General features: G+C 71.4%; 57 protein-coding genes (1 of these 57 running past the window's edge). 28 read left to right on the top strand and 29 right to left on the bottom strand.

Translation table 11 applies throughout. The features are described from left to right. Together ACFQ79_RS22570 and ACFQ79_RS22565 are read left to right on the top strand one after the other, a co-directional pair. A protein-coding gene (locus tag ACFQ79_RS22570; RefSeq protein ID WP_383586202.1) for an FAD-dependent monooxygenase crosses the window boundary here: on the top strand, window positions 1–915 show its 3' portion. It extends 414 nt beyond the left edge of the window; the window shows 915 of its 1,329 coding nt (coding positions 415–1,329); its start codon lies off the left edge, out of view; it ends in the stop codon at window positions 913–915. Beyond that, the gene (locus tag ACFQ79_RS22565; RefSeq protein WP_383586200.1) at window positions 912–1,565 is read left to right on the top strand and encodes a pyridoxal 5'-phosphate synthase; all 654 of its coding nucleotides are present in this window, start codon (window positions 912–914) and stop codon (window positions 1,563–1,565) included. Before ACFQ79_RS22570 ends, ACFQ79_RS22565 begins: the two co-directional genes overlap by 4 nt. Window positions 1,566–1,568: 3 nt before the next feature. Here the strand turns inward: ACFQ79_RS22565 and ACFQ79_RS22560 are convergent, their stop codons facing one another. The 4 genes from ACFQ79_RS22560 to ACFQ79_RS22545 all read right to left on the bottom strand — a co-directional run bounded on the left by ACFQ79_RS22560 (window position 1,569) and on the right by ACFQ79_RS22545 (window position 6,344). Further along, window positions 1,569–3,452 (bottom strand): AMP-dependent synthetase/ligase, encoded by a 1,884-nt coding sequence (locus ACFQ79_RS22560; RefSeq protein WP_383586198.1) that lies wholly within the window; start codon window positions 3,450–3,452, stop codon window positions 1,569–1,571. Window positions 3,453–3,617: 165 nt separating this feature from the next. After that, window positions 3,618–4,262 carry a TetR/AcrR family transcriptional regulator gene (locus ACFQ79_RS22555; protein WP_383586196.1) on the bottom strand — a complete coding sequence of 215 codons (645 nt, stop codon included), beginning with the start codon at window positions 4,260–4,262 and terminating at the stop codon, window positions 3,618–3,620. A 106-nt stretch (window positions 4,263–4,368) separates the two neighbouring features. Continuing rightward, the gene (locus tag ACFQ79_RS22550; RefSeq protein ID WP_383586194.1) at window positions 4,369–5,709 is read right to left on the bottom strand and encodes a dicarboxylate/amino acid:cation symporter; all 1,341 of its coding nucleotides are present in this window, start codon (window positions 5,707–5,709) and stop codon (window positions 4,369–4,371) included. A 374-nt stretch (window positions 5,710–6,083) separates the two neighbouring features. Next, window positions 6,084–6,344 (bottom strand): DUF4229 domain-containing protein, encoded by a 261-nt coding sequence (locus tag ACFQ79_RS22545; protein WP_073916323.1) that lies wholly within the window; start codon window positions 6,342–6,344, stop codon window positions 6,084–6,086. A gap of 166 nt (window positions 6,345–6,510) precedes the next feature. Between ACFQ79_RS22545 and ACFQ79_RS22540 the strand changes: the two genes are divergently transcribed. Together ACFQ79_RS22540 and ACFQ79_RS22535 are read left to right on the top strand one after the other, a co-directional pair. Beyond that, a complete protein-coding gene (locus ACFQ79_RS22540) occupies window positions 6,511–7,044 on the top strand; it encodes a GNAT family N-acetyltransferase (RefSeq protein WP_383586192.1) in 534 nt (177 codons plus the stop codon). A gap of 100 nt (window positions 7,045–7,144) precedes the next feature. Next, window positions 7,145–8,026 (top strand): GyrI-like domain-containing protein, encoded by an 882-nt coding sequence (locus ACFQ79_RS22535; RefSeq protein ID WP_383586190.1) that lies wholly within the window; start codon window positions 7,145–7,147, stop codon window positions 8,024–8,026. Window positions 8,027–8,141: 115 nt separating this feature from the next. Here the strand turns inward: ACFQ79_RS22535 and mqnE are convergent, their stop codons facing one another. Next, complete coding sequence (gene mqnE / locus ACFQ79_RS22530; RefSeq protein WP_055600340.1) at window positions 8,142–9,320, bottom strand: aminofutalosine synthase MqnE; 1,179 nt, start codon at window positions 9,318–9,320, stop codon at window positions 8,142–8,144. A gap of 50 nt (window positions 9,321–9,370) precedes the next feature. Further along, a complete protein-coding gene (locus tag ACFQ79_RS22525; RefSeq protein WP_030324379.1) occupies window positions 9,371–9,826 on the bottom strand; it encodes an Lrp/AsnC family transcriptional regulator in 456 nt (151 codons plus the stop codon). A gap of 113 nt (window positions 9,827–9,939) precedes the next feature. On the opposite strand from ACFQ79_RS22525, the gene ACFQ79_RS22520 reads away from it, so the two are divergent. After that, window positions 9,940–10,077 (top strand): hypothetical protein, encoded by a 138-nt coding sequence (locus tag ACFQ79_RS22520; RefSeq protein WP_167346897.1) that lies wholly within the window; start codon window positions 9,940–9,942, stop codon window positions 10,075–10,077. Here ACFQ79_RS22520 and ACFQ79_RS22515 read toward each other — a convergent pair. From ACFQ79_RS22515 to ACFQ79_RS22505, 3 genes are all read right to left on the bottom strand, one after another. After that, window positions 10,074–10,745: a UbiX family flavin prenyltransferase gene (locus ACFQ79_RS22515; protein WP_383586220.1), complete on the bottom strand. Its 672-nt coding sequence runs from the start codon at window positions 10,743–10,745 to the stop codon at window positions 10,074–10,076. The genes ACFQ79_RS22520 and ACFQ79_RS22515 overlap by 4 nt on opposite strands. A 90-nt stretch (window positions 10,746–10,835) precedes the next feature. Next, the gene (gene mqnP, locus ACFQ79_RS22510; RefSeq protein ID WP_383586188.1) at window positions 10,836–11,738 is read right to left on the bottom strand and encodes a menaquinone biosynthesis prenyltransferase MqnP; all 903 of its coding nucleotides are present in this window, start codon (window positions 11,736–11,738) and stop codon (window positions 10,836–10,838) included. Continuing rightward, window positions 11,735–13,192: a menaquinone biosynthesis decarboxylase gene (locus tag ACFQ79_RS22505; protein WP_383586186.1), complete on the bottom strand. Its 1,458-nt coding sequence runs from the start codon at window positions 13,190–13,192 to the stop codon at window positions 11,735–11,737. Before ACFQ79_RS22505 ends, mqnP begins: the two co-directional genes overlap by 4 nt. An 89-nt stretch (window positions 13,193–13,281) precedes the next feature. Between ACFQ79_RS22505 and ACFQ79_RS22500 the strand changes: the two genes are divergently transcribed. Continuing rightward, window positions 13,282–13,674, top strand: a complete 393-nt coding sequence (locus ACFQ79_RS22500) for a PLD nuclease N-terminal domain-containing protein (protein ID WP_383586184.1) — start codon at window positions 13,282–13,284, stop codon at window positions 13,672–13,674. Next, complete coding sequence (locus ACFQ79_RS22495) at window positions 13,674–14,558, top strand: LysR family transcriptional regulator (protein WP_383586182.1); 885 nt, start codon at window positions 13,674–13,676, stop codon at window positions 14,556–14,558. Before ACFQ79_RS22500 ends, ACFQ79_RS22495 begins: the two co-directional genes overlap by 1 nt. Here ACFQ79_RS22495 and ACFQ79_RS22490 read toward each other — a convergent pair. From ACFQ79_RS22490 to ACFQ79_RS22480, 3 genes are all read right to left on the bottom strand, one after another. Beyond that, the gene (locus ACFQ79_RS22490) at window positions 14,461–15,390 is read right to left on the bottom strand and encodes a DMT family transporter (protein WP_383586180.1); all 930 of its coding nucleotides are present in this window, start codon (window positions 15,388–15,390) and stop codon (window positions 14,461–14,463) included. The two genes, ACFQ79_RS22495 and ACFQ79_RS22490, sit on opposite strands and share 98 nt — an antisense overlap. 135 nt (window positions 15,391–15,525) lie before the next feature. After that, the gene (locus ACFQ79_RS22485) at window positions 15,526–15,717 is read right to left on the bottom strand and encodes a hypothetical protein (protein ID WP_383586178.1); all 192 of its coding nucleotides are present in this window, start codon (window positions 15,715–15,717) and stop codon (window positions 15,526–15,528) included. Between the two features lie 199 nt (window positions 15,718–15,916). Next, window positions 15,917–16,681, bottom strand: coding sequence for a multiprotein-bridging factor 1 family protein (locus ACFQ79_RS22480; RefSeq protein ID WP_383586176.1), 765 nt, complete (start codon window positions 16,679–16,681; stop codon window positions 15,917–15,919). 289 nt (window positions 16,682–16,970) lie between these two features. Here ACFQ79_RS22480 and ACFQ79_RS22475 point away from each other — a divergent pair, with 289 nt between their 5' ends. The 4 genes from ACFQ79_RS22475 to ACFQ79_RS22460 all read left to right on the top strand — a co-directional run bounded on the left by ACFQ79_RS22475 (window position 16,971) and on the right by ACFQ79_RS22460 (window position 19,451). Beyond that, complete coding sequence (locus tag ACFQ79_RS22475; protein ID WP_383586174.1) at window positions 16,971–17,441, top strand: glycine-rich domain-containing protein; 471 nt, start codon at window positions 16,971–16,973, stop codon at window positions 17,439–17,441. 79 nt (window positions 17,442–17,520) lie between these two features. Further along, window positions 17,521–18,192, top strand: a complete 672-nt coding sequence (locus ACFQ79_RS22470; RefSeq protein WP_383586172.1) for a class I SAM-dependent methyltransferase — start codon at window positions 17,521–17,523, stop codon at window positions 18,190–18,192. Between the two features lie 253 nt (window positions 18,193–18,445). Beyond that, window positions 18,446–18,700 carry a winged helix-turn-helix domain-containing protein gene (locus ACFQ79_RS22465; protein WP_383586218.1) on the top strand — a complete coding sequence of 85 codons (255 nt, stop codon included), beginning with the start codon at window positions 18,446–18,448 and terminating at the stop codon, window positions 18,698–18,700. 109 nt (window positions 18,701–18,809) lie between these two features. Further along, window positions 18,810–19,451 (top strand): hypothetical protein, encoded by a 642-nt coding sequence (locus ACFQ79_RS22460; protein WP_383586170.1) that lies wholly within the window; start codon window positions 18,810–18,812, stop codon window positions 19,449–19,451. A 155-nt stretch (window positions 19,452–19,606) separates the two neighbouring features. Here ACFQ79_RS22460 and ACFQ79_RS22455 read toward each other — a convergent pair whose 3' ends face one another. Then, window positions 19,607–20,491, bottom strand: coding sequence for a LysR family transcriptional regulator (locus tag ACFQ79_RS22455; RefSeq protein WP_383586168.1), 885 nt, complete (start codon window positions 20,489–20,491; stop codon window positions 19,607–19,609). A gap of 286 nt (window positions 20,492–20,777) precedes the next feature. On the opposite strand from ACFQ79_RS22455, the gene ACFQ79_RS22450 reads away from it, so the two are divergent. The 5 genes from ACFQ79_RS22450 (at window position 20,778) to ACFQ79_RS22430 (ending at window position 27,129) form a co-directional block, all read left to right on the top strand. Further along, entirely contained in the window at window positions 20,778–21,854 is a 1,077-nt protein-coding gene (locus ACFQ79_RS22450; protein WP_383586216.1) for an alkene reductase, read from the top strand. 51 nt (window positions 21,855–21,905) lie between these two features. Then, window positions 21,906–22,370 carry a nucleoside deaminase gene (locus ACFQ79_RS22445; protein ID WP_383586166.1) on the top strand — a complete coding sequence of 155 codons (465 nt, stop codon included), beginning with the start codon at window positions 21,906–21,908 and terminating at the stop codon, window positions 22,368–22,370. Between the two features lie 73 nt (window positions 22,371–22,443). After that, on the top strand, window positions 22,444–23,370 hold the full coding sequence (locus tag ACFQ79_RS22440) for an isopenicillin N synthase family dioxygenase (protein ID WP_383586214.1): 927 nt from the start codon (window positions 22,444–22,446) through the stop codon (window positions 23,368–23,370). An 89-nt stretch (window positions 23,371–23,459) separates the two neighbouring features. Further along, on the top strand, window positions 23,460–25,553 hold the full coding sequence (locus ACFQ79_RS22435) for a hypothetical protein (protein WP_383586164.1): 2,094 nt from the start codon (window positions 23,460–23,462) through the stop codon (window positions 25,551–25,553). 4 nt (window positions 25,554–25,557) lie between these two features. Beyond that, a complete protein-coding gene (locus ACFQ79_RS22430; protein WP_383586162.1) occupies window positions 25,558–27,129 on the top strand; it encodes a hypothetical protein in 1,572 nt (523 codons plus the stop codon). An 8-nt stretch (window positions 27,130–27,137) separates the two neighbouring features. On the opposite strand, the gene ACFQ79_RS22425 is transcribed toward ACFQ79_RS22430, so the two are convergent. From ACFQ79_RS22425 to hemL, 8 genes are all read right to left on the bottom strand, one after another. Beyond that, the gene (locus ACFQ79_RS22425) at window positions 27,138–27,671 is read right to left on the bottom strand and encodes an SRPBCC domain-containing protein (RefSeq protein ID WP_383586160.1); all 534 of its coding nucleotides are present in this window, start codon (window positions 27,669–27,671) and stop codon (window positions 27,138–27,140) included. 57 nt (window positions 27,672–27,728) lie between these two features. Further along, window positions 27,729–28,814: a c-type cytochrome biogenesis protein CcsB gene (gene ccsB, locus ACFQ79_RS22420; RefSeq protein WP_383586158.1), complete on the bottom strand. Its 1,086-nt coding sequence runs from the start codon at window positions 28,812–28,814 to the stop codon at window positions 27,729–27,731. Continuing rightward, window positions 28,811–30,571 carry a cytochrome c biogenesis protein ResB gene (locus tag ACFQ79_RS22415; RefSeq protein WP_383586156.1) on the bottom strand — a complete coding sequence of 587 codons (1,761 nt, stop codon included), beginning with the start codon at window positions 30,569–30,571 and terminating at the stop codon, window positions 28,811–28,813. Before ACFQ79_RS22415 ends, ccsB begins: the two co-directional genes overlap by 4 nt. Window positions 30,572–30,576: 5 nt before the next feature. Next, window positions 30,577–31,314 carry a cytochrome c biogenesis CcdA family protein gene (locus tag ACFQ79_RS22410; protein WP_383586154.1) on the bottom strand — a complete coding sequence of 246 codons (738 nt, stop codon included), beginning with the start codon at window positions 31,312–31,314 and terminating at the stop codon, window positions 30,577–30,579. 4 nt (window positions 31,315–31,318) lie between these two features. Then, window positions 31,319–31,924, bottom strand: a complete 606-nt coding sequence (locus ACFQ79_RS22405; RefSeq protein ID WP_383586152.1) for a TlpA family protein disulfide reductase — start codon at window positions 31,922–31,924, stop codon at window positions 31,319–31,321. Between the two features lie 98 nt (window positions 31,925–32,022). Then, window positions 32,023–33,309, bottom strand: coding sequence for a hypothetical protein (locus ACFQ79_RS22400; RefSeq protein ID WP_383586212.1), 1,287 nt, complete (start codon window positions 33,307–33,309; stop codon window positions 32,023–32,025). 248 nt (window positions 33,310–33,557) lie between these two features. After that, window positions 33,558–34,265 carry a histidine phosphatase family protein gene (locus ACFQ79_RS22395; RefSeq protein ID WP_383586150.1) on the bottom strand — a complete coding sequence of 236 codons (708 nt, stop codon included), beginning with the start codon at window positions 34,263–34,265 and terminating at the stop codon, window positions 33,558–33,560. Beyond that, window positions 34,262–35,608, bottom strand: a complete 1,347-nt coding sequence (gene hemL, locus ACFQ79_RS22390) for a glutamate-1-semialdehyde 2,1-aminomutase (RefSeq protein ID WP_383586148.1) — start codon at window positions 35,606–35,608, stop codon at window positions 34,262–34,264. Before hemL ends, ACFQ79_RS22395 begins: the two co-directional genes overlap by 4 nt. A gap of 230 nt (window positions 35,609–35,838) precedes the next feature. Between hemL and ACFQ79_RS22385 the strand changes: the two genes are divergently transcribed. Beyond that, the gene (locus tag ACFQ79_RS22385) at window positions 35,839–36,480 is read left to right on the top strand and encodes a hypothetical protein (RefSeq protein WP_383586146.1); all 642 of its coding nucleotides are present in this window, start codon (window positions 35,839–35,841) and stop codon (window positions 36,478–36,480) included. Between the two features lie 221 nt (window positions 36,481–36,701). On the opposite strand, the gene ACFQ79_RS22380 is transcribed toward ACFQ79_RS22385, so the two are convergent. Beyond that, complete coding sequence (locus tag ACFQ79_RS22380) at window positions 36,702–38,690, bottom strand: APC family permease (protein ID WP_383586144.1); 1,989 nt, start codon at window positions 38,688–38,690, stop codon at window positions 36,702–36,704. Window positions 38,691–38,816: 126 nt separating this feature from the next. Here ACFQ79_RS22380 and ACFQ79_RS22375 point away from each other — a divergent pair, with 126 nt between their 5' ends. Further along, window positions 38,817–39,236: a MerR family transcriptional regulator gene (locus ACFQ79_RS22375; RefSeq protein ID WP_383586210.1), complete on the top strand. Its 420-nt coding sequence runs from the start codon at window positions 38,817–38,819 to the stop codon at window positions 39,234–39,236. A gap of 327 nt (window positions 39,237–39,563) precedes the next feature. On the opposite strand, the gene ACFQ79_RS22370 is transcribed toward ACFQ79_RS22375, so the two are convergent. Beyond that, complete coding sequence (locus tag ACFQ79_RS22370) at window positions 39,564–40,412, bottom strand: ABC transporter substrate-binding protein (RefSeq protein WP_383586142.1); 849 nt, start codon at window positions 40,410–40,412, stop codon at window positions 39,564–39,566. 267 nt (window positions 40,413–40,679) lie between these two features. On the opposite strand from ACFQ79_RS22370, the gene ACFQ79_RS22365 reads away from it, so the two are divergent. Beyond that, entirely contained in the window at window positions 40,680–40,928 is a 249-nt protein-coding gene (locus ACFQ79_RS22365; RefSeq protein WP_361408794.1) for a hypothetical protein, read from the top strand. A gap of 10 nt (window positions 40,929–40,938) precedes the next feature. Here the strand turns inward: ACFQ79_RS22365 and ACFQ79_RS22360 are convergent, their stop codons facing one another. Further along, window positions 40,939–41,541, bottom strand: coding sequence for a TIGR03086 family metal-binding protein (locus ACFQ79_RS22360; protein WP_383586140.1), 603 nt, complete (start codon window positions 41,539–41,541; stop codon window positions 40,939–40,941). A gap of 84 nt (window positions 41,542–41,625) precedes the next feature. Here ACFQ79_RS22360 and ACFQ79_RS22355 point away from each other — a divergent pair, with 84 nt between their 5' ends. Further along, window positions 41,626–42,540 (top strand): DUF6597 domain-containing transcriptional factor, encoded by a 915-nt coding sequence (locus ACFQ79_RS22355; RefSeq protein ID WP_383586138.1) that lies wholly within the window; start codon window positions 41,626–41,628, stop codon window positions 42,538–42,540. Between the two features lie 14 nt (window positions 42,541–42,554). Continuing rightward, window positions 42,555–43,097, top strand: coding sequence for a GNAT family N-acetyltransferase (locus ACFQ79_RS22350; protein WP_383586136.1), 543 nt, complete (start codon window positions 42,555–42,557; stop codon window positions 43,095–43,097). Between the two features lie 6 nt (window positions 43,098–43,103). On the opposite strand, the gene ACFQ79_RS22345 is transcribed toward ACFQ79_RS22350, so the two are convergent. Further along, entirely contained in the window at window positions 43,104–43,553 is a 450-nt protein-coding gene (locus tag ACFQ79_RS22345; RefSeq protein WP_383586134.1) for a GNAT family N-acetyltransferase, read from the bottom strand. A gap of 124 nt (window positions 43,554–43,677) precedes the next feature. Here ACFQ79_RS22345 and ACFQ79_RS22340 point away from each other — a divergent pair, with 124 nt between their 5' ends. Both ACFQ79_RS22340 and ACFQ79_RS22335 read left to right on the top strand, forming a co-directional pair. Beyond that, window positions 43,678–44,529, top strand: coding sequence for an NAD(P)H-binding protein (locus ACFQ79_RS22340; RefSeq protein ID WP_383586132.1), 852 nt, complete (start codon window positions 43,678–43,680; stop codon window positions 44,527–44,529). A gap of 51 nt (window positions 44,530–44,580) precedes the next feature. Beyond that, window positions 44,581–45,321: a Mut7-C RNAse domain-containing protein gene (locus ACFQ79_RS22335; protein ID WP_383586130.1), complete on the top strand. Its 741-nt coding sequence runs from the start codon at window positions 44,581–44,583 to the stop codon at window positions 45,319–45,321. 22 nt (window positions 45,322–45,343) lie between these two features. On the opposite strand, the gene ACFQ79_RS22330 is transcribed toward ACFQ79_RS22335, so the two are convergent. Both ACFQ79_RS22330 and ACFQ79_RS22325 read right to left on the bottom strand, forming a co-directional pair. After that, complete coding sequence (locus tag ACFQ79_RS22330) at window positions 45,344–45,829, bottom strand: MarR family winged helix-turn-helix transcriptional regulator (protein WP_383586128.1); 486 nt, start codon at window positions 45,827–45,829, stop codon at window positions 45,344–45,346. Window positions 45,830–45,965: 136 nt separating this feature from the next. After that, window positions 45,966–46,526, bottom strand: a complete 561-nt coding sequence (locus tag ACFQ79_RS22325; protein ID WP_355967854.1) for a TetR family transcriptional regulator — start codon at window positions 46,524–46,526, stop codon at window positions 45,966–45,968. Between the two features lie 115 nt (window positions 46,527–46,641). On the opposite strand from ACFQ79_RS22325, the gene ACFQ79_RS22320 reads away from it, so the two are divergent. After that, window positions 46,642–48,120, top strand: coding sequence for an FAD-dependent monooxygenase (locus ACFQ79_RS22320; protein ID WP_383586126.1), 1,479 nt, complete (start codon window positions 46,642–46,644; stop codon window positions 48,118–48,120). Window positions 48,121–48,125: 5 nt separating this feature from the next. On the opposite strand, the gene ACFQ79_RS22315 is transcribed toward ACFQ79_RS22320, so the two are convergent. Continuing rightward, on the bottom strand, window positions 48,126–48,590 hold the full coding sequence (locus ACFQ79_RS22315; RefSeq protein ID WP_383586124.1) for a hypothetical protein: 465 nt from the start codon (window positions 48,588–48,590) through the stop codon (window positions 48,126–48,128). 184 nt (window positions 48,591–48,774) lie between these two features. On the opposite strand from ACFQ79_RS22315, the gene ACFQ79_RS22310 reads away from it, so the two are divergent. Further along, complete coding sequence (locus tag ACFQ79_RS22310) at window positions 48,775–49,539, top strand: SDR family NAD(P)-dependent oxidoreductase (RefSeq protein ID WP_383586122.1); 765 nt, start codon at window positions 48,775–48,777, stop codon at window positions 49,537–49,539. A gap of 319 nt (window positions 49,540–49,858) precedes the next feature. On the opposite strand, the gene ACFQ79_RS22305 is transcribed toward ACFQ79_RS22310, so the two are convergent. Next, window positions 49,859–51,052: an RtcB family protein gene (locus ACFQ79_RS22305; RefSeq protein WP_376320166.1), complete on the bottom strand. Its 1,194-nt coding sequence runs from the start codon at window positions 51,050–51,052 to the stop codon at window positions 49,859–49,861. A gap of 174 nt (window positions 51,053–51,226) precedes the next feature. Between ACFQ79_RS22305 and ACFQ79_RS22300 the strand changes: the two genes are divergently transcribed. From ACFQ79_RS22300 to ACFQ79_RS22290, 3 genes are all read left to right on the top strand, one after another. Next, window positions 51,227–52,201, top strand: a complete 975-nt coding sequence (locus tag ACFQ79_RS22300) for a DUF3558 domain-containing protein (RefSeq protein WP_383586119.1) — start codon at window positions 51,227–51,229, stop codon at window positions 52,199–52,201. An 87-nt stretch (window positions 52,202–52,288) separates the two neighbouring features. After that, a complete protein-coding gene (locus ACFQ79_RS22295; protein ID WP_383586117.1) occupies window positions 52,289–53,026 on the top strand; it encodes a DUF3558 domain-containing protein in 738 nt (245 codons plus the stop codon). 163 nt (window positions 53,027–53,189) lie between these two features. Next, the gene (locus ACFQ79_RS22290) at window positions 53,190–54,416 is read left to right on the top strand and encodes a DUF2637 domain-containing protein (RefSeq protein WP_383586115.1); all 1,227 of its coding nucleotides are present in this window, start codon (window positions 53,190–53,192) and stop codon (window positions 54,414–54,416) included. Window positions 54,417–54,503 lie beyond the last annotated feature (87 nt).

Genomic DNA, 54,503 nt, shown 5'->3' with positions numbered 1-54,503 from the left:
GACGACGTCGAGTACCTCTTCGACGACTCGATCGCCACCCTCGACGAGGACGCCGACGGCGTCACCGTCACCTTCGAGAGCGGCACCGTCCGCCGCTTCGACCTGGTCGTCGGCGCCGACGGACTGCACTCCCACACCCGACGCCTGGTCTTCGGCGAGGAGAAGCGCTTCAAGCGCCACCTCGGCGCGTACGTCTCCATCTTCACCGCCCCCAACCACCTGGGCCTCGACCGCTGGGAGACCTACCACGCGCTGCCCGGGAAGCTGGTCTGCGTCTACAGCTCGGCCGGCGAGACCGACGCCAAGAACCTCTTCATCTTCTCCTCGCCCGAGGAACTCCCGTACCACCACCGGGACATCACCGCCCAGCGCCGCCACCTCACCGAGTCCTTCGCCGGCGACGGCTGGGAGATCCCCCGCCTCCTCGGCCACGCCGCCGACGCCGACGACCTCTACTTCGACTCCATCTCCCTGATCGAGATGGACCGCTGGTCGAAGGGACGCGTCGTCCTCATCGGCGACGCCGCCCACTGCTCCTCCCCCGCCTCCGGCCAGGGCACCGGACTCGCCCTCACCGGCGCGTACGTCCTGGCGGGCGAACTGGCCCGGGCCGGCGGCGACCACCGCGTCGCCTTCGCACGCTACGAGGCGCACCTGCGGCCCGGCGTGGAGCGGAACCAGAGGATGGCCGAGGGCTTCGTCAAGGAGATGACCGTCGGCTCCCGGTGGAAGATCGCGCTGCGCATGTTCATGGTGCGCACGCTGCCGAAGACCCCGTGGAAGAACCTCATCGCCAAGAAGATCCGCGACGAGATCCAGGCGGCGGCGAACGCCGTCCCGCTGGTGGACTACCGGACGCCGCTCACGGGCAGCACCCCCGGCGCCCCCGCCCCGCGCTCTACCGTGGCCTCATGACCGACTTCCACCACGCCCTGCGCTCCCTGAAGGTCTGGGACACCGAGCTGCCCGCCTTCGACCCGGCGGGCACCCCGCCCGAGCCGCTCCCCCTCTTCCACGACTGGTTCACGGCGGCGGTCGCGGCCGGCCAGACCGAGCCGCACACCCTCTCCCTGGCCACCGTGGACGGGGACGGCAGGCCCGACGTCCGCACCGTGATGCTGCACGACGCCGACGCGCGCGGCTGGCACTTCGCCTCCCACGCCACCAGCGCCAAGGGCCGCCAGCTCGCCGCCCGCCCCGAGGCCGCGCTCGGCTTCTACTGGCCGGTCCAGGGCCGCCAGGTCCGGATCCGGGGCCACGTCACCACCGGGACGCCGGAAGAGGCGTACGAGGACCTCCACGCCCGCTCCACCGGCGCCCTCGCCTCGGCCCTGGTCGGCCGGCAGAGCGAGCTCCTCGACACCCCGGAGACCCTCGCGGAGGCGAGCGCCGAGGCCTGGCGCCGGGCCGAGGCGGAACCGGACGCCCCCGCCCCCACCTGGACGCTCTACCTCGTCGAGCCGGCCGAGGTCGAGTTCTTCCAGGGCGACGCACGACGCCGCCACCTCCGCCTCCGCTACCGCCGCACGGACCGGGGCTGGACCCGCGAACTCCTCTGGCCGTGACCGCTATTCGGCCGCCCCGGAGTCGTACATCTCCTCGATCTCCCGGGCGAAGTCCCGCAGCACCGCCCGCCGCTTGAGCTTGAGGGACGGCGTCAGATGGCCCGAGCCCTCCGAGAACTCGGCGTTCAGGACCCGGAAGTCACGGATCGACTCCGCCCGCGAGACGAGCCGGTTGGCATCGTCCACCGCACGCCCCAGGGCGGCGAGCAGCTCCTCGTCCCGGGTCAGCTCCCAGAGCGCCAGGTGGTCCTTGTGCCGCATCCGCCGCCAGTGCGTCAGGCCCTCGTGGTCGAGGGTGATCAGGGCCGTGACGTACGGGCGGTTGTCGCCGACGACCACGCACTGGGCGACCAGCGGATGGGCGCGCAGCCAGTCCTCCAGCGGGGCCGGGGCCACGTTCTTCCCCGCCGAGGTGATGAGGATGTCCTTCTTCCGGCCGGTGATCCGCAGATAGCCGTCCGCGTCGAGGGACCCCAGGTCCCCGGTGGGGAACCAGCCGTCGTCGGTGTACGGCACGGCCGCCCCGCGCTGGGCGTCCCAGTACCCGGCGAAGACATGACCGCCCTTGAGCCAGACCTCCCCGTCGCCGGCGATCCGGACCGACGTGCCGGGCAGCGGCCAGCCGACCGTGCCGGTACGGGGCCGCCGGGGCGGGGTCACCGTCGACGCGGCCGTGGTCTCCGTCAGGCCGTACCCCTCGAAGACCTCCACGCCCGCCCCGGAGAAGAACTCGGCCAGCCGCGCGCCGAGCGGGGAGCCGCCGGAGATCACGTACTTCACCCGGCCGCCGAGCGCGGCCCGGATGCGCCGGTAGACGAGCGGGTCGTAGAGCGCCCGCGCGGCCCGCAGCGAGAGCGAGGGGGCGGCCTCCTGGCCGTACCGGCGGGCGATCCGGGCGGCGCGGTCGAAGGAGGCGGCCTTGCCGCCGCGTTCGGCGGTGGCGCGGGCGGTGTTGAAGACCTTCTCCAGGACGTACGGGATGGCGAGGAGGAACGTGGGGCGGAACCCCGCGAGATCGTCGAGGAGCTCCTGGCCCTCCACCGAGGGGGCGTGCCCGACACGGACCCGGGCCCGCATGCAGCCGATGGCCACCATCCGCCCGAAGACATGGGAGAGCGGCAGGAAGAGCAGGGTGGCGGCCGGGTCCTTGTGCTCGGAGACGAAGACCGGGTGGAGGAGCCGGACGGCGTTGTCCACCTCGGCGAAGAAGTTGGCGTGGGTGAGGGCGCAGCCCTTGGGACGGCCGGTGGTGCCCGAGGTGTAGATGAGGGTGGCGAGGGTCTCCGGGGTGAGGAGTCCGCGCCGGGCGGTGACGGCCTCGTCGGCGACCCGGGCGCCCGCCGTACGGAGCTGGTCGACGGCACCGGTGTCCAGGACCCAGAGATGGGCGAGGCCGGGCAGCTGCCGCCGCTCGGCGGAGACGAGCCGGGCCTGGGCCGGGTCCTCGACGACACAGGCGGCGGCGCCGGAGTCCTGGAGGATCCAGCGCGTCTGGAACGCGGAGGAGGTCGGATAGACGGGGACGGTGACGAGCCCGGCGGCCCAGGCGGCGAAGTCGAGCAGGGTCCACTCGTAGGTGGTCCGCGCCATGAGGGCGAGCCGGTCCCCCGGCCGCAGGCCGTGCGCGATGAGTCCCTTGGCGACGGAGTGGACCTGGGCGGCGAACGCGGAGGCGGTCACATCGGTCCACCCCCCGTCCGGCCCCTTGCGGGAGAAGAGCACCGCCCCGGGGTCCTGACGGGCGTTGTCGTACGGCAGGTCGGCGAGCGAGCCGCGGCGGATCGCGGGGACGAGCGCGGGCACGGAGACCTCGCGGACGACCCCGTCCACCAGGGTCTTGTGCGGTTCGACCGGTTCGCTCTCGGACAGTGCGGTGACGACGGACACGTGCGGCTCCTCGGTCTGCGCGATGAACTGAGGTCGTGCGTCGGTGAACTGAGGTCGTGCGTCGGTCAACTGTCACCGCGCGACGGTGAACCACCGCCGCACGCCGGTACGTTGCATACCCTGCAACTACCTTGACCAGCCGGTAACCTTACTGCGAGGTAAGCGTCAACGGGGAGACCAGCGCTCGCTTTTCATGAGGTTCCCCAGACCGGACCACGCGAAGTTCATCAGCGTCGCGGCCGCCTCCTTCGCCGTCACCCCCGGAGTCTCGTTGGCCCAGCTCGCCAGCGACTCGGCGGACCCGACGAGCGCCTGCGCGAGCGCATCGACGTCCCGCCCGCCGATCCCCGCAGCGCCCGGCGCCTCCCGCGCCGCCTCACCGATCAGCCCCGCGACGAACGCCGTGATCTCCTCCCGCATCCGCGCCGCCTCCCCGGCGAACGGCTCCCCGTGCGTCCTCGCCTGCCGGCTGAGCACCGTCCAGGAGTCCGGATGGTCGGCGGCGAAGGTGAAGAAGGCCATCAGCCCCGCCCACAACCGCTCGTCGGGCGGCGCGGTCCGGTCGACGACCGCCTCGGCCACGACCCCGAGCAGGGCCTGCGCCTCCCGCCGGATCACCGCGGTGAAGAGCTCCTCCTTGGAGTTCAGATACAGGTAGACGAGCGGCTTCGACACCCCGGCCGACTCGGCGATCTCGTCCATGGAAGCCGCCTGGTACCCGTTCCGCGCGAAGCACCGCACGGCCGCGTCCACCATCTGCCGCTCCCGCACGGCCCGCGGCAACCGCCGCGCCTTAGCACCACCGGCCATGGCGGCCCACCCCTGCTCCCAAGATCCACTGGCTGCCCCGCCGAAAGCCTACGTGCCCCCTGCCCGACGGGGGCAGGGGGCACGGAAGGTGTGTGTGCGGCGAGGGTCAGGCCGCGACCGCGACCTTCTCCTGGCTCTCGCGGGTCTCGACCAGGTCGTCGATGGGCGACGCCGAGGCGTTCCCGTACGCCGTGAGGTCCAGGATCTTCTCGCGGGCGGAGACGATCACCGGGACGAGCGCCTGGCCCGCCACGTTCGTGGCCGTCCTGATCATGTCCAGGATCGGGTCGATCGCCATGAGGAGGCCGACGCCCTCCAGGGGGAGGCCCAGGGTGGAGAGGGTGAGGGTCAGCATGACCGTCGCGCCCGTCAGGCCGGCGGTGGCCGCCGAGCCGATGACCGAGACGAAGGCGATCAGCAGGTAGTCACCGATGCCGAGCTGCACGTCGAAGATCTGCGCGATGAAGATCGCGGCGAGCGCCGGGTAGATCGCGGCGCAGCCGTCCATCTTGGTCGTCGCGCCGAAGGGGACGGCGAAGGAGGCGTACTCCTTCGGGACGCCGAGGCGCTCGGTGACCTTCTGGGTGACCGGCATCGTGCCGACCGAGGAGCGGGAGACGAAGGCCAGCTGGATGGCCGGCCAGGCGCCCTTGTAGAACTGGATCGGGTTGACCTTGGCGACCGTCGCGAGCAGCAGCGGGTAGACGCCGAACATGACCAGGGCGCAGCCGATGTAGACGTCGGCGGTGAAGGTCGCGTACTTGCCGATCAGGTCCCAGCCGTAGTCGGCGATGGCGAAGCCGATGAGGCCGACGGTGCCGAGCGGGGCGAGGCGGATGACCCACCAGAGGGCCTTCTGGAGCAGCTCGAGGATCGACTCGGAGAGCGTGAGGATCGGCTTGGCACGGTCGCCGAGCTTGAGGGCGGCGATGCCGGCGACTGCGGCCATGAAGACGATCTGAAGGACGTTCAGCTCGGTGAAGGGCGTGATGACGTCCGTCGGGATGATGCCGGTCAGGAAGTCGATCCAGGAGCCTTCGCGCTTCGGCAGCTTGCCGTCCTGCGGGGTGAGGCCGGTGCCGGCGCCCGGGTTGGTGATCAGGCCGATGGCGAGGCCGATGGCGACCGCGACCAGCGAGGTGATCATGAACCAGAGCAGGGTGCGGGTGGCGAGCCTGGCGGCGTTGTTCACCTTCCGCAGGTTGGTGATCGAGACCAGGATCGCGAAGAAGACGAGCGGGGCGACGGCCAGCTTCAGGAGCTGGACGAAGATGTCGCCGACCTGGCCGAGGGTCTCCTTCAGCCAGGAGACGTCCTGGCTGCGGGCGATCCAGCCGAGCAGGGCGCCGAGGACCAGACCGGCGATGATCTGGGCCCAGAAGGGGATCTTCGGTATGCGCGAGGAAGCGGGGGACTGCTTCTCGGGTGTGGTCGCGGACGCGGACACAGACACACTCCACAGGTGCGTATCGGGCAATACGGGACGGGGGTGCGGCACACACGCGCTTTCACGCGGGCCGCTGCATGATGCCGGGTCAGACCCCGCGGCAACAGACCGCGGACATACAGCGGCACAGATCGACGTGCAGGCGCGCCACGAGCGGGGTGCTCGCGGCATGAGAGGGGCGCACAGCTGTCGTCATGTCGAACACGTTAACACTTGAACTTTGAGAACCTCAAAGCCCTTCTTTGGGGTACGAGAACCCCCCTTTCGCCTCCGAAACGCAGAACGCCCCAGGCGGGAGCCTTGGAAGCTCCCGCCCGGGGCGGATGATCTGTGAGCAAGCTTACGCAGCCTTTACAGGCGGCGCGTGGGGTGGACTAGTCCTCCTGGGACCGGTTCGCCGCCAGACGGCCCTTCGCGCGGTCGACCTTCGCCACGACCTCGGCACTCGCCTCGTCACGCACCTTGCGCAGCAGGACGAAGCTCAGGGGGGCGGAGATGACGATGGCGAGGACGAGGACCCAGAGCAGGTTCGAGTCGCCGAGGCCGCGCGGCAGCACCTCGATGTAGACGAGACCCCACAGGGCGAGGAAGCATCCGGCGAAGATGCCGAGACGCATCAGCGTGTAGCGGAGCATGTCAGCCCACTCTTCCGTTCCGACGTTCCGAAAAGTTCCCAAGATCCCATACGGGACAAGAGCCCCTCCAGTGAAGCACGACCCCGGGGACGCTCCGGGGCCGGGCCTCTCGACCACCCCCGGGATCCCTCTTGAGCACCTCGCGGGTAATAGCTAAGCTCACCCCATGACCCTTACGTTCGAGGTGGATCCGGCGATCGACCCCGCCCTGCGCGACGGCGTGCTCTCCCTCTGGGCCGACGTCTCCAACGCCGGCGGCGCGGTCGGCTTCGTCCCGCCCGTCACTCCCGACGAGATCCGCCCCTCGCTGCTCAAGCACCTCGTCGCGATGAGCGAGGGCGGTACGCGACTGCTCGTCGGCCGCGACGAGAACGGCGCGGTCGCCGCCACCGCGTTCTTCACCTTCAACACCCATCCCCTGATGAAGCACTGGGTGTGGCTCTACACGGTGATGGTCGACCCCCGGCACCAGGGCAGGGGATACGGCCGCGACCTCATGGCGGCGGTCGAGCACACCGCCCGTACCGCCGAGGGCTTCGAGGACATCGAGGCGGTCCGGCTGACCTGCCGGGGCGGCACCGGCGTCGACGGCTTCTACGCCAAGTGCGGCTACAAGGAGGTCGGCCGCGTCCCGGACGCGATCCGGGTCGCCCCGGGGGACGACCGCGACGACATCATCATGCTGCTGCCGCTCACCTGACAGGACCGCACAGGACCCGACCGGACCGGACACAGGATGTCGGGTCCGGGCTCCTGGCCCCTTCCTACGGTGAGGACAAGGAAAGGGAAGGACGGACCACGTGCTGGAGCGGCTCAACCAGGCACTCGACCACATCGAGGAGCACCTCGTCACCGAGCTCCACGGCGACCTCGACCCGGCCGAACTCGCCCGGATCACGACGACCTCGGAGCACCACTTCCGGCGGATGTTCTCGGCGCTCGCCGGCATGCCCCTGTCGGAGTACGTACGGCGCCGGCGGCTCACCGTCGCGGGCGCCGAGGTGCTCGCCGGGGAGCGGACGCTCCTGGAGATCGCGGTGCGCCACGGTTACGGCTCCGGGGAGGCCTTCGCCCGCGCGTTCCGCGCGGTACACGGGGTCGGCCCCGGCGAGGCCCGCCGCAGGGGGGCCGCGTTGAACGCCCAGCCGCGGATGTCCTTCCGACTCGTCGTCGAAGGGAACAGCAGCATGAAGTACCGCACCGTGGCCAAGGACGCCTTCCGGATCGTCGGCAGCAGGGCCCGGGTCCCCCTCGTGCACGAGGGGGAGAACCCGGCGATCGCCGCCCAGATCCGGGGCCTCGGCCAGGAGACCCTCGACCGGCTCGCGGGACTGTCGACCGGGGTGCCCGCCGGGCTCGTCTCGGCCGTCGTCCACCTCACCTGCGACCGGGAGGAGGGCGCCGAGCTCGACCACTGGTACGGCGTGACGGGCGCGCCGGACGCCGCCCCGGAGGGCTTCGAGACCCTCGACCTGCCGGCCGGGACCTGGGCGGTCTTCGAGAACGAGGGCCCCTACCCGCAAGCGCTCCAGTACCTGTGGCGGGACGTCTTCACCCTGTGGTTCCCGTCCAATCCGTACGAGAGCCGCCCCGGCCCTGAGATCCTGTCGGTCCGGCCCTCGGCGGACTGGACGACGGCCGCGGCGGAGCTGTGGATCCCGGTGGAGCACACGGCGGGATGAGAGAAGGGCCGGTGGGTGATCCCACCGGCCCTTTCTCCGCCCGTCCTCAGAACCGCATCGCGTGCGGACTCAGAACCGCATCTCCCGGGTCCTCAGAACCGCATCTCCCGCGTCCTCAGAACCGCATCGCCTGCGGCGTCTCGCGCCGCTCCGCGTCCGGCCCCGGGTACTCGCGGATGATCTCGTAGCGGGTGTTCCGCTCGACCGGGCGGAAGCCGGCGTCGCGGATCAGCTCGAGGAGGTCCTCGCGGCCCAGCTTGTTCGGCGTGCCGTAGTTGTCGGCGTCGTGCGTGATCTTGTACTCGACGACCGAGCCGTCCATGTCGTCGGCGCCGTGCTGGAGCGCGAGCTGCGCCGTCTGGACGCCGTGCATGACCCAGAAGACCTTGACGTGCGGCACGTTGTCGAAGAGGAGCCTGGAGACCGCGAAGGTCTTCAGGGCCTCGGCGCCGGTCGCCATGGTGGTGCGCGCCTGGAGCTTGTTGCGGACCTTGCCGTCCTGCATGTCGACGAAGTCGTGCTGGTAGCGCAGCGGGATGAAGACCTGGAAGCCGCCGGTCTCGTCCTGGAGCTCACGCAGCCGCAGCACGTGGTCCACGCGGTGACGGGGCTCCTCGATGTGCCCGTACAGCATGGTGCTGGGGGTCTTGAGCCCCTTCTCGTGCGCGAGGCGGTGGATCCGGGACCAGTCCTCCCAGTGGGTGCGGTGGTCCACGATGTGCTGCCGGACCTCCCAGTCGAAGATCTCGGCGCCACCGCCGGTCAGGGACTCCAGACCGGCCTCGATGAGCTCGTCGAGGATGTCGGAGGCGGACATGCCCGAGATCGTCTCGAAGTGGTGGATCTCGGTGGCGGTGAAGGCCTTGAGCGAGACGTTCGGCAGGGCCTTCTTGAGCTCGGAGAGCGAGCGCGGGTAGTACCGCCAGGGCAGGTTGGGGTGCAGCCCGTTGACGATGTGCAGCTCGGTGAGGTTCTCGTTCTCCATCGCCTTCGCGAGGCGCACGGCCTCCTCGATGCGCATGGTGTACGCGTCCTTCTCGCCCGGCTTGCGCTGGAACGAGCAGTAGGCGCAGGAGGCGGTGCAGACGTTGGTCATGTTCAGATGCCGGTTGACATTGAAATGGACCACGTCGCCGTTCTTGCGGGTCCGGACCTCGTGGGCCAGACCGCCGAGCCAGGCGAGGTCGTCGGACTCGTACAGGGCGATGCCGTCCTCGCGGCTCAGCCGCTCACCGTCCCGGACCTTCTGCTCAAGTTCGCGCTTGAGGCCCACATCTTTGATAGATGCAGTCATGTACGGCCGCCTCCCAGGTCTGACAAGTTCCAAGCTCCCCAACCGTACTCTCAGCCCTCTTCGGGCAGCTCTCCGACCCGGTTCTCCCACTTCGTGGAGAGCACGATCGTCGTGCGGGTGCGGGAGACGCCCTTGGTGCCGCTGAGGCGGCGGATCGTCTTCTCCAGGCCGTCGACGTCGCTGACGCGGACCTTGAGCATGAACGAGTCGTCGCCGGCGATGAACCAGCAGTCCTCGATCTCGGCGAGGTCCTTGAGCCGGCGGGCCACGTCCTCGTGGTCCGCGGCGTCGGAGAGGGAGATGCCGATGAGGGCGGTGACGCCGAGGCCGAGCGAGGCGGCGTCGACGGTGGCGCGGTAGCCGGTGATGACTCCGGCCGCCTCAAGGCGGTTGATGCGGTCGGTGACAGAGGGGCCGGAGAGCCCGACGAGCCGGCCGAGCTCGGCGTACGAGGCACGACCGTTCTCGCGCAGAGCCTGGATGAGCTGCCTGTCCACGGCGTCCATAGGTATGAAGCCTTCCATTGTCCAGCGATACCGCGAGTTTAGGTATAGAATCTAAGGTACACAGGGGAGACGCCCTGTGAATCTTTCAGCTGATCAAAGACGATCTTTCAGGAGTGGTGTTCACCGTGTACACGATCGAGATGGCCTACGCACGCATGCGCGAGCTGCAGGACCTGGCCAACCGCTCGCGTGCCCACCAGCCGACCGCCGCGTCGAAGCGTGCCGACAAGAAGCACGCCAAGAAGCGCTAATCCGACCGGGGGGTCGCTCCACCGAGCTCTCCCTCCCACCGGCGGTACAGCCGATGCGGCACCCCTGCCGCGTCGAGCACCCGCCCGGCGACGAAGTCCACCAGATCCTGGATGTGCGTCGCCCCCGCGTAGAACGCCGGAGAGGCGGGCAGCACCACGGCTCCCGCCTCGTCCAGCGCCACCATGTGCTTCAGCGTCTGTCCGTTCAGCGGGGTCTCCCGCACGGCGACGACCAGCGGCCGCCGCTCCTTCAGGGTGACGCTCGCGGTCCGCTGGAGCAGGTCCTTCGAAAGCCCCAGTGCCACTCCCGCCACCGCGGCGGTCGAGGCCGGCACGACCAGCATCCCCTTCGCCGGGTACGACCCCGAGGACGGCCCCGCGGCCAGGTCACCGGCCGCCCAGTACCGCACGTCGTCGAGGGCGTCCGACACGTCGAAGGTGTCCGGCTTCCCGTCCGCGCCCCGCGCCAGCCAGACCGCCAGGTCCTCGCGCCAGTGCGCGTCACGGAAGGAGATGCCCGTCTCGTCGAGCAGCGTGAGCCGCGAGGCCCGCGACACGACGAGGTCGACGCTCTCCCCGGCGGCGAGGAGGCCCCGCAGTACGGCGGCGGCGTACGGCGTACCCGACGCCCCGGAAACCCCCACCACCCAGGGCCGACGACTCTTCATCTCCTGCGACTCCACGACAGAGAGCCTATCCGGCCGGGAAAAGCCAGGCCCGGGCGCGGCTCACCGCTCCGCCCCCGGGCGGGGAGGGGACTACGGGGTGAGCCCGCGGACCAGCAGGTCGAGCAGGGCGCACACGAACAGCGCCATGCCGATGAACCCGTTCACCGTGAAGAACGCCCGGTTCAGACGCGACAGGTCGTGCGGCTTCACGATCGAGTGCTCGTAGCAGAAGGCGGCCGCCACGATCACGAGGCCGACCCAGAAGAAGAGACCGGCGTCGGTCGCGAGGGCGTACCAGACGAGCAGGCCCGTGGTGACGACCGCGGAGGCGCGGGCGCCCCACAGCGCGGCCGGGATCCCGAAGCGGGCCGGTACGGACATGACGCCGCCGGCCCGGTCCGCCTGCACGTCCTGGCAGGCGAAGATCAGGTCGAAGCCGCCGATCCAGACGCCCACCGCGAGGCCCAGGACGACCGCGTCCCAGGACCACTCGCCGGTCACCGCGAGCCAGGCGCCGATGGGCCCGATCGCCTGGGCGAGGCCCAGGATGGCGTGCGGGAAGTTGGTGAACCGCTTGCCGTAGGGATAGACGACCATCGGGATGACGGCGAGCGGCGCGAGGGCCAGACAGAGCGGGTTGAGCAGGGCCGCGGCGCCGAGGAAGACGACGACGGCGATCCCGGCCCCGGTCCACGCCGACCGCACGGACACCGCACCGGTCACCAGCTCGCGGTTGGCGGTGCGCGGATTGCGGGCGTCGATCTCGCGGTCGATGATCCGGTTGCAGGCCATGGCGAAGGTCCGCAGCCCCACCATGCAGACGGTGACGAGGAACAGCGTCCACCAGTGGATGTTCTTGTCGACCTGGTACATCGCGGTGAGCGCGGCGGTGTACGCGAAGGGCAGCGCGAACACCGAGTGCTCGATCATCACGAGGCGCAGGAACGCCTTCGTACGCCCCGGCTGGGCGCCGGGCACGGCGGCCGTGGTCACAGCCCGTACTCCTTCCAGCGGCGGTCCACGAGGGCGGCCGTCGCCGGGTCCGACTCGACCATGTCCGGCCAGCCGCCGTCGCGGGTGTAGCCCTCCTCGGGCAGCTTCTTCGTGGCGTCGATGCCCGCCTTGCCGCCCCAGAACTGCTGGTAGGAGGCGTGGTCGAGGTGGTCGACCGGCCCCTCGACGACCGTGAGGTCACGGGCGTAGTCGGTGTTGCCCAGCGCCCGCCAGGACACCTCGTGCAGGTCGTGGACGTCGCAGTCCTTGTCCACCACGATGATCAGCTTGGTCAGCGACATCATGTGCGCGCCCCAGATGGCGTGCATGACCTTCTGCGCGTGCTTCGGGTACTTCTTGTCGATGGAGACGATCGCGCAGTTGTGGAAGCCGCCCGACTCCGGCAGGTGGTAGTCGACGATGTCCGGCACGATGATCTTGAGGAGCGGCAGGAAGAAGCGCTCCGTCGCGCGGCCGAGCGGACCGTCCTCGGTCGGCGGCCGGCCGACGACGATCGACTGGAGCAGCGGGCGCTTGCGCATCGTGATGCAGTCGATCTTCAGCGCGGGGAAGGGCTCCTGCGGCGTGTAGAAACCGGTGTGGTCGCCGAAGGGCCCCTCCGGCAGCATCTCGCCCGGCTCCAGCCAGCCCTCGACGACGACCTCGGCCTGCGCGGGCACCTGGAGGGGGACGGTCTTGCAGTCGACCATCTCGATCCGCTTGCCCTGCACGAAGCCGGCGAAGAGGTACTCGTCGATGTCGCCGGGCAGCGGCGCCGTGGAGGCGTACGTGACGGCCGGCGGGCAGCCGAAGGCGATCGCGACCGGCAGCCGCTCGCCCTTCGCGGCGGCGACGGCGTAGTGGTTGCGGCTGTCCTTGTGGATCTGCCAGTGCATGCCGATGGTGCGCTTGTCGTGCCGCTGGAGCCGGTAGAGCCCGAGGTTCCGGATCCCCGTCTCCGGGTGCTTCGTGTGCGTGAGACCCAGGTTGAAGAAGGAGCCGCCGTCCTTCGGCCAGGTGAAGAGCGCGGGAAGGAGGTCGAGATCGACGTCGTCCCCGGTGAGGACGACCTCCTGCACGGGCGCGGCGTCCGACTTCACCTTCTTCGGCGGCACGTGGACCATCGACCCGAGCTTGCCGAAGGCCTCGCGGACACCGACGAAACCGTGCGGAAGCTCGGGCTTGAGCAGCCCGCCGATCTTCTCGCTGATCTCGCCGTAGGACTTCAGGCCGAGGGCCTTGAGGAGTCGGCGGTCGGTCCCGAAGACGTTCATCGCGAGCGGCATCGAGGAGCCCTTGACGTTCTCGAAGAGAAGCGCCGGACCCCCTGCCTTGTTCACCCGGTCGACGATCTCCCCGACCTCCAGGTACGGGTCGACTTCGGCCTTGATGCGCTTGAGGTCGCCTTCGCGCTCGAGGGCCCTGAGCAGCGAGCGGAGATCGTCGTAAGCCATAGGGGCCAGTATCCGCCACGGGCTACGCTGGGCCTGTCACCGGGGCGGTCGAAACGAGCCCCTTCTCTGCTTCCAGGGAGCTGTCCCACATGCTCAGGGCGCTGCTGTTCATCCTCCCGCTGGCGCTGATGATCTATGCCTTCATCGACTGCCTGAACACCCCGGAGGAAGAGGTCAAGCACCTTCCGAAGCCGGTCTGGGCCATCGTCGTCCTGCTGTTCTCCGTGGTCGGCGCGATCGGCTGGATCGTCGCGGGCAAGGACCGGCGGCCGCGGACCCGGGGCGGTGCGGGCGGCTGGGTCGCTCCCGACGACAATCCCGAGTTCCTGAAGTCCCTCAAGGACGAGGGGAAGAGCGGGCGGCCGGACGAGGAGAAGACCGGGCCGGCGGACGAAGAGGACCTCAGGGCCCGGGAGGCGGACCTCCGCCGCCGCGAGGAGGAACTGAGGCGGCGCGAGCGCGGCGAGGACACCGAGAGCTGATGGAGCTCCGGCTCCTGGCCACCTTCGAGAAGGTCGCCGCCGTCCTCTCCTTCACCCGGGCCGCCGCCGAACTCGGCTACGCGCAGTCCAGCGTCACCGGTCAGATCCGGTCCCTGGAGTCCTCGCTCGGCGTGGAGCTCTTCGAGCGGCTCGGCAGCCGCATCCGGTTGACCGAGGCCGGGGAGCGGCTCCTGCCGTACGCCCTCCGCATGGGCGAGCTGGCCGAGGAGGCCCGTACCGCCGTCGCCGTCGCGGCCGAACCGGCCGGGACGATCGCCATCGGCACCATGGAGTCCCTCACCTCCTACCGGCTGCCGCCGCTCCTGGAGTACTTCCACCACCGCTACCCGGGTGTCCGCCTCACCCTGCGGCCCACCCTCGGCGACGAGACCCGGCAGGCGCTGCGGCAGGGGACGTACGACGTCGGCTTCCTGATGGAGCCCGGCACCGAGCACGAGGGCCTGGAGTCGGAGGTCCTCGCGCCCGAGCCCCTGGTCCTGGTGGCGGGTCCCGGCCATCCCCTGGTGGGGCGTACGGGGCTGACCGCCGCGGATCTGGCCGGGGCGCAGCTGGTGGGCACCGAGCCGGGCTGCCCGTACCGCGACCTCTTCGAGGCGGAGCTGCGGGAGTGGGCGCCGCCGTTCATGGAGTTCGGCACGATCGAGGCGACGAAGCGCGGGGTGGCCGCGGGCCTCGGGGTGGCGCTGCTGCCCCGGGTGGCCGTCGCGGCGGAACTGTCGAGCGGGGCTCTGGTCCCGCTGGCCTGGGAGGCCCCGTTCACCCTCTTCACCCAACTCGCGTGGCGGCGGGGGAAGCGGCTTCCGGGCCATGTCCGTCTGTTCGTGGAGCAGGCGCGGCGACTGGTGTCCGAGCAGCGAGGGTGACCTTGAGGCTGGCGAGGACGATCAGCGGAACGCCGAGGGCCTGGACGAGCCCGATGTGATGCCCGTACGCGGCCCAGTCGGCGCCCATGGCGACGGCGGGGTAGGTGAAGGCCAGCACGGCGATCTTGGCGGTGGGCAGTTTGGTGTACGCGGCGTACATGAGGACGTACATCAGCCCGGTGTGGATGATCCCGAGTCCGACGAGCCAGCCCCAGCCGGCGCCGAGCTCGGACGCGGCGCCGAAGTCGGCGAACGGGAGCAGCAGCGGGAGTCCGACGAGCACCTGCACGAGCGCGACGAGGTGGGGCCGTACGCCGGTGATCCGCTTGGTGATGATCGTCGACAGGGCGTAGAGGACGGCGGCGCCGAGCGCGAGCCCGGGGCCCTTGAGCGAGGCGGTGTCGCCGGGCCGTATCCCGGAGACCAGCACGAGCCCGGCGAACGCGACGGCGAGCCAGCCGAACTTCGCGGCGGTGATCCGCTCCCGGAGCAGCACGGCGCCGAACACCACCAGGAAGAACGGCTGTGTGTGGTAGACGACGGTGGCGAAGGAGATCGAGGTGGCCTCGTACGCCTCGAAGAGCAGCACCCAGTTGAAGACGATGAACACCCCGCCGAGCGCGGCGAGTCCGAGCTTCCTCGGGGTGAAGCCGTGCCCGGTGAGGTAGCCGCGGATCAGGCTGTACGCGCCGAGGGCGGCGGCCCCGAAGAGGCACCGGAAGAACACCACGTCGAAGGGGGACGCCCCCGACTCCACGACGAAGATGCCGAGGGTGCCGGAGAGCACCATGGCGAGGGTGAGTTCGACGGTTCCCCTGGTCTCGTTTCTCATGACGACGACGCTACGAGCGGCCCGGATCCGGGTCCACGAGCCAGTGGGGGGAGCTGCCGATGGGGGCGATCGGCGGAGCCGATGGGGCCTCCCGGACCGCTGCCGCGCGCGGCGGGCAACGGTCCGGGAGGAGGCTCAGTTGTTCGAGCCGACGGTGTTGTCGTGACCGGCGTTGAAGACGTCGTCGTGCGCGAACTGGAGCCAGTCGCCGAAGACGACGGTGTGCGAGGCCTCCGGCTCGAGCTCGACGTGGACGTCGGCGCTCGCGATGCCGGCGGCGCCGAGGACGAGGGCACCGGTGGCGAGGACGGTCAGCAGGGAACGCATGGAGGACCTCTCGGTAGAACGGCGGAACACCCCGCCGACCGGCGGAGCACCCCGTAAGCCAAGGCCACGAGCCGTCCCGCCTCCCGGCGCCGGGCCGGTGGGACCGCGACCGTCAGCCGATCGGAGGAGGCCGGTGCCGGGGGCCGACCGCCGGCGAAGCGACCTGGAAACAGCCCCGAGCTGCCGCACGCCGCACCCTCTACTCGGGCGGGCCGCTGTACTTCTGGAGCGTGGCCTTCGACGTGGAGGTGTCGACGAGTCGCAGCTCCCACGGTCCGGTGTTGACGTCGAAGTCCTTGCCGAAGCCCACCCACTTGCCTGCCATGCGGCGGCCGGTCGGCTCCACCAGCAGTTGGATCGCGCCGTGGTAGCGGGCCCCCTGGTAATAGCCGTCGGCGGCGGTCTGCTCGATCCAGGAGCCGGTGACGACATTGCGGTCGATGGTCAGGTCCAGGCTGAGCGGACTGTCCGGATTGCTGGACGCGCCGGGCAGGCTCTGGCCCGTCAGCCTGGCGCCGTGCTGGAGCAGCACGACATAGTGCTTGCCTTCGAACGTCTCGTCACGGGAAGAGCTGAAGAACTCGTACCGGGAGAGCCAGATGCCGGAGTAGTTCATGTCTGTCGGGGGCGGCTGTGTCGCGGTGGCCGCCTGGACACCATCGGGGCTGTGGTCCATGTCGTGGCCTCCCGAGGAATCGGAGTGAACCCGCGCCTGCGGCACGGGCAGGGTGAAGCCGAGGGCTTCGACGGGACGCCCGGTGACGTGCTCCAGGGCGCGGGCGTATACCGGGCGCGGAGCCCGGCTGGTGCCCGACTCCCAGCGCTGGACGAGGCGCTTGCTGGCTTCGTTCGGTTCGCCCAGCTCCTCGCCGGCTCGGCGGAGCGCCTTCGCCAAGTCGTCCTGGCTCATGCGCAGGCCGATCCTCACGGCCCGCAGGACATCGTTCGTCGACGCTGTCGTCATGGTTCGAAGATAGCCCCGGCATGCCCACGATGACACCGATTTGACGCCCTCAAGCGACGCCCGGATGACGTCTTCTCCGCCGCCGCAATGACAGTGTCCGGCGCCGAGGATGAGGGCCATGCCGATCCGCATCGACGCCTACACGGTCCGAGTAGACGGGACCCGCACGGTTCCTCGAACCCTGTACGAGGGTGAGGGCGGTCCGCCCCTGGCGGCGAGCGTGATGCCGGTCTGCGCATGTCGGCGCTGCGTCCCCGCAGCGACTCACCGAACGGAAGGGACCACGCAAGTGACGACCTCGCTCGAGCACCCCCGGATCCACCTGGCCGAGCCCCGCACGTTCCTGACGCGAGAGGTGTGGCGGGCCCTCACCTCCGACGTCATCAAGGCGCACCCCGAGACGAGCCGGGTCCTGGCCGAGCGCATCGTCGGCCAGACCATCGCGTTCCTCATCGCGGGCACCACGACCGACGAGCCGCTGTCCCCGTCCGAGCCGGTCGACTGGGGCTGGCACGCCTTCCTCCTCCGCACCCAGGCGTACCAGCGGTTCTGTGAACAGCACGCGGGACGGTTCGTGCACCACCACCCGGGCGTTGCTGACACCGCCGAGCACGGCGGATCCGAGAGGGCCCGAAACCGCACCCTGGCGGCAATCCGTGCGGCAGGGTTCGAGGTGGACGAGGAACTGTGGCCGGAGCCCGCCGACTGCACGCAGTGCCACTCGGGGTGCACCGACAGCCCGGTGGGCGGCAAGAAGTAGCTGCGGCCGGCCCATGAGATCGCCCGCCCCCGCCGCTTGAGCGGCCGGGGCGGGCGCACCCACGAGGACGGGAGCAGGGATGCGTGAGCAGGACGCAGAGGCCTGGGACGTATGGGGCGCGTCCAGGTCTGGCCGCAAGGAGCGGAACGCCGCCGGGGCGGAGACGTGGTTCAACTGGACGCAGTGGCCGGACCACGGGCCGACCGAGAAGGACGTCTTCGGGGACGCCGCCGGCGCGCGCGTGCTCGATCTCGGTTGCGGCAGTGGTGGCAACCTCGCCCACCTGACCGCCGTGGGCGCGGACGCGGTGGGTCTGGACATCTCCCCCGTACAGCTCGCGAAGGCGCACGACCGGTGGCCCCACCTCGACGTACGTCAGGAGACCGCCGAGAGTTTCCTCGCCGCCACCCCGCACCGCTTCGACGTCGTCTACTCCGCCTTCGGCGCCGCGTGGTTCACCGATCCCGCCGACCTGCTGCCGCTCGTCCACACGGGTCTGGAACCGGGAGGCGTGTACGCCTTCTCCCACACCCCGCCCGCCCTGACGGGTTGTTACGGCGCCCAGGCGTCACAGATGCAGCCACCCACGAAGGGCGACGAACCGCTGTACGTCCGACGCTGGGACTATGAACCACGGACGTGGGCGGAGATCGTGGAACGGGCAGGGTTCACGGAGGTGACGGCCGAAGTGATCCCACCCCCGGCCGGCAGGCGCACCGGAACCCTGCTCGTCCGGGGCGTCAGGGCCTGACGTGGGGCGCCGGGTGACAGAAGCACCCGCACACGAGGTGCACGACCCCTTGCGCACCGCTGTCACGGGGGGCGTGGGCCCGGCAGTGGCCGTGGCGGCCGACGACGCAGCGCGGGGACGTGAACTCCGGCTCGGGCGCGGCCGGAAGCGCGTGGGCCAGCAGCGACAGGCTCACCGCGTCGTCCTCGATGCCTACGTCGGTCGTGTGTACGACCACGGCGAGATCCACGAGTTCGACCCACAGGGCACCCAGCTGATCTACCTCGCGGTGGCCGACCACATCGCCGCCCGCATCTCGGCGGGAGAGCTGACCCCGGGCGCTCGCCTGCCCGCCGAACGCGACCTGGCCGAGGAGTACGGCGTCGCCTACCTCACGGTTCGCCGCGCCGCCCGGGTGCTCCGAGAGCGCGGCCTGATCCTGACCGTCCACGGCAAGGGGACCTTCGTCGCCGATCCGCTGCCGGAGGGTTCGACAGACAACCCACCGGCCCCCGACTCCGGAGCCTGAGGCTGGATCCGGGCCGGTTCGCACGAGGCGGCAATCACCTTGCCAACGGAACCTCGCACGCGCGTTCTTGTGTGAGAACGAGCAGGAGATCCGATCGCGAGGGGGAGCAGTGGGCAAGAGGCTGGAACGGAAGATGCTGCGGCTGCTGGCGGGCGGGGAGCCGGTCGCGCTCGGCACGCGCCGGACCTCCTTCAACGGAATCGCCCGACTCGCCTTCCTGGCAGAGCAGTTCGGCTACGAGTACGCGGACCTTCGGACGGAGAAACGCAGCTTCACCCTGCACCTGGAGCCGGACCTCCGTCCGCGGGCGCGGGAGCTGGCCGCGGAGAACCGGAGAAGATACCCCCGGGCGGCCGAGGGAGGCCAGCTCCCTGTGCCCGACGCCGGGACGATCGCGCTCTTCCGGGCCCGGATGATGTCCGACCTCAAGCGGAGGGGCTCGCTGCTGGAGACCCTCGCGTACATCGGCGTGGCCTTCACCATCAGCGCCGTGGGGTTCGGGTTCGAGCTCGGCGACGACCGGGCAGCCGCCTTCACCATCGCGGGTGTCCTGGTGGCTGCGGAGGCCGCCGCGATCACGGCTCTGGTCCTCTGGGGCCGGCGGGCGCACCGGAGGGCCGCGGCCCTCCTGGAAGCGGCCGGCTTCACCCGGGTGCCGGACGAGAGCGGCAGGCTCCGCCACGTGCCTCCGGGCGACGAGCAGCGGCCCGCCGGGCACGGCAACCCGTTCGCGGGCGGAGGCAGCCGGTAGCCGGTAGCCGGTAGCCGCCACCGTCCATCGCGCCCGCCGCCCCGCCCGCGCCGCCACCGTCCACCGCGCCCGCCGCCCCGCCCGCGCCGCCGCGGTCCATCGCGCCCGCCGCCCCGCCCGCGCCGCCGCCGCGCCTCCCCCGTCCCGCCCGCGCCCTACGGCACCTTCGGCGCGACCTCGCTCACGACCTCGCAGAACGCGCGGATCCGGCTGTCCTCGCGGCCCGTCACCCACATCAGGGCGTGGCTCACCGCCGGGGCGTCGGTGATCGGGATGAAGGCCACGTCGCTGCGCGCGTAGTAGTGGAGCAGCTCGTTGCCGCTGCCGCCGCCCACGGCCCTGCCCATCGCGACCATCGTGATGAGCTCGGTGAAGGTCCTGCCCCGCTGTGTGCTGCGCCGGATGGTCTTCCCGCTCGGTGTGCGGCGCGGGAAGTAGTAGTCGGTGACGTAGTCCGGGACCTCTTCGCTCGGCGAGAACCAGGTCTCCCCCGCCAGGTCGTCCAGGACCACGGACTCCCGGTCGGCGAGGCGGTGTCCGACGGCGGTGATCAGATACAGCGGCGCGCTGGAGACGATCGGGCCCACGGTGATGTCGGGGTCCCGGACCGGCAGGAGCGTGATCTGGAGGTCCAGTTCGCCCTCGCGCAGCAGGTCGCGCTGGTGGAAGAGCTGTACCTCCCGGGCGTCGACGCGGGTCCCGGGGTGTCTGGCGCGGTAGACCTCGGACGCCGCCTGGACCACCATGCCCGCCCGGTGGCCCTCGAAGCCGACCCTCAGGAGGCCGGTGACGTCGCCGGAGGCCGCCATCACCCGATCGACGGCCTCCCGTATGCCCTGGTACAGCGGGTCCAGGTCGTCGCGGAACCGCCGGCCCGCGTCCGTCAGCGCCACCCGCCGGCTCGTACGGTCGAACAGGGCGACGCCCAGGCGCCGTTCGAGCGTCTTCAGCGTCTGGCTGACCAGCGCGTTGGACACATGGAGCCGCTCCGCCGTCCGCCCGAAGTGCAGCTCCTCCGCCAGTGTCAGGAAAATCTCCATCTCGCGTCGTTCCACGACGTTCCCCCCGATTGTTCAGCCACGGTGAACGACCGGCGTTCTCCGCGCATTTCCCCCGTAACGGGGACACGGTAGCCCGATCACCAGCCCTGAACGATCCTCGGGTGCCCGGCCGTTCGTTCAGCGGCCGCGAAAGGTGCGTTCCGATCCTCGTCATTGATGGGCCTGCCCGTGCGGCCGCAGGGTTGCGGCGTCGGCCTCACCACCCGGAGGGCCCGGACCACCCCGGCCCTCCCGGACCAACCGAGATACGGACGTGAACACCCTGATGGAGAAGCTCTTCTCCCCCCTGACCGTCGGCAAGCTCGACCTGCCCAACCGCATCGTCATGGGCCCCATGACCCGCTCCCGCGCCCCCGAGGACGGCCGGGTGACCGTGCTGACCGCCGAGTACTACGCGCAGCGTGCCTCCGCCGGCCTGATCATCAGCGAGGCGACCGGGACCAGCGAGCTCGGCACCGGCTACATCGACTCCCCCGGTCTGCACACGATCGGGCAGATCGACGCCTGGCGCGAGGTCACCGACGCCGTCCACGCGGCCGGCGGCCGCATCTTCGCCCAGCTGGTGCACTGCGGCCGCATCGGCCACCCCAGCCTGTACGCCGACGGCGCGCTGCCGATCGCCCCGTCGCCGATCGCCTCGGGCGGGCAGCTGTTCACCCCCGAGGTCATGCTCGACCACCCGGTCCCGCGCGAGATGACCGTCGTTGACATCGCCGCGGTCGTGGAGGAGTTCGCCTCCGCCGCCCGCAACGCCGTCGAGGCGGGCTTCGACGGCGTGGAGATCCACGCCGCGAACGGCTTCCTGCTCCACCAGTTCCTCGACGACTCCACCAACCACCGCACCGACGCGTACGGCGGCTCGATCGAGAACCGCGTCCGGCTGACCGAGGAGGTCGTGGCCGCCGTCGCCGCCGCGATCGGTCCGGAGCGCACGGGCATCAGGCTCTCCCCCGCCATCACCTTCAACGGCATGGGCGAGACCGACAGCGCGGAGCTGTACACCGCGCTGACCCGCTCCCTGGCCGCGACCCCGCTCGCGTACGTCCACGTGGCGGAGATCGTGACGCGGGAGATCACCCGGCTGATCCGGGCCGCATGGCCGGGCGTGCTCCTGCTGAGCCCGCACCCCACCCCCGAGTCGTTCCCCGCCACCCCGGAGTCCGGCGCGGAGGCGCTCCGCGAGGGCCTCGCCGACGCGGTCGTCCTCGCGACGGCGTGGGTGGCCAACCCGGACCTGCCGGCCCGGATCGAAGCCGGCGGCCCGTACGCGGAGGCCGACTCGGCAACCTTCTACGGCGGCGACCACCACGGCTACACGGACTACCCGACGCTGAACGGGTAACGCGGGCCGCTTGAGGTGAGGCCTCGTCCGTGCCGGGGAAGAGATCCCGGCATGGACGAGCGTCTCAGCAGGGAGAGCGCCCGGCGCTGGCTCGCGACCGCCGTCGCCGAGGCCCGCGCCGGGCTCGCCGAGGGCGGGATCCCGATCGGGGCCGCGCTGTACGGGGCGGACGGCGCGCTGCTCGGGCGCGGGCACAACCGGCGCGTGCAGGACGGGGACCCGTCGGCGCACGCGGAGACCGCCGCCTTCCGGGCCGCCGGCCGGCAGCGCTCGTACCGGGGTACGACGATGGTGACGACCCTCTCGCCCTGCTGGTACTGCTCCGGCCTGGTACGGCAGTTCGGGATCTCGCGGGTGGTCGTCGGGGAGGCGGAGACCTTCCACGGCGGGCACGACTGGCTGGCGGAGCACGGGGTCGAGGTCCTCGTGCTCGACGACCCCGAATGCACGGCGCTGATGCGGGAGTTCATCGCCGAGCGGCCGGCTCTCTGGAACGAGGACATCGGCGATGAGTGACGAGACGGGCGCGGGGACGCGCGAACAGGCGAGCCAGGTGACGAGCGGCGTGACGAGCCACGTGACGAGCGGCGTGACGAGCGGCGGGGGCTCGCGCACGGCCGCCCTCCCCACCATCGACCTGACCCGCGACGCGGCCCCGCAGCTGCCCGCCGTCGACCGCGCCCTGCGCGAGGCCGGTTTCCTCCTGGTCACCGGCCACGGCGTCGACCCGGGGCTCCGGGCCGGGATCCGCGCCGCCGCCCGCCGCTTCTTCCACCTCCCGCCGGCCGCGAAGGAGCCGTACGCCGTGCGGGTCGGCGGCCGGGGCTGGCTCGGGCCCGGCGCGGAGGCCAACGGGTACGCGGAGGGCACGGCGACGCCGCCCGACCTGAAGGAGTCGCTGTCCTTCGCGGCGGACGAACCGACCGGCGACCCGGCCGTGGACGCCGAGTGGTTCCTGCCGAACACCTGGCCCGCCGAGATCCCCGAGCTGAAACCGCTGGTGGAGACGTATCTGGCGCAGATGAAGACGCTCTCGGACCGGGTCCTGGACCTGCTCGGCGTGGCCCTCGGCGAGGAGCGGGACTTCTTCACCCGGCACACCGGGCACCCCACCTTCGGCTTCAACGTCAACTGGTACCCGGGGCGGGAGCGGACGGGCGAGCCGGAGCCGGGCCAGTTCCGCATCGGCCCGCACACGGACTTCGGCACGGTCACCGTCCTGGACCGGGAGGCGGGCAAGGGCGGACTGCAGGTCTTCACCGACGCGGGAGGCTGGCAGGACGCCCCGTACGATCCCGCCGCCTTCACCGTCAACATCGGCGACCTGATGGCCGGTTGGACCGGCGGCCGGTGGCGTTCGGGACGCCACCGGGTGCTGCCGCCGCCGGCCGACGCCCCCACGGAGGAGCTGATGTCGCTCGTGTACTTCTACGAGTGCACGCCCGGGACGACGATCCACGGCATCGAGTCGCACGGATACCTGCGGGCCCAGCTCGACGCGATCGCCACAGACTGACAACAGGTGCGGAACAGACTCGAAAAGCCGACCGCTTTCCCAACACACCGTCGATATCCTTGAGTTGACTGTGACGGGGGTGGCAGGTCGTGGACAGGGAGCTGTACGGCCGCGAGGCGGCCTTGCACGATGCCGGACTGGTCGCGCGCCTCAGCGGCCTCACGAAGCACGGCGCCTCCCGGGTGCCGTTCGAGCACGGTGACGATCCGCCGGTCACCGTCTTCACCGGCGGGCGCGGCACGGGCAAGACCGCCCTGCTCAAGGAGGTCCGCAACCGCTACAAGGGGTACACGCCGCTGGCGCTCCTCGACTGCGCGCACATCGAGCCGCCCGCCGACCACGGCCCCGGCTGGACCCCGCTCACCGGGGCCCTCGCCGAGCTCGCCGTACAGCTGTCGCCGAAGGTGCTCGGCGCGCGGCCGGTGAAGTTCCCCCGGGTGTCGCTCGGGCTCGTCGCGGTCGCCTCGCTCGGCTGGTCGCAGGAGGACGACGAGCGGGCCCGGCGCGACCTCCAGCGGCTCGGGCCGCTGCTCGCGACCGTCGACCCGACCAGGGGCGCGGCCACCCACTGGGTCGGCAAGGTGCTCGCGAAGCTGGCCGCCACGTTCGCCGAGGCCACCGTCCCGCTCGCCGGACTGCTTGCCGAGGCGACCGTGGAGACCGTCCTCGAGGAGGTGTTCGGCCGTCTCCAGCGCACCTCGGAGAGCTGGTACGGCACCTATCGCAACGCCGGCGGACGCGGCAAGGCGGGGCTCCAGCAGCTCGCGATCGACTTCGAGCAGGGCGGCCGGCGCCGCGCCGAGGCCGAGGGCTTCCTCGTCGGCGCGCTGACCGAGGACCTCCTCCACCCGTACGTGGGGATCCGGCGCGGCGGCCGGATCGGCCGCCCGCTGGTCCTCCTCGACAACGCCCACGAACCGCTCGGCCGGCAGCTCGTCGAACCGATCCTGCGCGCCCGCGCCGAGGGCCGCCGCGACCGGGTCGTCGTCCTCGCCACCTCACGGGTCCGGGAGCACGAGGGACTGCGCAACGCCACCAGGACCCGGCTGCCGGAGACCGCGCACCGGGCGCCCAGCCCGCGCGACATCCGCGTCGGCTCCGGCATCCTCGCCGTGGAGCTCACGCCGCTCTCCCCCTCCCAGACCCGCTCCGCCTTCGACCGGCACGACCCGGCCGGCCGGACGCCCACCGAACTCGCCCGCGCGGTCCACCGGCTGACCGGCGGCCGCCCGCTCGGCGTCGCCCTCCTCGGCCGGGCCGCCGGAGAGGCCCCGGACCGTCTGCGGGCCGGCCTCACCCCCGGCGGGCTGCTCGACCTGACCGTGGAACTCCGCGAGGACACCCCGCCGGTGCCCGTCGCCCCCACCCTCCTCGCCGAACTCCTCCCGGTGCGGCGGCCCGGCCCGTACGCCGTGCTCGCCGCCGCCCACGACGAGGAGTCCGCCCGGATGCTCGCCCACGCCCGGCTCCAGGGCGAGTCCCTGGACGGGGACGTGGCCCTGCGCGTCCGCGACCACCTGCGCTCCGAGGACTGGGCCGCCTCCGAACCGGGCTCGGGCCATTTCATCGCCGACCCGCTCCTGCGCGCCCTGCTCCTGCACCGGCTCCGCTTCGAGGACGGCGACCATCCCCGGTACGCGGCCTGGCACGCCGTCCACGAGACCCTGCACCGGCACTACGGCCCCGAGCCCGGCCCGTACCGCCTCCATCACGACCTGGCCCTCGGCCGCACCGAGGAGGCCGTCACCCGGCTGCGGCTCACCTTCCCGGAGCGGGACGTCCTCGGCTGGCTGGGGCGGCTGCGGTTCATCGGCTCCGCCCCGTACCCCCGCGAGTACGGCCGGACCGGGCCGGACCCGCGCCGGGCGATCGCCCTGGGCCGACGGCCACCGGCGGGAACGGGCGGCGGCACGGCCGACGACCTCCCTCCCGGACTCGACCACGACGCCACCGAACTCCATCTGTCCGTACGGCGACTGCTGCACGCCGTATGGCTGCTCACCGATCCGCTCGCACTGCCCGACGACGAGGTGGCCGACCGCCTCGCGCACGAACTGCGCCGGCTCTCCGGCCGTCATCTGACGGGCAGCGGTTCGCTCTGGGACGCGGCCACCCACTGGCCGCGCGACATCCGTGCCTGGCGGGAGCCGTCGCTGCCGCCGGGCCGCGAGGACGGAGTCTGACGCCATGCCCGACCGCCCGACCGCCCCGCGCATCGGCCGACCGCTCGACCGGCTGCGGCGCCGCGTCCGCACCCCCCGCCAGAGACTCGTCGCGTCCGTCGTCACCGCCGCCGTCGTCCTGGGCCTCGGCGGGTACGCCGTCGCCCGGCTCACCACCCCGGAGGACCGTTCCTGCGCCGCGGGGGTCGAGAGACCCGAGGGCAGCGGCGAGTGCGTCGGCGTCAACGGCGACGGCCACGCCTTCGGCATACCCGAACTCGCCGAGGTCGCCCGGGCCATCGGCGCCGAGAACGCCGCGCTCAAGCCCGGCGAGTACGCCACCGTCGCCGTCCTCCTGCCGCTGACCTCCACCGACAGCGGCATGCGGGTCAAGGTGCTGCACGAGGTCCAGGGCGCGTACGCCTACCAGTACCGGGCCAACCACGAGTCCAACAGCGAGACCCCGAAGATCCGCCTCGTCCTCGCCAACACCGGCAAGGGCAACGCCCACTGGCGCGGCACCGTCGACCGGCTGATCGCCATGACCGGCGCCCCCGACCGGCTGCGGGCCGTCTCCGGCGTCGCCACCTCCTCCACCGAGGTACGCGAGTCGGTGACCGCCCTCACCGGTGCCGGGATCGCCGTCGTCGGCACCACCATCACCGCCGACGACATCGCCAACGGCCCGGGCCCCGGCCACAACCGCTACCCCGGCCTCGCCCGCGTCTCCCCCACCAACAACGACGAGGCCAAGGCCCTCGCGAGCTTCGGCCGCGTCGACGCCGCCAAGGCCCTCCTCGTCCAGGACACCCGCAGCGGCGACCACTACACCGACACCCTCAAGTCCGCCTTCGCCGCGTCCCTCAAGGGCGCGCCCTACGAGCCGCAGCTCTTCACCTCGCCCGCCGACCCCACCGACGAGGGCACCACCGCCAACACCTTCCGGCAGATCACCCATCTGATCTGTGACACCCGCGCCGAGACGGTCTTCTTCGCGGGCCGCCACACCCAGCTGCGCCAGTTCATCAACGCGCTCGGCTCGCGCGGCTGCGTCGACCGCGCCTTCACGATCCTGACCGGCGACGAGGGCTCGTACCTGGGCGCGGACAAGAAGCTCGACCGGAACGCCCTGAAGGCGAAGCTGACCGTGCGGTACGCGGCGCTCGCCCACCCGGACGCGTGGAAGCCGGCGGCGGGACGGAAGGTCCCGGCGACGGGCGGTTCGGTGGTGGCGTACTCGACCTTCGTGACGGACATCGCCCGCGCCTCGAAGGAGCCGGTGCCCCTCGCGGACGGCCAGGCGATCGTCGCGTACGACGCGATGGCGACGGCGGTGCACGCGATCCGCCAGGCGACCCCGCAGGGCTCCCAGTACCCGGAACTCGCCGATGTGGTCACCCAGTGGCCGCAGGTCAAGGGCTCTCTGCGGGTGCAGGGCGCGAGCGGCTGGATCTGCCTGGACAACTACGGCAACCCGTACAACAAGGCGGTCCCGATCGTGGAACTGGCCCAGGACGGCACGCAGCGCTTCGTCCAGATCGCCTGGCCGGAGGGCAGGCCGCCGGCCACCTCCTGCCTGCCGCCGAAGCGGGGGTAGCGGCGCGCCTACGGCACCCACTTGGGCCAGGGCGCCTCGTCCCGCTCGTAGAGGTCACGCAGGTGCTGCCACCGCTCGGGCGACCACGCGGCCCAGTCGGACGGGCGCCCGTCCAGCGCGGCGGCGAGCCGTTCGAAGTGGTCGTGCCACCCCGCGAGGCAGTCCAGCCGGTACTCCCGGTCCGCCCGCAGTTCGTTCGTGAAACGCAGCACGGTCGACCCGCCGCCCCCGGGCGCCCCCGGTTCCAGATGGAACCGGATGCGTCCGTGCGTCGGATCGACCGTGTACTCGGCCACGTACTCGGGGTCCCAGGCGGTCACCCGCCCCGACACCTCGGTGTCACTGTTCAGCCAGCGGAGGGTGACCCGGCCGTCGAGCCGGGGTTCCAGCGGGTCCGCCGCGCAGAGCCAGCCCGCCAGGCCCTCGGGGGTGGCGACGGCCTCCCAGACCTCGGGCAGCGGATGGGACAGCTCGACGGCGAACCGCAGCAGCTGCGCGTCCCCGTCGTGGGTCTCGCACCTGCCCCGGGGTATCTCGCTCATACCTCAAGCGTCGCCCAAGGGCAGGCCCGCTGCCAGCCCAGACGGCCCGCTGCCGCCTCAGACGCCCGCGTACGAGTGCTTGCTGTTCACGAAGATGTTCACGCCGTAGTAGTTGAACAGGAAGCAGGCGAAGGCGATGAGCGCGATGTACGCGGCCTTCCGCCCCTTCCAGCCGGCCGTCGCGCGCGCGTGCAGGTACGCGGCGTAACCGACCCAGGTGATGAAGGACCAGACCTCCTTGGCGTCCCAGCCCCAGTAGCGGCCCCACGCGTCGCCGGCCCAGATCGCGCCCGCGATGATCGTGAAGGTCCAGAGCGGGAAGACCGCCGCGTTGACCCGGTACGAGAACTTGTCGAGCGAGGCCGCCGAGGGCAGCCGCTCCATGACGGAGCGGGCGAAGGCGCCCGGGTTCCCGCCGGTCGCGAGCTTGTTCTCGTACGAGTCGCGGAAGAGGTACAGCAGGGTGGCGGTGGCGCCCAGGTAGAAGACCGCGCCGCAGAAGATCGCGGTGGAGACGTGGATCCACAGCCAGTACGAGTCGAGCGCGGGGACCAGCTGGTCGCTGGGCGTCTTCAGCCAGGTGGTGGCCATGCCCAGGTCGAGCAGAACAGTGGTGACCAGCGGCAGGCCGAGCCAGCGCACGTTCTTCTTGGCGACGAGGAACCCGAGGTACGCGCCGACCGCCACCGTCGAGAAGGTGGTGGAGAACTCGTACATGTTGCCCCAGGGGGCCCGCTGCACGGAGAGCGCCCGGGTGACCACGCCCGACGCCTCGACCAGGAAGGCGAGGACGGTGAGCGAGACGGCGATACGGCCGTACAGATCGCCCTTGACCGTGCCGCCGGCGGCGCCGGGGCCGTCCGGGACGTCACGGGTGCCGGCCGCGGAACGGGTGACGACCTTCGGCTTCTCCAGGACGGCCGTGCCGCCGGCCGCCTGCTTGACCTGGACGGTCACGGCGGCGGTGGCGGCCGAGGCGCGGGAGGTGAGCGCGGCGGCGGTACGGCCGACCTTGCTCCGGCTGCCCAGCACCCACTCGGCGATGTGGGCGAAGAAGGCCAGGGTGTAGACGGCCATCGAGGAGTAGATGAGCAGGTCGCTCATCCGCGCCATGCTCTCGTTGGTCGTGGCGGCGAGGATCACTTGTCGGCCTCTCCAGAAGGGGCAGGGTCTTCGGGTACGGCGGGGGGTGCCGCCTCAGCTGGTACGGCCTCCGGATCGGCGTCCGGCGCCGGGGGCGCGTCCGCCGTGAGGGCGACCGCGAGGTCACCCAGCTCCTCGGGGAGCTTGGCGGACTCGCTGCGGCCCAGGCCGGCCATCTCGACGACGGTCACGCCGTCCTCACCGCGCACGGCCCGGACCCAGATCCTGCGCCGCTGGATGAAGAGCGAACCGGTCAGTCCGGCGATCGCGGCGATCGCGCCCGCGAGGGCGAGTCCGTTGCCGGGCTGCTGCGAGATCTGGAAGCTCGCCCACTCCTTGACGTCCTTCTCGAAGGTGATCGAGCCGGCGCCGTTCGGCAGGGTCATCGTCTCGCCCGGCAGCATCCGCTGGGCGAGCTTGCCGCCCGACGCGTCCGTGAACTGCTTCATCTTGGACTTGTCGAGCTGGTACACGTTCTGCGGAAGACCGGAGTTGACCCGCAGATCGCCGTGGAACCCGGTGAGCGCCATGACGGGGAACTCGAGCGCCGGGAACTGGGAGAACATCGTGCCCTTGCCGGCGCCCGCGAACGTCGGCACGAAGAAGGCCTGGAAGCCCAGCTGCTCCTTCTTGCCGTTCTTGTCGCGGTAGCCGTCCATCACCTTGATCGCGCCGGTGGACGTGATGTTGTTGTCGATGGGCAGCAGCGGCACGGCGCCGTGGAAGACGGTCTTCCCGCGGCCGTCCTTGACGGTGACGACGGGCGCGTAGCCGTGGGCGATCAGATAGACCTTGGAGTCGCCCACCTTGAGCGGCTCGTTGACGCGGATGACGGCCTTCTTGTCCGTACCGCCCTGCGAGTAGGAGACCTTCGCCTCGAAGGTGCGGGGCGTGCCGCGCTGGGGGCCGTTCTTCTCGTACGTGCCGTCGAAGGCGTCGAGCTTGAAGCTGAACGGCTCCAGCTCGTCGATGCCGAACTGGGAGCCGGACTTGAAGTCGTCGTACTGGGTGAGCGTGTTGGAGAAGCCGTCGCCCTCGACGATCAGCTTGCCGCCCTCGGACTTGAAGAGCTGGCCCCAGGCGAAGGCGACGAGCATGACGATCAGGGCGACGTGGAAGGCCAGGTTGCCGGCCTCGCGCAGGAAGCCCTTCTCGGCCGCGATGGCGTTCCCCGCCGCATGGGCGCGGAAGCGGCGTCCCTTGAGGAGGGTGAGCGCTGCCTCGCGGACCTGCTCGGGCTCGGCCTCGGTGCGCCACGTGGTGTACGCGGGGAGCCGGTCGAGGCGCTTGGGGGCGCCCGGCGGGCGGCTGCGGAGCTGGCCGACGAACTGCCAGCTGCGGGGCACGATGCAGCCGATGAGGGAGACGAACAGCAGTATGTAGATCGCGGAGAACCACACGGAGCTGTAGACGTCGAAGAACTGGAGCTTCTCGTACAGCGGCGTCAGCGTCTTGTGGGCGTCCTTGAAGGCCTGCGCCTTCATCTCGTCCACGCTGGTCTGCGGGACGAGGGAGCCGGGGACGGCGCCGAGCGAGAGCATGAAGAGCAGGATCAGCGCGACCCTCATGGAGGTCAGCTGCCGCCAGAACCAGCGGATCCAGCCGATGACACCGAGGGTGGGGCCGCCGACGACCGTCGTCTCGACGCGGTCGTCGATGGGGGCGGTGGACAGCTGGGCCCCGGCCTCGCCGAGGTTCTCCTGCTGCTCCGTCGTACCGGAGGTGTCCGTCGTACCGGACGTGTCGGTCGTGCTCATGGAACTCAGATCCCCACCGTGAAACCGCTGGACCAGCCCTGCATCGTGGCGACCATGCTGTCCCACGCGCCTGTGAGGAGCAGGACACCGGTGACGAGCATCATGCCGCCGCCGATCCGCATGACCCACACATAGTGCTTCTTGACCCACCCGAACGCCCCGAGGGCCTTGCGGAAGGCTATGGCGGCGAGCACGAACGGCACGCCGAGGCCGAGGCAGTACGCGAAGGCGAGCAGCGCGCCGCGGCCGGCGCTGGCCTGCTCCAGGGCGAGCGCGTTGACCGAGGCGAGCGTCGGGCCGATGCACGGGGTCCAGCCGATGCCGAAGAGCGCGCCGAGCAGCGGCGCGCCGACCAGACCGGCGACGGGCTTCCGGTGGAAGCGGAACTCGCGCTGGGTGAACCAGGGCATCAGGCCGAGGAAGAACACGCCCATGAGGATCATGAGCACGCCGAGGATCGTGGTGAGCGTCTCGCGGTACTCCTGGAGGGTCGACCCGAAGTAGCCGAAGAGCGCCCCGCCGGACACGAACACGGCGGTGAAGCCGAGGACGAAGAGGACGGCCCCCGCGGTCATCCGGCCGCGGCGGCTCTCGGCGAGGTCGGTGCCGGAGACTCCGGTCACGTACGACAGGTAGCCGGGGACCAGCGGGAGGACGCAGGGCGAGAAGAAGGAGACCAGGCCGGCGAGCAGGGCGACGGGCAGCGCGAGGAGCAGGGCTCCGCTGGTGACGGTCTCGTTCACCGGCTCACTTCTCCTTGAGGAGGGGGTCGATCATCGACCGCAGCTTCTCCTCGTTGAGCGCCATGAGCGAGCGGGCCGCGATCTTGCCCTCCTTGTCGAGGACGACGGTGGAGGGGATGGACTGCGGGGAGAGCGTGCCCTTGGGGAAGCCGAAGAGGATCAGCTTCCCCTGCGGGTCGTAGAGGCTCGGGTAGGTGACCCCGTAGTCCTCCTCGAAGGCGAGGGCGGGCTGCTTGTTGGGGTCGCGGGTGTTGAGTCCGACGAACTCGACGCCCTTGCCCTCCATGTCCTTGGCGACCTTCGCGAAGTGCGGGGCCTCGGCGCGGCAGGGGGCGCACCAGGAGCCCCACACGTTGAGGACGACGACCTTGCCCTTGAGGTCGGCGACGTCGAGCTGCTTGCCGTCGAGGGTCTCGCCCGCGAGCTTTCCGGTGGCCGCGCGTTCGCCCTTGGGCGCGGTGGCGATACCACCCGTGTTGGTCACGAAGTTGGTGTTGCCACCGCCGCCGGACTTGCCGTTGCTGTCGCCGCCGCAGGCCGAGAGCGTGAGGGCGGCGGACAGCACTCCGACGGCGAGCAGGGTGCGTCGAGGGGCACGGCTAAGGCTCATGTGAAAAGTTTCGCATGGGCGTTTGGGGGATCTTGGGCACCCCCCTACGTGCCCGGAAAGCCCCTTGTCAAGATCGCCTAAGCGAACACGGCGTACGACTATGCGGACGGGGTCGACGAGGCCGTCGATCCGTTCGGCGCGGGCTTGAGGAAAGTATTCCAGCCGCCGGCCGGCTTCTGTCCCACTTCCAGCGACCGCAGCTTCTGGAGGATCTTCGGGTCCTGGACGTCGAGCCAGTCGACGAACTGCTTGAAGGAGACGAGCCGGACGTCCTTCTTGCCGGCCATGCCCTTGAGCGCGTCCTCGACGGCGTCCATGTAGATGCCGCCGTTCCACTGCTCGAAGTGGTTGCCGATGAAGAAGGGCGCGCGGTTCGACTCGTACGCGCGCGTGAAGCCGCCGAGGAGCGCCTCGGTGGCCTGCTTGCGCCAGCCCGGGTAGCGCGAGGGCATGCCCTTCGTCGTGTTCTTCGACTGGTTGGCGAGCATGTTGTAGTCCATCGACAGGACCTCGAAGGAGTGCCCGGGGAAGGGCACGGCCTGCAGCGGGAGGTCCCAGATGCCCTGGCGCTTGGTGGGCCACATCTGCCGGCCGCCGGGCGAGCTGGCGTCGTAGCGCCAGTTGAGCCGCTTGGCGGTGGGCAGCAGGTTGTCCTGGCCGAGGAGGCAGGGCGTACGGCCGCCGACGAGTTCCTTGGAGTAGTCGAAGGGCAGCGGGTCGAGGTCGGTCCAGCCGCTGTTCGTCTTCCACTCGGTGACGAACTTCATGGCCTGGTCGATCTCGCTCTGCCACTGGGCCGGGGTCCAGTTGCCGACGGAGCCGGAGCCGCCGCAGAAGTGTCCGTTGAAGTGGGTGCCGATCTCGTGGCCGTCGAGCCAGGCCTGCCGGACGTACTTCAGGGTGTCCTTGATGTGGCCGTCGGTGAGGTAGCCGATGTCCGAGGCGCCGACGCGGTTGTTCGGCGGGCGGTAGAGGTTCTTCTTCGACTCGGGGAGGAGGTAGATCCCGGAGAGGAAGAAGGTCATCGCCGCGTCGTGGTTCTTGGCGAGTTCGAGGAAGCGCGGGAACAGACCGTTGCCGACCTCGCCGGCACCGTCCCAGGAGAAGATCACGAACTGGGGCGGGGTCTGGCCGGGTTCGAGCGGGACGGGGGCGTCGGGCTGGTGCGGCTGCTTTCCGGTGTCGGCGGTGGAACCGTCGCCGATGAGCTTCACGTCGTCCTTGGTCGGGGTGTTCGTGCTCGGCTCCGCCGAGACGTCACCCCCCTTACCGGGCCCGGATCGTCCCGACTTGTCCTGATTGCCGTTGCTGCACGCGGCGATTCCCATCGCCGCCGCGGCACCAACGCCCGCCCCGAGCAGCCCCCTTCGACTGATCCCACTGATCCCGCGCATGACATCCCCATTCGCGCTGACGTATTAACGAAACGTCATCCAAACCGACAATGAGTGAGATGCCGGGAGGAACACGGAGGTTCCGGGAAATCGCACAAAAATTTTAGGGCGGTCGGTTGGCATGAACACCACCCGACCGCCCTGAACTGTGGACCGCCGACTCCCGCGCTGTCCAGCGGGGACGCAATCCTTCACCGAAGGACTACAGAAGACTCCCCGCAGAAGACTCCGGAGAAGGCCTACGCTCCGAAAGCCTTCGACTTTCCCTTGACCGGCTTCGCGCCCGCCAGCAGATGCGCCGGAACGAGATCCCGGGCCGGCTCGCTGTACCCGACCGAGACGATCTTGTCGCCCCTGTACGTGAACGAGGTCAGCGAGGCGAGCGTGCACTGGCGCCGCCGCGGATCGTGCCAGAGCCGGCGCTTCTCCACGAAGCTGCGGACGATCCAGATCGGCAGCTGGTGACTGACCAGCACCGCCTCGTGCCCCCGGGCCGCGTCCTTCGCCGCGTCGAGCGCCCCCATCATCCGGACGACCTGCTCGACGTACGGCTCGCCCCAGGACGGCTGGAACGGATTCGTCAGGTGCTTCCAGTTCGCCGGCTTGCGCAGCGCCCCGTCACCGACACCGAACGTCTTGCCCTCGAAGACGTTCGCCGCCTCGATGAGCCGCTCGTCCGTGGCCAGGTCCAGACCGTGCGCCTTGGCGACCGGCGTCGCCGTCTCCTGCGCCCGCTCCAGCGGGGACGCGACGACGTACGTGATGTCCCGGTCGGCCAGGCTCTCCGCGACCCGGTCCGCCATCTGCCGGCCGAGCTCGGAGAGGTGGTAGCCGGCGCGGCGCCCGTAGAGGACGCCGTCGGGGTTGTGCACCTCGCCGTGCCGCATCAGATGGACGACGGTGATGTCCTGGCCGGCGTCGTGCGCGCCGCTGCCGCTCTCGCTCATGCCGTCGCCTCCGCGGCGGCACGGGCGGCGGCCGGCAGGGCGGCGGCGATCCGCTCGATCGCCCGCTCGTCGTGGGCGGCCGACACGAACCAGGACTCGAAGGCGGACGGCGGCAGGTAGACGCCGTCGGCCAGCATCGAGTGGAAGAAGGCGTTGAAGCGGAAGGCCTCCTGCTGCTTCGCCTCGTCGTAGTTCCGCACCTCGTCGGCGGTGAAGAAGACCGAGAACATGTTGGACGCGGTCTGCAGCCGGTGCGCCACGCCCTCCTTCGCGAGCGCGCCCGTGACCAGGCCCTGGATCTCCGCCGAGACCGCGTTCACCTTCGCGTACGCCGCGTCGTCGAGCAGCCGCAGCTGCGCGAGCCCGGCGGCCGTCGCGATCGGGTTACCGGAGAGGGTGCCCGCCTGGTAGACCGGCCCGGCCGGGGCGAGGTGCCCCATCACGTCGGCGCGGCCACCGAACGCGGCGGCCGGGAAGCCGCCGCCCATGACCTTGCCGAAGGTCAGCAGGTCGGCCTTGACGCCGTCGACGCCGTACCAGCCGGCCTTCGACGTACGGAATCCGGTCATCACCTCGTCGGAGATGTACAGCGCGCCGTTCTCCCGGCACAGGTCCGCGAGGCCCTGGTTGAAGCCCTCGGCCGGCGGCACGACGCCCATGTTGCCGGGCGAGGCCTCGGTGATCACACAGGCGATCTCGCCCGGGTGCGCGGCGAACGCGGCCCGGACGGCCTCCAGGTCGTTGTAGGGGAGCACGATCGTGTCCCCCGCCTGGGCGCCGGTCACGCCGGGCGTGTCGGGAAGCCCCAGGGTGGCGACACCGGAACCGGCCGCGGCGAGCAGCGCGTCCACGTGGCCGTGGTAGCAGCCGGCGAACTTCACGACCTTGGCACGCCCGGTGAACCCGCGGGCGAGCCGGATCGCGGACATCGTGGCCTCGGTGCCCGAGGAGACGAGCCGCACCTGCTCGACGGGCTCGACGCGCGCCACGATCTCCTCGGCGAGTGCGACCTCGCCCTCGCCCGGCGTACCGAAGGAGGTGCCGCGGGCGACGGCCTGCTGCACCGCGGCGGTGACCTCGGGGTGCGCGTGGCCGAGGATCATCGGCCCCCACGAGCACACCAGGTCGACGTACTCACGACCGTCCGCGTCGGTGAGGTAGGGACCGGAACCGGACACCATGAACCGGGGCGTTCCGCCCACGGCCCGGAAGGCACGCACCGGTGAGTTCACGCCGCCGGGCGTCACGAGGGAAGCGCGGTCGAAAAGCGTCTGTGAGACTGGGGCTTCGTATGAATACGGCACTGTGATCCTGACCTGCGAGAACGACTTCGGGCACGACATCGGGGACGAAGAGAGGGTGTGAACATCCTGAGTATTACGCCGGGGCGTTCGCCCTCCGCGTCTGCGAAACTGGGGCGTCATAGGGATGGCTCACGGAATCCATGGTGTCAGAGGCCACGGCGTTCTTGCGGACAGGTGTTTCACCGTACGAACGCGGGGGAGGTCACTGACACGATGATCGGGTTGCGCGGCGGGGTCGTGTTGCCGAGAAAAAGCAGTCGGGTGGAGATATGCATCGCGGTGGCGGACCGGGCGAGGGGACGGACGATCTGGGTCCGGAGTCTGCCCGCCGGGGCAGGCACCGGCGCCGGCGGAGCGAGGACTCGGCCTCGGGAACCCAGGGTTCTCCGAGCACTCCAGGCATTCCCGGCATCCCCGACACATCGGGCCCTTCAGGAGATCCGGTCAACGGAAGCGCGAGCGGGAGTGGCCGGTTGGGGGTGACGTACAAGTACTTCGGCGCGCCCGACGGCGCCACGGCGGCCCGCGTCCCGATCTCGATGCGTCCGGAGGAACTCGGCGGCGACGAGCTCGGCATGGGCGGCATGTTCACCAAGATCAAGCCGGAGACCATAGCGGCCATGGTCCTGACCGGCATCCAGGGCATGCCCCTGAACAAGGTGCCGCCGCTCGAGCTGGTGGTCCTGCACCCGGACTACGCCGTGGTGAAGCTGCCGATGACCGTGGTCGACCCACTGCGCGCGATCGGCGAGGAATCGGTCGGCGCCGCCGCGTTCATCTGGTCCACGGTCCCGGACCGCGGCGGCCCGCGCGACGCCTTCGACGTCTACCAGCTGCTCCACGAGTGGCAGGACTTCTCGGTCCGCCTCCACGAGGCGGGCCACCAGCCGTACTGCCTGGTGTGGCCGTAGGGATCCCGTAGGGCCGGAGGGGGTCCGGTCCCACCCGGTCCGATCCCACCCGGTCCGGTCCCACCCGGTCCGGTCCCACCCGGTCCGGTCGGGTCGGGCACGGCCTGATCAGGTCCGGTCAGTCAGGTCGGTCAGGTCCGGTCGGTCAGGTCGGTCAGGTCCGGTCGGTCGGGTCAGGTTGGTCGGGTCAGGTTGGTCGGGTCAGGTCCGGTCAGGTCAGGTCAGGTCCCGCCGGGGCCGGTCCGCTGCTCGGCGGCTTTCGCGGCGTCCGCCGCCCTCGCGCGCTCGGCGGCCAGCTCGCGGGCGGAGGCGAGCCGGTACGGCACGTCGATGACGACGACGTTCTTCATGAACAGCAGCCGGGTCTTGAGGCGCAGCGCGCTCTGGTTGTGGAGCGGCTGCTCCCACCAGTGACCCACCACGTACTCGGGGATGACCACCGAGATCACCGCGTCCCCCGTCCGCTCGGGCGCCTCCCGGACGTGCCTCAGGACCGGCTGCACGATCGAGCGGTACGGGGAGCCGAGCACCCGCAGGGGCACGTCGATGCCATGGGCCTCCCAGGTCGCGCGGAGCACCTCCGCCTCGGCCGGGTCCTCGGCGACGGTGACCGCCGTGAGCGAGGCGGGGTGCAGGGTCTTCGCGTACGACAGGGCCCGGAGGCTGGGCGCGTTGACCGAGGCGACCAGGACGAGGACGTGGTTCTCGGCGAGGGCGCGGGGCCGCTGCCCGGGGGTGACGGCCACCTCGGCGGCGACGGCGTCGTAGTGCCGCCGCACCCCCTTCATCCCGGCGAAGAGCACCGGCATCGCGATGACGACGATCCAGGCGCCGTGGGTGAACTTGGTGATGAGGACGATGACGAGGACGACCGCGGTCAGACAGGCGCCGAAGGCGTTGATGGCGAGACGGCGGTGGATGGTGTGACGGCCGGCGGCGCCCTCGGGCGTGGCGAGTTCTCGCCGCCAGTGCTTGACCATGCCGGCCTGGGAAAGGGTGAAGGAGACGAAGACGCCGATGATGTACAGCTGGATGAGGCGGGTCAGCTGCGCGTCGAAGGCGACGATCAGGACGATCGCGGCGAGCGCGAGAAGGACGATGCCGTTGGAGTAGACGAGCCGGTCGCCGCGGTGGAAGAGCTGGCGGGGCGCGTAGCGGTCGCGGCCGAGGACGGAGGCGAGCATCGGGAAGCCGTTGAAGGCGGTGTTGGCCGCCAGGATCAGGACGCCCGCGGTGACGGCCTGGAGCGCGTAGAAGAGGACGTGCCAGTCGCCGAAGGTGGCCCGTCCGATCTGCGCGAGCGCGGTGGACGTCGGCGTGCCGGGCGGGAGCCCGAGTTCGGTGGGGTCCTCGGCGACGTGGACCTCGTAGACCATCGCGAGCACGGTGATCCCGAAGAACATGGTCACGGAAAGACCGCCCATGATCGCCAGCGTCATCGCCGCGTTGCGGCTCTTGGGCTTGGCGAACGCCGGCACGCCGTTGCTGACGGCCTCGACACCGGTCAGCGCGGTGCAGCCGGAGGCGAAGGCGCGCAGCGCGAGCAGCACGAGCGCGATCCCCGAGTAGGTGGAGACCGCCTCGACGGGCAGGTCGGCGGACTCGGCCCGGATCGTCGCACCGGTCGCCATCCGCACCGCGGCCACCGCGAACATCAGATAGATCACCGTGATGAAGGCGTACGTCGGGAGGGCGAACCAGCGCCCCGACTCCCGAACTCCGCGCAGGTTCAGCCAGGCCAGCACGGCCACGAAGAACACCGACATGGCCACGGCGTGCCCGTCGAGCGAGGGAACGGCCGAGGTGATGGCGGCGACCCCGGAGACGACGGAGACGGCGACGGTCATCACGTAGTCGATCAGCAGCGCGGAGGCCGCGGTGAGCGCGGCGGTCTGCCCGAGGTTCTCGGCGGAGACGACATAGGCCCCGCCGCCGCCCGGATAGGCGTAGCAGGTCTGCCGGTAGGAGGCGACGACGACCAGGAGCAGGATCACGATGCCGACCGCCGCGTACCAGGCCAGATGGAGCACGGCGAGGCCGCCGAGGGCCAGGATCAGCAGGATCTCCTCGGTGGCGTACGCGACCGAGGAGAGCGGGTCGCTGCAGAAGATCGGCAGGGCGACCCGCTTCGGCAGCAGGGTCTCCCCGAGCCGGCCGCTGTCCAACGGACGACCTACGAGCAGGCGTTTCGCCGCACTTCCAGCTCTCATAAGTGCTGAAGTTAGGACGAATGGTATGTAATGCGCGGAAGCCGCGCCCTGTGGGGACCCCGTACGCCCGGTGGGAGCCCCGTACGAGGAAGGACCTGACGCGTGAGCGGAGTACGAGGAATGCGGATCGCCGGCGAGCCCATGCAGATCGGCGAGGTCGCCGCACGGACCGAGCTGTCCCTGCGCACGATCCGGCAGTACGAGGACAGCGGGCTGGTCGTCCCGTCCGCGGCCTCGCCGGGCGGATTCCCGCTCTACACGGACGCGGACGTGTCCCGGCTGATGGTCGTCCGCCGGATGAAGCCGCTCGGCTTCACCCTCGACGAGACCCGCGAACTCCTCACGGCCGTGGACCTGCTGGCGGCCGAGCGCGCGGGCACGGACACCGAGCTCGAACCCGACGAGCGGGCCGCGCTCGTGGCCCGCGTCCGCGGCTACGAGCAGGCCGCCGCGGAGCGGGTCGCCGAACTGCAGGCCCAGCTCTCCCGCGCGGAGGAGTTCGCCGACTCGCTCCGCCGGACCCGCCTCACGGCGACCCCGGCCTGAGATCGACACGGCTCCGCGCCGACATCGACACGGCGCCGGCCGAGACCAGCGCGCCTCCGGCCGAGACCGGCACGGCTCCAGCCGAGACCAGCGCGCCTCCGGGGCCGAGACCGGCGCGCCTCCGGCCGAGACCGGCGCTGGCCCTACGCCGGAGCCGGCCCGAGATCGACGCCCGCGCCCGCCCGCCGGAGGCCGCACGCCGGAACCGGCCTGAGGTCTAGCGCCCGCCCCGGCCCAAGGCCGGACGCCCAGGGCGGCCCGGGGGCGACGCCCGGGGCGGCCCGAGACCGACGCCCGGGGCGGCCCGGGACCGACGCCCGCCCCGGTTCAGTCGGCGAGCGCCCCGGCCAGGGCGCGGAAGAAGCGCGCGTACGCGGCCGGGCTGGGCGGGGTCTCCGGGTTCCACGGCGTGAACCGGACACCGGACAGCGCCGCGTCCGGCGCCGTGGCGTGCGCCCGGCTGTCGAAGAGGACCAGGTCGGGCCGGAGCTCGGCGGCCCGGCCCCAGTCACCGGTGAGCCAGTTGGCCCCGGGCCCCGGGCCCGGGTCGACGAGCCGGACGCCCAGCTCGGCGAGCCTCGCCAGCTCCGGCCAGGCGAGCGGCCTGGCGAGGTGCACCTGGTCGGGGCCGGCCCCGGAGAGGGCGAGCACTCCGAGCCCGGTCCGCGCGGCGACCTCCCGGAGCTCGTCCTCGGCGGCCCCGAGATCGGCCGGTGAACCCTCGGCGGTCGTCCCGTCGACCGGCGCCGCCCCCAGACTCGCCGCCAGCGCGCCGAACCGGTCGAGAATGGCCGGCAGGGTGAGCTCGTTGCTCACGGAGAGCGCGACGAGCGGCACCCCGAGCCGCTCGGCGACGGCCTCGTCGAGCGCGTAGGGGCTCTTCCCGTCGTAGGTCACGTCGACGATCACGTCCGGCCGGAGCTCCCGCAGCAGCCCCTCGTCGAGGACCCGGCCCGGCCCGAGATAGGTCACCGCGGCCGCCGTCAGCCCGCCCTCCTTCGCCGGGTCGAGGACCTCCCCGTCATGCCCGGAGCCGTACACCGCGACCGGCGTCACGCCCAGGTCGCACAGGGCGGCCCCGGCCCGCACGTATGCGATCACCCGCCGCGGCGCACGGGCCGCCCCCAGCTCCGTACCTCTGTCGTCCGTGAATCCCCATGCCTGCGTCCCGGACATGCGGCTGCTCCCTCCCCGGCCGGAAATGTGCCTCTTCCGAGCACCTTGGAGCGGTTCCGCGGCCCGCACAAGAGGGCCTGCCCGGCGTACGGGCCACCGGGCGGCCGGGTCCGGGACCAAGGTCCCGGCCCCCCCTGCCGAAAGTCCCCCAGGGTGGTGTTAACTGAACAGGTCGGGAGGAAGCAGTAGAAACAGTCGGGCCCCGTGCCCGCGCGCCACCTGCCGGGGCACGCGGTGTCGGGCGGCCCCCACGCCCTGGAGTGAGTCATGTCCTTCCCCGGCCAGTTCTCCGACCCCCGTGTGATCACGCTCTTCGGCCTGCTCGCCGTATCGACGGTGGTGTGGCTGTCGCTCGGCCTGCGCGCCCGCGCCCGTGACCGCCGCGACCGGGCTCGCACCCCGCTGGAGCGGGTCTGGCACCCGCAGGAGTCGATACCGCTGACGCCCGCGGAGGAGCACGCCTTCGGCCAGGTCGTCTCGCGGCTCTCCCCGGGCTCGGCGGGCCGCCTTCGCTGAGCGCCAGGGCTCAGGCCGCCCAGGAGCGCGGATCGCGGCCCGTCGTCGCGAGCAGCCGCTCGAAGGCGGTGGCATCGCCGGGCAGCTCGACGGCCTCCCCGAAGACGCCCATCTTCCGGGCCATGGGCGCCATCCGCTCCACCTCCTCGACGAGCCCGCCGACCACGCACGCGTCGGGTGTGAAGCTCCGCCCGGTGGCGCGGGCCAGGTCCCAGGCGTGCACGGTGAGGTCGAGCAGCACCATGGAACCGACGGTCCGCGCCGGCATCGCCATGCCCCCGGTGGTGCCCTCCTCGGCACCGGGGGCCGACCAGGCGTCGACGAGCTTCCCGGTCTCGGCCTCGAAGCGGTCCCGCCAGTCGGCGTCGGCGAGCCAGTCCGTGGTGGCGGAGAGATCGGCGGGTTGCTTGGCGGCGAGCGCCTGGAAGTGCACGACGACGCCGAGAAGGTGGTTCAGCAGGGCGCGCACGTCGTACTCGGCGCAGGGCGTGGGCGCGCCGAGCGAGGCGTCGGCGATGCCCCTGACCAGGGGTGTGGCCTGCGCGGCGGCGCTACGGAGCAGGTCACCGATGCGGGGCGGGGCACCGGTGCGGAGCGGGTCCTCGTTCGTCATGGGAGCGACGCTAGGAGAGGCTGCCCACCCGCGTCTTGAAGAAACACGCCAGGCCGGGATCCCGTCCCGGCCTAGCATCGGAGCATGGCCGACTCCGCTCCCCGCAAGGACACCCGCGGCATCGTCGACCCCGCCGAACTGCTCTCCCGTGTCCGCTTCCGCCGCCACACCCCGGCGCCGGAGCTGCGGCCCTATCTGGAGCACTACTGGCTGATCGACTGGGAGCTGCCGGAGCCGTACGCGAGCCATGTCGTCCCGCACCCGTCGATGAACATCGTCTTCCAGCGGTACGGGGCACTCGGCGCCCCTGCGGCGGACGCGCACGCGTCCGCCGAGGTCTCCGGGATCGGGCTCGGCCTCTTCACCCAGAAGCTGACGGAGGCGGGCCGGGTCTGCGGGATCCAGTTCCGCCCGGGCGGTTTCCGCCCCTTCGCGCCCGCGTGGCCGGTGTCGACGTGGACGGGCCGCCGGGTCCCCCTGGCGGAGGTCTTCCCGGACACGGACGCGGACACGGGCACGGGCACGGACATGGACATGGACGCGGGCACGGACGCGGGCACGGACCCCGGCCTCCTGTCGGCCGTCCTCTCCCCCGACACCGACCACGCGCGCGTGGCGGCGCTGGACGCCTTCCTGCTCGCCCACGGCCCCGCGCCCGATCCGGCCGCCGACCGGGCCATGGAGCTGGTGGACCTGATCCGGGGAGACCGCACGGTCCGCAAGGTGGCCCAACTGGTCGCGGCGACCGGCCTGTCGGCGCGCTCGCTCCAGCGCCTCTTCGCGAGCCACGTCGGCGTGGGCCCGAAGTGGGTGATCCTGCGCTACCGCATCCACGAGGCCCTGGAGCGCGCCGAGTCCGCGGACGCGGCGGGCGGCCCGGACTGGGCGGCCCTGGCGGCGGAGCTGGGCTACAGCGACCAGGCCCATCTCGTACGGGAGTTCACGGCGACGATCGGGGTGCCGCCGACGGCGTACGCCCGGGGAGTGTCAGCGCCCTGAACTACCGTACGGAGATGGACACCGACACCTCCTCGCCCGTACGGCTCGAACCCTGGTCCGAGGCCGACGCCGGCCTGCTGCGCGCCCTGAACGCCCCGGAGTCGATGGATCACCTCGGCGGCCCGGAGACGGAGGAGCAGCTCGTCCGGCGCCACCGGCGGTACGTGGAGCTGAGCGCCGGCGAGCCGGGCGCGGGGCGCATGTACCGGATCGTGCTGCTGCCGGAGGAGGCCGTGGTCGGCAGCATCGGCTTCTGGGTGCGGACCGGCGACGGCGAGCCGGTGTACGAGACCGGGTGGGCCGTGCTGCCGGGCTTCCGGGGCCGGGGCGTGGCGAGCGCCGCCACGCGCGCGGTGGCCGTGGAGGCCCGGGCCGCGGGCCTCCATCGCTTCCTCCACGCGTTCCCCTCGACGGAGAACGCCGCGTCGAACGCGGTGTGCCGCAAAGCCGGTTTCGAGCTGCTCGGCGAGCGGGACTTCGAGTACCCGCCGGGGCACCCGATGCGCTGCAACGACTGGCGCCTCGACCTGGAGCAGCCGGTCCGGGAAGCGCTCTAGGGGCGCTTAGGAGGCGTCTTCCGGTGCGGTGATCGGCCGGGCGAAGTGGAAGGCCACGATGTCGAAGCGCTCACGCAGGTAGAAGCGGTGGGCTCCGGTGCGGTGGGTGCCGGAGTCCAGGTTGAGCTCGTGGCAGCCGGCCGCGCGGGCGTGGCCCTCCAGATGGGCGACGAGGGCGTGACCGACCCCGGTGGAGCGGGTGGCGGCGGCGGTCACGAGGTCGTCGACGTAGAGCTGCCGCAGGGTGCTGGTGTTGATGACGATCCGCCAGCCTGCCGCGCCGACGCAGCGTCCCTCGTCGGTGTAGGCGGCGCTGAAGCGCAGCCCCTGGGAGTGCCCGGTCTCGTACACCTCGCGGAAGAGCTCCGGGGTGAGGTGGGGGCGGAGTTCGCAGAGGACGGGCAGGAGGTCGTTCTCCAGCCGGGGATCGCCGGGCTGGAGGTCGATGATCTTCATGCCAGGACGGTACCTCAGGGTCCTGTCCGGGTTGACGGACACGGCACGACGCTGGATATTTATCTGCGTGACGCAGATGATGCGCCACGAAGGAAATTGATCAACCCTCCGGGAGGAACCCCTCATGACCGTTCTCGTCACCGGCAGCCGCGGCCGCGTCGCCTCCACCCTGCTCGGCCTCCTCGACGCCGCCGGCATCAAGGCGAAAGCCGCCTCCAAGAACCCCACGGACCTCTCACCACCGCCCGGGGTCGACACCGTGCGCTGCGATCTCACCGACCCGGCCACCTTCGACACCGCCCTGACCGGCGCCGACGCCGTCTTCCTGTACGCCGAGGCCCGCCATGCCAGGGCCTTCGCCGACCGCGCCCGCGCCGCCGGCGTCGAGCACGTCGTCCTGCTCTCCTCCAGCTCCGTCCTCGCCCCGGACGCCGCCGAGAACCCGATCGCCGCCTCCCATCTCGCCGCCGAGCGCGCCCTCTCCGCCGCCGCGGACTCCGGGGCCTTCGAGGCCACCCACCTCCAGCCGGGGGCCTTCGCCACCAACGCCCTGCAGTGGGCCCCGGCCCTCCGGGGCGGGCGGGGACCCGCACTGCCCCACCCGCACGCGTACGGCGACCCGATCCACGAGCGCGATGTCGCCGAGGCGGCCTTCGCGGTCCTCACCGAGCCCCGGCTGCGCGGCTCCTCGTACCTCCTGACCGGCCCCGAGTCGCTGACCTTCGTCGAGCAGCTGGCGATACTCGCCGAGGCGACCGGACGCCCCGCGCCCCACACCGTCGTGACCCCCGAGGAGTGGAAGGAGTCGGTCACCGGGTTCATGCCGGAACTCTTCGCCGACGCCCTGCTCTCCTACTGGGCCGCGCACGACGGCCGGCCGACACCGCCGACCCGCACGGTCGAGGAGCTGACCGGCCACCCGGCCCGCACCTTCGCCGCCTGGGCCGCCGACCACGAGGAGGACTTCCGCCCCTGACGGCGCCGAATTCCCTGGCCGCCCGTCCCGCCCCGGTGCGATCCTGTCCCCGTGAACGGACCGGAGATCCACATCAGCTTCGCCCCCGACCTGGGGCTCTTCGTATCGGCCGACCGCCGCTCGGGCCGCACGCCCGTGACCACCGACGGCGCCTCCTCGCTCGGCCACGTCGTCGAGTCCCTCGGCGTGCCCCTCACCGAGGCCGGCCGCCTGCTGGTCGACGGACGGCCCGTCGACGTCTCCTACGTCCCCGCGGCGGGCGAGACCGTCGAGGTGGAGGGCGTCGCTCGCCCGCAGCCGGTGCGACCGGGCGCGCCCCTCCGGTTCCTGCTCGACGTGCACCTCGGCACGCTGGCCCGGCGGCTTCGGCTGCTCGGAGTGGACGCGGCCTACGAGAGCGAGGACATCGGCGACCCCGCCCTGGCCGCGCTCTCCGCACGCGAGCGGCGCGTCATGCTCTCTCGGGACCGCGGCCTGCTCCGCCGCCGCGAACTGTGGGCGGGGGCCTACGTCTACAGCGACCGCCCGGACGACCAGCTCCGCGACGTCCTGGAGCGCTTCGCGCCGCCGCTCGCACCCTGGACGCGGTGCACGGCGTGCAACGGGCGACTGAGCGACGCCGACAAGGACACGGTCCGCGAGCGCCTGGAGCAGGGCACGGAGAAGTCGTACGACGTGTTCGCCGAGTGCGTGGAGTGCGGCCGGGTCTACTGGCGCGGCGCCCACCACGCCCGGCTGGAGGCGATCGTCTCCGACGCGGTACGCGAGTTCGGCGGCGCCACGGCCGGCTGACCTCCCGGACCGCCGGCCCCGGTCAGGCCAGGTCGCCGCCGCGCAGCCGCTCGATCTGCGCGGCGCTGACCTCGACGGTGCGCCGCATGTGGGCGATGAGCAGGGCGAGCTCGGCGTCGCTGTAGACGTCGAACTTCGTGCCCCAGGTGCTGTTGAGCCTGCGCCACAGAGCACCGAGTTCGGCGATGCGCTCGGGCACGAGGGCCACCAGGACCCGGCGCCGGTCCTCGGTGTCCCGTTCGCGCGTGACATAGCCGGACCGCTCCAGGCGGTCGACGAGCCGGGTCGCGGAGCCGGTGGTGAGCCCGGTCAGCTCGGCGACGCGCCCGGTGGTCACCGGCCCCTCCTCCAGGCTGAGCAGGTTCAGGCACTGCACATCGGTCGGATGGAGCCCCAGACGGTCGGCGACGGCCTGGTTGAACAGGGCGTACGCCGCCATGTAGCGGCGGGCCTCCCCGTACAGCTCGGTCATCAGCGTCTCGCGCCGGCCTGAACTCTTCTGCGTCATGCAGAGATTGTACGAACCAGACACCACCCCGCACCGGCCCGCCGCGACCCGCCCGGCCGCCCCGCACCGCCCGACCGGCCCGCACCGGCGACCGACCTGCGGCTCCCGACCGGCCCGCGGCGCGCCGCGGTCACTCTCAGGGCGCCTCGGCGGTCAGATAGCGCTGCACGGTCGGACCCAGCCAGGCCACGATCTCCTCGGGCGTCATCTCGACGACCGGCGGCAGCCGCAGCACATAGCGGGTGAGCGCCATGCCGAGGATCTGGGACGCGACGAGCGCCGCCCGCCGCGGCGCCTCCTCCGGGTCGGGGCAGACGCCCCGGGTGACCGGCCCGAGCTGCTGGGCGAAGACCGCCCGCATCCGCTCCGCCCCGGCCTCGTTGGTGACCCCCACCCGCAGCAGCCCGGTGAGGACGTCGTCCCGCTCCCAGCGCTCCAGGAAGTGCGTGACCAGGACGGCCCCGATGTGCCGCGCGGGCAGGCCGCCCAGCTCGGGCAGGTTCAGCTCGATCTCCGACGCTGCGGCGAACAGACCCTCCTTGTTGCCGTAGTAGCGCATGACCATCGACGGGTCGATCCCGGCGTCCCGGGCGATGGCCCGGATGGTGGCGCGGTCGTACCCGTCGGAGGCGAAGCGCTCGCGCGCGGCCTCCAGGATGGCGGCTCTGGTGGCGTCGGAACGGCGGGCGGTCGTCATACCAACGACTGTAGGCCAACGGGCGTTGACATTCCATCGGAGCGACTTCTACAGTTGCCAACAAGCGTTGACCAACAGCCGTTGGCCAACAGCCGTGGGCACCCCGGAGGCAGCCATGAGCACCGCGGAGACACCGAAGGCCACCGAAAGCACCGAGACCACCGACAGCACCCGGACCACCGACCCGACGGACACCCAGGTCCTCGTCATCGGCGCCGGCCCCACCGGCCTGCTCCTCGCCGGCGACCTCGCCACCGCCGGCGTCGACGTCACCGTCGTCGAGCGCCGCCCGCACGGCCTCGCCAACATGACCCGCGCCTTCGGCGTCCACGCCCGCACCCTGGAGCAGCTCGACGCCCGCGGCCTCGCGGACGAACTCGTCGCCACCGGCACGACCCTCGGCACCGCACGCCTCTTCGGCCGGCTCGACCTCGACCTCACCCGGCTGCCCAGCCGCTTCAACCACCTGCTCGTCACCCCGCAGTACGAGGTCGAGCGGCTCCTTGAGCGCCGGGCGGTGGCCGCCGGGGTCACCTTCCGGTACGGCACGGAGCTGCGCGGACTGCGCCAGGACACCGACACGGTGACGGCGGAGCTCACCGACCCGGACGGAGCCCCGCTCACCCTCACCGCCCGCCACCTGGTCGGCACGGACGGCGTCCGCAGCGCCGTCCGCACCGCCCTGGGCCTGCCCTTCCCCGGCGGCTCCGTGATCCGCTCCCTCGTCCTCGCCGACGTCCGCCTCGCGGAGGAGCCCGCCGACGCGTTCAGCGTCAGCGGCTCCGGCGACACCTTCGCCTTCCTCGCCCCCTTCGGCGACGGCTGGTACCGGGTGATGGGCTGGAGCCGCACCCGCCAGGTCCCCGACACCGAACCCGTCGACCTGGACGAGGTCCGCGAGATCGCCCGCCGCGCGCTCGGCACCGACCTCGGCATGCACGACCCCCGCTGGATCTCCCGCTTCCACAGCGACGAGCGCCAGGTCCCCTCGTACCGCGTGGGCCGCGTCTTCCTCGCCGGCGACGCCGCCCATGTCCACTCCCCCGCAGGCGGCCAGGGCATGAACACCGGACTCCAGGACGCAGCCAACCTCTCCTGGAAGCTCGCCGCCGTCCTGCGCGGCGACGCGCCCGCCCCCGAGGCCCTCCTCGACAGCTACCAGTCCGAGCGCCACCCCGTCGGCGCCGCCGTGCTCCGCACCAGCGGCGCGCTCGTGCGCCTCGCGATGGCCCACACCCCGCTCACCCGCGCCGCCCGCTCCCTCGCCGCCCGGCTCCTGAGCGCACTACGGCCCGCCTCCACCCGCGCCATGGGCATGATCAGCGGAATCGGCATCGCGTACGCGCCCCCGGCCGGTTCCAAGCGCCCGGCGGGCCGCCGCGCACCGGACGTACGACTGCGCGAAGGCCGCCTCTACGAGCTGCTGCGAGCGGGCGAGTTCGTCCTGATCACCCCGGAGGGCCGGCTCCCGGCCCTGCCCGGGACCGCCCCGGTCTCCCCCGAGCACCTCGTACGGGCCACCTGGACGGACCCGACCCGAAGCACCGCGGTACTGGTCCGCCCCGACGGCTACATCCACTGGACGAGCCGCTGAACCCGTCAGAAGACGTAAGGATCACCGGTGGCGAGCACCAGCACCCGATGCCGGTCGTTCCGCGGATTCCGGTCGGCCACCCCGTCCCGCCAGGCGGTGGTGACCTCCACGGTCAGCTCGTCCGGCAGGCCCGCCGTCCGCAGGTCGAGCGCCAGCTCACCGGCACCCCCCGCGGCCGGCAGCTCGCCCGTCCGACAGGAGACCACCCGGTCGCTGCTCCACAGACAGGCCTCCGGCAGCTCCTGCCCACCACCCGCCATCGGCACGGAGAACGCGATCCGGACCGTCGCCTGAGCGAGATCGGTGGGACCGAAGTTCTCACTGACCAGCCAGACCCCGACCCGCCCGTCCCAGAGGGAGACATGGCCGTGATGGGACACATCCGCCTCGGGCCCCACCACCGGCCCCACAGCACCGGCACTCGCGCCCACACCCATCACCGCCGCGGCCGCGAGAGCGACCCCGAGCACAGCCTTCCTCAATCCACGCATAAGCCCAAAATACCCACAGATCATCCGATCTTCTGACAACCTCTCAGCCAGCGTGTCCCCCGGGCGGACGACCCCCCACACACCGCGCCCCGCCGGATCCACGCCGCCTATCCTTGGCCGGGCGATCGACGTAATCGACCATCTGCGCGAGGAGCACGACGTCATGACTGCCCCCGGTACCCCCATCGCCGTCATCACCGGAGCGAGCAGCGGAATCGGAGCCGCCACGGCCAGGCAGCTCGCCGCCGCCGGCTACCGCGTCGTCCTCACCGCACGGCGCAAGGACCGCATCGAGGAACTGGCCGCCGAGATCAACGAGGCCGGCCACCAGGCCACCGCCTACGCCCTCGACGTCACCGACCGCGCCGCCGTCGACGAGTTCGCCACGGCCTTCCAGTCCCTCGCCGTCCTCGTCAACAACGCCGGCGGCGCCCTCGGCGCCGACCCCGTCGCCACCGGCGACCCGGCCGACTGGCGCCAGATGTACGAGGTCAACGTCATCGGCACGCTCAACATGACCCAGGCCCTGCTCCCGGCCCTCACCGCGAGCGGCGACGGCACGGTCGTCGTCCTCTCCTCCACCGCCGGCCACTCCACCTACGAGGGCGGCGCCGGCTACGTCGTCGCGAAGAACGGCGCCCGCGTCCTCGCCGAGACCCTCCGCCTGGAGATCGTCGGCACCCCGGTCCGCGTCATCGAGGTCGCCCCCGGCATGGTCAAGACGGACGAGTTCGCCACCACCCGCTTCCGCGGCGACACCGAGAAGGCCGCCAAGGTCTACGCCGGCGTGGCCGAACCCCTCACCGCGGACGACGTGGCCGACACCATCACCTGGGCCTGCACCCGCCCCCCGCACGTCAACATCGACCTCCTGGTCGTCCGCCCCCGCGCCCAGGCCTCCAACACCAAGGTCCACCGCGAGCTCTGACGACACGGCGCCACGTTCGGGTGAACCACCTGGATCACCCGAACGACGCCCGCACTCGCGCATGGGTGCGTCCTCCCGGGATGAAGATTCGACCTCCGCGTAAGCCATGGGCCGCCGAGGAAGACCGCATCCTCCTCGCGGCACCAACGCTGGCTCACGCGGCCGCGGAACTGGGCCGCTCCCAGAGCAGCTGCCAGGTGCGCCGTTGGCGTCTGACCAACGGCATCGGGGCGTCCACGACTCCCCAGAGTCTCTAGTCCATGCCCGAATGGCCCCGGCACGACGTGCCGGGGCCATTCGATGCCCTCACTGTTGAGCCTCAGCCCTTGATGCAGATGAACTGCTTCAGCTTGGCGACCACCTCGACGAGGTCCCGCTGCTGCGCCATGACCTGCTCGATCGGCTTGTAGGCGCCCGGGATCTCGTCCACGACGCCGGAGTCCTTCCGGCACTCGACGCCTCGCGTCTGCTCTTCGAGGTCACGCACCGTGAAGCGCCGTTTCGCCGCGCTCCGGCTCATCCTCCGCCCCGCGCCGTGCGAGGCGGAGTTGAAGGCCTTCTCGTTGCCGAGACCCTTCACGATGTACGAGCTGGTACCCATCGACCCCGGGATGATCCCGAAGTCGCCACGGCCGGCCCGAATCGCACCCTTCCGCGTGACCAGCAGGTCCATGCCCTCGTACCGCTCCTCCGCCACGTAGTTGTGGTGGCAGGAGATCTCGGTCTCGAAGGACACCTTCGCCTTCCGGAACTCCTTGCGGATCACTTCCTTCAGGAGCGCCATCATGATCGCGCGGTTGTACTTCGCGTACTCCTGAGCCCAGTACAGATCGTTGCGGTAGTCCGCCATCTGCGGCGTGTCGGAGACGAACACCGCCAGGTCCCGGTCGACCAAGCCCTGATTGTGGGGGAGCTTCTGGGCGATGCCGATGTGGTGTTCGGCGAGTTCCTTGCCGATGTTGCGGGAGCCCGAGTGGAGCATCAGCCAGACCGAACCTGACTCATCAAGACAGACTTCGATCATGTGATTGCCGCTTCCGAGCGTTCCCATCTGCTGTCGCGCCCGCTCCTGACGGAACTTGACCGCATCCGCCACCCCGTCGAACCGCGACCAGAAGTCGTCCCACCCCGACGTCGGGAACTGGTAGAGCCGCCCCGGGTCCACCTCCGAGCGGTGCAGGCCCCGGCCCACCGGAATCGCCTGCTCGATCTTCGAGCGGAGCCTCGACAGGTCACCCGGCAGGTCGTTCGCCGTCAGCGAGGACTTGACCGCCGACATGCCGCAGCCGATGTCCACACCGACCGCCGCGGGACAGACCGCCCCCTGCATCGCGATCACCGAACCGACGGTCGCACCCTTGCCGTAATGCACGTCCGGCATCACGGCGAGGCCCTTGATCCACGGCAGCGTCGCCACGTTCTGCAGCTGCTGCATGGCACCGCCCTCCACCGTGGCGGGGTCGGCCCACATCCTGATGGGAACTTTCGCCCCAGGTACCTCTACGTACGACATACTTCCTCGATTCCCCCGAAAAGTCTGATAACGCAAAAACCGGAGCCAAAGCCCGTACAGGTGACAGCGGACCGGCATCAACAGCTGCGTGTGCGATAGACATTGTGTCCATCGGCCGGGTTCGCGCGGCAAACAGTTTTCGGGAAAGACCTCGGGAGAAGGGAGCCTGGGAGCGTGCAGCGAAAGAGGTACACCCCCGGCCGCACCGGGTCCACGGCTCGTACCGCCGTCGTCCTCACACTCGGCCTCAGCCTCGGAATCGGCCTCACGGGCTGCTCGTCCGGCACTCCGGCCGACGACATCGCCGTCGACGCCAAGGCCGGCCCCGCCGCGGCCGTCGCACCACCGGGCCGCTACCGGACGCTCTTCGAGCCCTGCGGCGCCGTCCCCCAGGCGACGCTCAAGGACCTGCTCCCCGGCGCCGCCGCCCTCGCCGACGCCGAGCGCGACAAGGCGTACCGCGGCGTCGCCGCCGTGACGTACGACACCGACCGGCGGGTCGGCTGCACGTGGAAGGCCGACACCCCGGACATCTCGCACCGGCTGGTGCTCGACATCGAGCGCGTGGTCTCGTACGACACCGCCGTCAGCGACGACGACCGGGCGCAGGAGGTGTACGTCCGCAAGCAGCTCGCGGCGGGCATCCCGCTGCCCCCGACCGCGCCCCCGACCACTGCGCCGGCCACCGCGCCGCCCGCGACGACGACGCCCTCGGCCCCGGCGGCACCCGGCAGCCCCACCGCGAGCGGCCCGCCCCCGGGCACACCTCAGGGCACGACCTCGCCGGCGGCCACGACGGCGGGTGCCACCGCGGCCGGCGACGCCGCCGACGCCCCGTCGGGCAAGCCGCCCGCCGGCACCACGGCGCCCGCCTCCGGAGCGACCCCCTCGGACCCCTCCCCCACCGGGCTCGAACCCCGCGTCCTCGAAGGCCTCGGGAACGTCGCGTACCTCGACGACGCCCTCAGCACGGTCGGCGCCAACGGCCATCAGCGTGTCGTCAGCGTGGTGTTCCGCACATCCAACGTCATCGTGACCGTCTCCTACCGGGAGCAGACGACCGGTTCGGCCGAGGCCCCGGACAGCATGGAGCTGCAGGAAAAGGCCCGGAACCTGGCCCGGCTGCTCGCCGAACGCCTGGAGGAGTAGCCGTCCGCACCCGCTCCGTGAGCGGACGGACACCACGTAACGTGTCGGCGTACCGGCCGGACCGTACGACAAGCGACTGAAGGAACCATGCAGCGAACAGCCCCGCGACTCACCCGCATACTCGCCTGCGCCGCCGTCCCGGTGATGCTCGTCGTCGCAGGCTGCTCCTCGGACTCCGGCGACAGCGGGTCCGGCGCGACGGGTTCGAAGGACAAGGGGGCCTCGTCGGCCTCCGCCACGCCCTCGCCCTCGCAGACGACGAAGACGGTCGAGCCGGCGAAGTTCGCGAAGCTGCCGGAGGCCTGCAAGGCGATCGCCGCGAAGACGACGTCCTCGCTCGTGCCCAAGGCGAAGACCAAGAACGGCACGCCGGCCGTCTCCAGCGATCTGGACAGCCGTAGCGGCTGCTCGTGGAACGGTCTGGACGACAAGGGCGTGAAGGGGTCGCAGTACCGCTGGCTCGACGTGTCCTTCTACCGGTACGAGTCGGACGCCGCGCTCGGCAGCGGCCAGGAGCGTGCGCAGGAGAACCTGGCGAAGGAGCTCGCGAAGATCGAGGAGACCTCGGGCGCGAAGAAGCTCCGCACGACCACGGCGACGGGCATCGGCGACGAGGCGAAGTCCGTGGCGTACCAGCTGCGCAAGACGAACGAGGACTTCGTCTACGGCTCCATCGTCGCGCGTACGGGCAATGTGCTGGTGCTGCTCTCCTACAACGGTGCCGGGTACGCGGGCGCGGACACCCCGTCCGACAAGACGATCATGAGTGGTGCGGTGAAGGCGGCCAAGGAGGCCGTCGCCGCGGTCGCCGCCGCGAACAAGTAGGCGCGAGAGGCGCGAGCGAAGGCCGACAACCAGTCGCAAACCCGCGCAGAGTGGCACGTCGATGCGGAGCCCGTCCCTCCCCCGGGGGCCGGGCTTCGCGCACATGTGCCAGTCTGTGCGCGCGAGATGTCGATTGACGGGGAGGGGATCGCGGGTGGCCGCGATGCAGCTGACACGCACACACCGGATACTCATCGGCCTCGTCATCGCCGGTGCGCTGATCATCGCGGGGATCGGTTTCGCGGGTTCGTACGCCGCCGTGCGCGAGCTCGCGGTGCAGAAGGGCTTCGGCACCTTCTCGTACTTCTTCCCGATCGGCATCGACGCGGGCATCTGTGTGCTGCTCGCGCTGGATCTGCTGCTGACGTGGCTGCGGATCCCGTTCCCGCTGCTGCGGCAGACGGCGTGGGTGCTGACGGCGGCGACGATCGCGTTCAACGGCGCGGCCGCGTGGCCGGACCCGCTGGGTGTCGGGATGCACGCGGTGATCCCGATCCTGTTCGTCGTGGCGGTCGAGGCCGCGCGGCACGCGGTGGGCCGGATCGCGGACATCACGGCGGACAAGCACATGGAGGGCGTCCGGCTGACCCGCTGGCTGCTGTCGCCGGTGCCGACGTTCCGGTTGTGGCGCCGGATGAAGCTGTGGGAGCTCCGTTCGTACGAGCAGGTGATCAAGCTGGAGCAGGAGCGGCTGATCTACCAGGCGCGTCTCCAGGCGCGTTTCGGCCGGAGCTGGCGCCGTAAGGCGCCGGTGGAGGCGCTGATGCCACTGCGTCTCGCGCGGTACGGGGTACCGCTCGCGGAGACGGCGGCGGCGGGTCTCGCGGCGGCGGGCATCGAGCCTGCCGTGCTGCCTCCGCAGCTGCAGGGCGCGTCGCCGCTGTTGCCTCAGCCGCCCCAGCAGCCTCAGCCGCTTCAGCCGGCCCAACCGACGCAGCCGGTGCAGCTCGCGGCCTCGCCGCAATCGCTTCCCGATGCGCCGGAGGACGCCGAGGGCAGCCCCTGGTTCGCGGGTCAGGCGCGGCCTGACGGCTACCAGGGTTCGTACAACCCGCAGATCGTCGATGGTCTGGAGCCGATCCCGGTGCCGGTGCCGCTCGGCCCTGAGGACGTTCCGCCGCCGGGGCCGGAGGAGTTCGTCGAGTACCCCGAGTACGTCGAGGAGCAGCCGGAACCGCAGGAGGTCGAGGAGTTCCGCGAGGTCGTCTACAAGCAGACCTGGGCGTACGCCGTGGAGAACGACCGCTTCCCGGAGACCCAGGAGCTCGAGCGGCTGGTGGCCGATCACTACGGCGTCGAGCAGCTCCGCAACCCCGAGCTGCTGCACCGGATGATTCCCGAGGTCCAGCAGCAGATCCAGCAGGACATGCAGGAGTACCGCACTCCCTGACCCGCACGGAGCGCGGCCGCGCGGGAGTACGGCCGCGCGGGAGTACGGCCGCGCGGGAGTAGGCGGAACAGGAGTACGCGAGAGGGC

The sequence above is a fragment of the Streptomyces sp. NPDC056480 genome (assembly GCF_042795405.1).
GTDB lineage: Bacteria > Actinomycetota > Actinomycetes > Streptomycetales > Streptomycetaceae > Streptomyces.
Note: the sequence above shows the minus strand (reverse complement) of the source record. Positions and strands in the feature narration are given on the sequence as shown.

Bases quoted from the DNA above. Each gene is read 5' to 3' on its own strand.
- ACFQ79_RS22565 (WP_383586200.1), top strand. From the start codon at position 912: ATGACCGACTTCCACCACGCCCTGCGCTCCCTGAAGGTCTGGGACACC.
- ACFQ79_RS22555 (WP_383586196.1), bottom strand. From the start codon at position 4,262: ATGGCCGGTGGTGCTAAGGCGCGGCGGTTGCCGCGGGCCGTGCGGGAG.
- ACFQ79_RS22545 (WP_073916323.1), bottom strand. From the start codon at position 6,344: ATGCTCCGCTACACGCTGATGCGTCTCGGCATCTTCGCCGGATGCTTC.
- ACFQ79_RS22540 (WP_383586192.1), top strand. From the start codon at position 6,511: ATGACCCTTACGTTCGAGGTGGATCCGGCGATCGACCCCGCCCTGCGC.
- mqnE (WP_055600340.1), bottom strand. From the start codon at position 9,320: ATGACTGCATCTATCAAAGATGTGGGCCTCAAGCGCGAACTTGAGCAG.
- ACFQ79_RS22525 (WP_030324379.1), bottom strand. From the start codon at position 9,826: ATGGACGCCGTGGACAGGCAGCTCATCCAGGCTCTGCGCGAGAACGGT.
- ACFQ79_RS22515 (WP_383586220.1), bottom strand. From the start codon at position 10,745: ATGAAGAGTCGTCGGCCCTGGGTGGTGGGGGTTTCCGGGGCGTCGGGT.
- ACFQ79_RS22505 (WP_383586186.1), bottom strand. From the start codon at position 13,192: ATGGCTTACGACGATCTCCGCTCGCTGCTCAGGGCCCTCGAGCGCGAA.
- ACFQ79_RS22500 (WP_383586184.1), top strand. From the start codon at position 13,282: ATGCTCAGGGCGCTGCTGTTCATCCTCCCGCTGGCGCTGATGATCTAT.
- ACFQ79_RS22495 (WP_383586182.1), top strand. From the start codon at position 13,674: ATGGAGCTCCGGCTCCTGGCCACCTTCGAGAAGGTCGCCGCCGTCCTC.
- ACFQ79_RS22490 (WP_383586180.1), bottom strand. From the start codon at position 15,390: ATGAGAAACGAGACCAGGGGAACCGTCGAACTCACCCTCGCCATGGTG.
- ACFQ79_RS22485 (WP_383586178.1), bottom strand. From the start codon at position 15,717: ATGCGTTCCCTGCTGACCGTCCTCGCCACCGGTGCCCTCGTCCTCGGC.
- ACFQ79_RS22480 (WP_383586176.1), bottom strand. From the start codon at position 16,681: ATGACGACAGCGTCGACGAACGATGTCCTGCGGGCCGTGAGGATCGGC.
- ACFQ79_RS22470 (WP_383586172.1), top strand. From the start codon at position 17,521: ATGCGTGAGCAGGACGCAGAGGCCTGGGACGTATGGGGCGCGTCCAGG.
- ACFQ79_RS22455 (WP_383586168.1), bottom strand. From the start codon at position 20,491: ATGGAGATTTTCCTGACACTGGCGGAGGAGCTGCACTTCGGGCGGACG.
- ACFQ79_RS22450 (WP_383586216.1), top strand. From the start codon at position 20,778: ATGGAGAAGCTCTTCTCCCCCCTGACCGTCGGCAAGCTCGACCTGCCC.
- ACFQ79_RS22445 (WP_383586166.1), top strand. From the start codon at position 21,906: ATGGACGAGCGTCTCAGCAGGGAGAGCGCCCGGCGCTGGCTCGCGACC.
- ACFQ79_RS22430 (WP_383586162.1), top strand. From the start codon at position 25,558: ATGCCCGACCGCCCGACCGCCCCGCGCATCGGCCGACCGCTCGACCGG.
- ACFQ79_RS22425 (WP_383586160.1), bottom strand. From the start codon at position 27,671: ATGAGCGAGATACCCCGGGGCAGGTGCGAGACCCACGACGGGGACGCG.
- ACFQ79_RS22415 (WP_383586156.1), bottom strand. From the start codon at position 30,571: ATGAGCACGACCGACACGTCCGGTACGACGGACACCTCCGGTACGACG.
- ACFQ79_RS22405 (WP_383586152.1), bottom strand. From the start codon at position 31,924: ATGAGCCTTAGCCGTGCCCCTCGACGCACCCTGCTCGCCGTCGGAGTG.
- ACFQ79_RS22395 (WP_383586150.1), bottom strand. From the start codon at position 34,265: ATGAGCGAGAGCGGCAGCGGCGCGCACGACGCCGGCCAGGACATCACC.
- hemL (WP_383586148.1), bottom strand. From the start codon at position 35,608: ATGTCGTGCCCGAAGTCGTTCTCGCAGGTCAGGATCACAGTGCCGTAT.
- ACFQ79_RS22385 (WP_383586146.1), top strand. From the start codon at position 35,839: ATGCATCGCGGTGGCGGACCGGGCGAGGGGACGGACGATCTGGGTCCG.
- ACFQ79_RS22380 (WP_383586144.1), bottom strand. From the start codon at position 38,690: ATGAGAGCTGGAAGTGCGGCGAAACGCCTGCTCGTAGGTCGTCCGTTG.
- ACFQ79_RS22370 (WP_383586142.1), bottom strand. From the start codon at position 40,412: ATGTCCGGGACGCAGGCATGGGGATTCACGGACGACAGAGGTACGGAG.
- ACFQ79_RS22365 (WP_361408794.1), top strand. From the start codon at position 40,680: ATGTCCTTCCCCGGCCAGTTCTCCGACCCCCGTGTGATCACGCTCTTC.
- ACFQ79_RS22360 (WP_383586140.1), bottom strand. From the start codon at position 41,541: ATGACGAACGAGGACCCGCTCCGCACCGGTGCCCCGCCCCGCATCGGT.
- ACFQ79_RS22355 (WP_383586138.1), top strand. From the start codon at position 41,626: ATGGCCGACTCCGCTCCCCGCAAGGACACCCGCGGCATCGTCGACCCC.
- ACFQ79_RS22350 (WP_383586136.1), top strand. From the start codon at position 42,555: ATGGACACCGACACCTCCTCGCCCGTACGGCTCGAACCCTGGTCCGAG.
- ACFQ79_RS22345 (WP_383586134.1), bottom strand. From the start codon at position 43,553: ATGAAGATCATCGACCTCCAGCCCGGCGATCCCCGGCTGGAGAACGAC.
- ACFQ79_RS22340 (WP_383586132.1), top strand. From the start codon at position 43,678: ATGACCGTTCTCGTCACCGGCAGCCGCGGCCGCGTCGCCTCCACCCTG.
- ACFQ79_RS22330 (WP_383586128.1), bottom strand. From the start codon at position 45,829: ATGACGCAGAAGAGTTCAGGCCGGCGCGAGACGCTGATGACCGAGCTG.
- ACFQ79_RS22325 (WP_355967854.1), bottom strand. From the start codon at position 46,526: ATGACGACCGCCCGCCGTTCCGACGCCACCAGAGCCGCCATCCTGGAG.
- ACFQ79_RS22320 (WP_383586126.1), top strand. From the start codon at position 46,642: ATGAGCACCGCGGAGACACCGAAGGCCACCGAAAGCACCGAGACCACC.
- ACFQ79_RS22310 (WP_383586122.1), top strand. From the start codon at position 48,775: ATGACTGCCCCCGGTACCCCCATCGCCGTCATCACCGGAGCGAGCAGC.
- ACFQ79_RS22305 (WP_376320166.1), bottom strand. From the start codon at position 51,052: ATGTCGTACGTAGAGGTACCTGGGGCGAAAGTTCCCATCAGGATGTGG.
- ACFQ79_RS22295 (WP_383586117.1), top strand. From the start codon at position 52,289: ATGCAGCGAACAGCCCCGCGACTCACCCGCATACTCGCCTGCGCCGCC.
- ACFQ79_RS22290 (WP_383586115.1), top strand. From the start codon at position 53,190: ATGCAGCTGACACGCACACACCGGATACTCATCGGCCTCGTCATCGCC.